The following is a 57,671-nucleotide window of genomic DNA, read 5'->3' as shown; positions in this document are numbered from 1 at the left end:
TGCAAGCCACCACATATTTCGGATTATCGTAGGGAGCATATGCCACAAACCAAGCATCGTCTGCTCTGTCGGTGTGTTCTGCCGTGCCCGACTTACCAGCCGCCTGCAAACCTTCTTCGTCAAACATGTCGCGAACTTTATCGTTATAAATAATCATGCCGCGCAAAGCATTGCGTACATAATTCAAATCGTCCAAGTTAACATCGGGTTCAGCAAGCACCTCTGGTTCAAACGTCATAGCCACATCGCCAGCGGCATTGCGCACCTCTTTCAGCAGATGCGGCTTCATAATTTTGCCGGTAGATATTCCGCAATAACCCGCAGCAACTTGCAGCGGCGTTACTAATATATCGCCTTGTCCAATAATCATATTAGTGTAGTCGCCGCCGCGCCATGTCGCCTCAGAGGGAACGTTTCGCCAATGCTCGGCTTTCCATTCAGGCGTTGGCACACGCCCCACCGATTCATTCTTCAAATCTATACCGGTAGCTTTACCAAAATTGTACTTCTCGACATATTCCTGAAGTGCCGTAGCGGAAATTTCGCCCGTACCATCGGGACCATGATCGTAAAACGCCTTAGCTATTTCGTAGAATACGGTGTCGCATGAATGAATAATGCCGCCACTAAGATCTAGCGTGCCGTGACCTTTATGTTCCCAGCACCATTGCGGCGCGCCCGTGTTAAAACCGTCCCACTTGCCAGTGCATGTCCAATAAGAACTTTCGGTGGCATAGCCGTATTCCATTCCAGCCATAGACGTAAAGGCTTTGAATGTAGATGCCGCAGCATATTGCCCATTAATAGTGCGATTAAGCATGGGTGCGTGCGATTCTTCGGTGTTGTATAAATCCCATATGTCTTGCGGAATTCCGTTTGTGAAATTCGACGGATCGAAGGTTGGATAGCTTGCCATAGCAAGCACACCACCATCGCGCGCATCAAGCGCAACTACTGCACCGGCAACACCACTACCTGTGCCTATCTCACCTGTAGGGGCTATCATTTTTGCAAGCGCCTGATCGGCGGCATACTGTATTGCAGAATTTATCGTTAGATATATGTCTGAACCTTGCGTTGGCGCAGTTTCGCTAGTAACCGACACAACATTTCCCGACGCATCAACCATAACGTTGCGTTGACCTTTTTCACCAGAAAGCACATTGTCGTAAAACGCTTCTATGCCGCTTTTCCCAAGAATGTCATTTGAATCTATTTCGCGACCTTCCACCGTTACTGACAATTCGTCTTCAGTGGGAGAACCGGTGTAGCCTAGCACGTGTGCTGCAAGCGCAGCATTCGGGTAAGCACGCACTGTGCGCGTTTCAACGCTAACGCCCGGAAAGGCATCTGCGTGTTCGGAGATGAAAGCAACGTCGCGCAAGCGAACATCGGATGCTATTATGCGCTGACTTTGCGCCCCGTGCGAAGTGTCCGCTAGGCGCTGCCGCACAATTCCCACAGGCAGCCCTAGAACTGAAGACAGCCTGCGTATAGTATCGTATGAATCGGATACTTCCGACTCGGCTAGCACCGTTTGACTGGCGCGATTTGTTACAAGCACGCGACCATTGCGATCGAAAATGCTTCCGCGAGGTGCCGGCGTGCGCACGGTCGTATACAGATTTTTCTCTGCCTCACTGGAATATTCGCCAGAGTTCATTATCTGCATGGACCACAGTTTTGCCCCAAGAGTAGCAAATATTGCTGCAGCCAAAACGCCCAGAACTCCGAAGCGCTTAGACAACCCATCCGATGGCTTTGCGGTTGCTGCTTCACCCGATTTTACACGTATGTCTTCATCATCTTCTGCGCCAACACCGACAGTATCTAAGGTAGACATATCGGATACAGTAGTGGCATGCGTTTCGACATAGCGTTGCCGCAGCACAACGATAACGGCTACTATACATACCGCTATTACTGCTGCAATTATTCCTGCCAAAACGGCAACAAGCACGTCTTAACTCCACTTCCATCGGCGCACAGCACACAAGCTAGTGCATGCGCATCTGGTTTTCGCCAAGCTGCATCAAACGCAAAAGCAGCGGAAACATAACTAGCGCCAACACGGCATCGTATATGCCACAAGGCAGCGCACGCCCTACGAGTGCTTCCAAAATGCTAACATCCATTCCGCACGCAATAATTAGTATGCCGTACACAATATTGGATATTAGCGACCCTGCAATAATAAGCACAATAGGCATAAATAAAGTATCGTTATCTAACACAACTGACAAACGCGACAGCGCAAATGCCATTAGCGTACATATTAGCGCCATAGCGCCCACTGGTCCTGTACCCATAAGATCGAATATAAGCCCCAGTAAAAACGGCATAACAAGACCGCTTTCGGGGCGCGACACAGCCAAAGCCAAAACATATGCCAGTATGAAATTTGGCAGCGCCGAAGCTATCTCCATTGCAGGCGCTACAGTTGCTTGCAAAACTACAGCTATAACGGCACCAATTATAGACACGATAAGCGGCTTGTTATTCATTTGAACCACCGCCGTTTGAGCCCGCCGAACCAGATGCAGAACTGCCACCGCCGCTATTACCAGATGAACGATTAGCTGACGAATCGCCCTTAGCATTAAATATAACTGTTACTTCTTCTAGCACTTGCGATGTTTCGTTCGGGGAAACATATATAGTTCTTGAGCCATCGCCTGCAGAGCCCTCTATGCGCACTATAGTGCCAATAAGCAAGCCCTTTACGTAGCTGCCGCCAAGCCCGCTTGTTAAAACCACATCGCCCACTTGAAGATTAACCGACGCATCAATATTTTGAAGCGTTAGTTGCCCGGAAAGCGAGCCTCTTACAATGCCCTCAGCCCGGCTAGATTGCACTAACGCCGCCGCACCCGATTTCGGATCGGTCAGCAAACGCACAGTAGAAGAGCCCGGCTGCACAGATATAACCTGCCCGACAACGCCCGCCGGTCCCACAACAGTAAGACCAGTTTCCACCCCGTTATTAGAGCCAATATCTACAGTTACCGTCTGATTCCAAGCATCGGTAGAGCGCCCTATAACACGCCCGCTTACACCCTCTATTTCATAGGTGTCTTTCAGCTCAAGCAAACCCTGCAGACGCTCAGCCTCTTGCCTGTATTCTTCGCTTTGAGTAAGAAGCTCTGTCAACTCGGCATTGCGCTCGCGCAGAGCCGAAAGTGTCTCTTCGCTAGCGCTTGCATCGCTTATAGCCTCCCCTGCATCCTCAACCGCAGCCCCAGCGGGTGCGCTTAGCAATTCAAGCGGCGCAAATACTGCATGAGCAGCCGACTGAATGCTATGCAAAAGTCCGCTTTCGCCTTCGCGAGAATACACAGTAACCATTGCAAATGAAATTACCACCAACACAATAAGAACCACACGTGTCAGACGCGGATCCTTCATGTCTTGGAATTGTAGTGCCATTAAGCCACTAACCCTCCTGCTGCCTATTTCGAGCGCATTAATGTCTGACGCAGCGCAGTAGGTGTCTCTAGTACCTTCAAGCAACCCGAAACTACATTCGTCAAAGCCGTCTCGCTTACCCAAACAGGTATTTCCAACTGATCTGTCAGATATCTGTCTAAGCCAGAAAGCAAACCGCCGCCGCCGGTTAGCAAAATACCGTTTTGAATGATATCGCTTGCAAGATCAGGGTTTGTAGTCTTGAAAGTGTCTTTAATGTGCAGCACCATTTCTTCAATTGGTGCCTGCAGCGCCGCGCGCACATCTTCTGATTGGATAGTTACTTCTTTAGGCTGCTCGGTATAGACATCTTGTCCAGAAATTATCATGTCGCGTTCGCGCCCGTCTTCAAAAGGCAAAACGCTACCAATTTTTATCTTGATAACCTCGGCCGTGCGCTCGCCTATCTTTATGCCCAAAAGATCGCGCAGATGCATCGCGATAGCTTCATCTAGCCTATTGCCCGCCAAGCGCAAACTAGACGACGAAACAATACCGCCAAGCGATATAACAGCAACCTCTGTTGTGCCGCCTCCAATGTCTACCACCATGCTACCTGTTGGCTCTGTAACTGGAAGATCGGCACCCATAGCTGCCGCCATAGGCTCTTCTATTAGATACGCCTGACGCGCGCCCGCCTGAATGGCAGCCTCAAAAACCGCACGCTTCTCTACACTGGTGGCACCGCACGGAATGCATATAACAATGCGCGGCTTCGCCTGCCACGGATACTTACGATCGCTTGCCTTGCTGATAAACGCAGAAAGCATAGCTTCCGTAACATCGTAGTCGGCTATAACGCCATCTTTCAGCGGATGTTCAGCCGAAAAAGCATCAGGCGTGTGGTTAATCATGTTTTTCGCTTCATGCCCTACGGCAAGCACCCTATGTGTACTTTTCTCAATAGCTACAACTGAAGGCTCGTTTATTACGATGCCCTCGCCTGTAATAGCCACAAGGGTATTGGCAGTACCCAAGTCAATTGCCATGTCGGTTGACATGTTGCCACCAATATTTGCAAATCTATCAAATATCGACATAGAGGAAGTCCCCGTTCGTCAATTACTTATTACAGCACAAACGCAAATTACGATTTTACCATAGCCTATCTGCGCGGGCTCATCTTTGCGCATTTTATGAAGAGTTTTGCGCGAAACCACTAAATACAACCCAGCCGGTGAAGTTTTTTCAGAAAAATGGTCAAAACTTCCAGCTTTCCACAGTCAGAAAGGGCAAATAGCCCTCATTGATGCGTCGCCAAATACTGTTTGCCCAGTGTCCTCCACAATTCAGTTAAGCAATTCGTTCTTTCGACCGTGGAAAGTCGAACTTTTTGACCATTTTGTAAGAAATTCTGCCCCGAGCACCTATTTGTGATAGAACCTGTGCTGTTCGTACTTCGGCTCACAGCATAAGTTGATGCCTAACGTGCGGTACAGCCTGCGATCGGTATGCGAAACTATAACCGAGAAAAACGCATCGCATCCGCGCAGTTCATCCAAACACTCTATCAACTTTTCAGCCAAAGGTTCTGTTACAGAGGAAATAGACAGGGCTATAAGCGTTTCGTCCGAATGTAGGCGCGGGTTGCTAGAATGCAAGTGACCAGTCTTCAAATGACATATCGGCTCGATAGCCTCATCGGTTATAACGTCTATTTCGTCATCTACCTCAGCTAGCGTCTTCAGCGCATTCATGAGAAGCGAACTTGCAGCACCTAGCAAATTGGAGGTTTTACCAGTTACTATGCGCCCGTCAGGCAAAACCATAGCGCCGGCAGGTGCGCCTGTCATTTCCTCTTTCAACATTGCTGCCGAGCGCGGAGGAAAGTTATTCGCCGCAATTCCCGACTGATTCAAAAGCATTTCCAGCCTTTTCACAGTATCTGTTCCAACGCCGGTTTCTTTGGCTTCGACCGCATGATGGAAATAGCGACGCATGATCTCTAAGTTGGCGGCTTCGCGCACAGCTTCATCGTCGTAAATTGCATGCCCTGCCATATTTACGCCCATGTCGGTTGGAGAAAGATACGGACTTTTTCCCATAATCTTTTCCAGCATGGTTTTAAGCACGGGGAAAATTTCTATATCGCGGTTGTAATTTACAGTGGTTGTGCCATATGCCTCCAAATGGAATGGGTCTATGGCGTTTGAATCGTCTAAATCTACCGTGGCAGCTTCATATGCTATGTTCACCGGATGCTGCAAAGATAAGTTCCAAATGGGAAATGTTTCGTACTTTGCATACCCTGCATTTATGTTGCGTTTGTGCTCGTGATATAACTGCGACAAACAAGTTGCCATTTTGCCAGAGCCGGGACCGGGCGCTGTTACTACCACTAGCGGGCGCGTTGTAGGAATGTAGTCGTTTTTGCCGTAGCCTTCGTCGCTTACTATGTGGTCTATATCGTAGGGATAGCCGGCAATTGGGTAATGCAAACTGTGCGCAATTCCAAGCGAATCTAGGCGGCGGCGAAAAGCATCGGCTGCAGGCTGGCTGGTATAGTGCGTTATTACTACGTTGCTAACAAGAAATCCTAAGCTTTGCAGCACATCCATCAGTCGCAAAACGTCTTCATCGTAAGTTATTCCCAAGTCGCCGCGCTTTTTGTTCGACTCTATGTGGTTCGCATTCACCGCGATTATTATTTCTAAGTCGTCTACCATAGACTGCAACATACGTATTTTGCTATCGGGCTCAAAGCCGGGCAAAACGCGCGAAGCGTGCAAATCGTCAAAAATTTTCCCGCCAAACTCTAGGTATAGTTTGCCGCCAAAATGCGATATACGTTCACGGATTCTCTCTGCCTGCATCGTTATATATTTCGCATTGTCAAAACCTTCGCGCATTATGCCTCCCAAAATCGCAGCGGAGTTTTGCCGACGTGGTTGCTTGGAGTGGCTAGGCGACATTTGAAGCGGTTCTGCAATTTAAGCCAACCCCTTAACATCTATGCAACAAACTAGTGGGAGTATAACTCATATGTGTGTGCAATCGCGCAAAATAAGGCGAAGGCAGCGAAGGATTGGAAGAATATGACCAAGCATATCTTCGTTACCGGCGGTGTAGTTTCATCGCTTGGGAAGGGAATTACGGCGGCGTCTTTGGGGCATTTGTTGAAGGCGCGCGGCTACAAAGTAACTATGCAGAAAATGGACCCGTATCTAAATGTTGATCCGGGCACTATGAGCCCTTTTCAGCACGGCGAAGTGTTTGTTACCGAAGATGGGCACGAAGGCGACTTAGACCTTGGACACTACGAGCGCTTTATCGACGAAAACCTATCTCGCGAAAGCAACTTTACGCAGGGCAGCATATATCAAACTTTGATAAGCCGCGAACGTCGGGGCGATTTTCTGGGTGGCACCGTGCAGGTAATTCCGCATGTAACTGAAACAATAAAAGAGCGCCTGCGCCGTATAGCTGAACAGTCGGGTGCCGATATTGTTATATCTGAAATTGGTGGCACCATAGGCGATATCGAAAGCCTGCCATTTATAGAAGCGGCGCGCCAGTTCAAAAAGGAAAACACGCCGGGCGATGTTTTGTTTATACACGTTACGCTGGTTCCCTATATTGCTGCCGCGCACGAGGTAAAAACGAAGCCCACCCAGCACTCTGTTAAGGAATTGCGCAGCCTTGGGGTGCAACCCGATTTCATAGTGTGTCGCTCTGACCACGAAATAAGCGATTCTGTGCGCGAAAAGATAGCGCTGTTTTGCGACGTTAACCCCGAAGAAGTGCTGGCATGCGTAGATGCGCCCAGCATTTACGAAGTGCCGATAAGCCTATACGAGCAGGGCTTCGATGCAATGGTGCTAAATCGTATGGGACTTTCTCCCCACAGAGCCGACCTGTCCGATTTGCGCAACTTCCTAGATGCCGCGCAGCGCTGCAGCGGAGAAATTGACATAGCCGTGGTGGGCAAGTATGTAAGTCTTCCCGATGCGTATCTTTCAGTTATAGAGGCGCTAAGACATGCAGGCGTTGCGCATGGCAAGCACGTAAACGTGCACTTGGTAGATGGCGAGATGCTAAGCGATTCAAATGCTGCCGACACGTTAGGTCAGATGGATGGCATTCTTGTGCCGGGCGGTTTTGGGCAACGCGCGTTCGAAGGAAAGATAGCTGCTGCGCACTACGCGCGTGAAAACAACATTCCATATTTGGGAATTTGTTTGGGGCTGCAGGCGGCAGTATGTGAATTCGCACGCAATGTGGCAGGGCTTGAAGGCGCAACTTCTGCCGAATTTGACGAAGAAGCCGCCAACTGCGTTATAGATTTAATGCCCGAGCAAGAAGATGTGGAAGACAAGGGCGGCACTATGCGGCTTGGGTCGTATCCGTGTAAGGTTATGCCGTCTACAAAAGCGGCGGCGGCATATGGAGAGGCGCTGGTGTACGAGAGGCATCGCCATCGCTATGAGGTAAACAATGCTTTTCGCGATGCTCTTACAAGTGCGGGGCTTGTTATAAGTGGTCTTTCGCCCGACGAGCGCCTAGTGGAAATGGTGGAATTGCCCGAACATGTCTGGTTTGTGGCTAGCCAAGGGCATCCTGAATTTAAGAGCCGTCCGCACAGACCGCATCCGCTGTTTCGCGATTTCGTGGGGGCAGCCATAGCGCACCAAGCAAATTAAGCCGCAACGGCGCTGCTGCGCGACGGGGTTAGCGTGCGCCGCTGTTGTGTGATAGCGTTAGCCACGCGGCACCGCCGCGCGACCGCATTATCCACACGACACCGCCGCGCGACCGCATTAGCAACACGGCGCTGCTGTGCGCTAAACTTAGCGCATGGAGATAAACGAACTTATTCAGGAATACATTTCGTTTCTGCGCATAGAACGCGGAGCATCTCCCCTTACGGTTAAGAATTATTCCCACGACCTTGCACTTTATGAAGAGCATCTGCATGACATGGGAATTACGCATCTTCAAGATATAGATCGCGCCGCCGTGCTAGATTTTGAGGCTTCCATTATGAAACAGGGCTATTCCGTAGCCACTTGCAAAAGACGCATGGCAGCTGTGAAAGCACTGCATAAATTTGCTATTCGCGAAGACTTCACGCAGATAAATCCCACATCGGCAATTCCGCTGCCCAAAATGCCCGAGCGCCTACCCGACGTGCTAACAATATCGCAAGTATGCGCGATGCTTGATCTGATGGATGCACCGTCGCCATCTGGCTTGCGCGACCGCGCCATGCTTGAAGTGCTTTACGGATGCGGCTTGCGTGTTAGCGAAACGGCAAACCTGAATTTACGCGATGTGTTTTTGGAAGAGGGCTTCTTGCGGGTGTTCGGCAAGAGCTCAAAAGAGCGCATTGTGCCTATAGGAGGCGCGGCGGTGCGCGCGTTAGCAGAATATATCGAAAACGGTCGCGCACCTCTTAGCATGAAGGCAAAAACATTGCGCCCCGAAGATGCCGGTGCGGTATTTCTAAATTCCCGCGGAGGACGAATAAGCCGCCAAAGCATTCATAAAATAGTTGCAAATGCGGGCAAAGGCGTAGGCATTGAAGGGCTTCACCCGCATACGCTTCGCCATTCGTTTGCCACCCACATGCTTGAAGGTGGTGCCGATTTGCGCGCAATACAGGAAATGCTTGGGCATTCCGATATATCAACCACGCAAATTTACACCCACATAGACCGCACGCATCTGCAAGAGGAATACTACGCCGCCCATCCCCGCGCTTAATTAGTGCATTTATTTCGAAAAAATGGTCAAAACTTCCAGCTTTCCACAGTGAAGATGGTCAATAGCAAGCTTGAATTATGGAGAACACTGGGCAAACAGTGTTCAATGATGCCTCGGCGGGTGCTATTAGGTGTGTTCGACCGTGGAAAGTCGGAAGTTTTGACCAAAAACAGTTTCCAAATTTACTTTGGGAGGAACAAGCAGCAACTTTAGCGCCTACGGAACAGCTTGCGCACCTTGTTCCAGATGTTAGTTACAAACGCAGCCTCATGCCAATCGCGTTTTACTGCTGGCGTAAACGTAACCACCAGAGCCGCGCAGCCTGCAACTACTACATATATAAAAGTAATCAGCACATTTCCAGATGCCGCAAAAACAAACGTATCAAGCGCATAGTAAACAGCGCCACCAACAACAGCGCCAGCAAGCCCCACAACAAACGCGCGCGCACACGCTACATACACGCAGCGCATATGCATTTCGCCACGGTAAAAACGACACAAATATGCAAAAGATAGAACATCGCCCACAAGGTAAGACACTATGGTGCCAACGGCTATCATTTCCATGCTAAGACCAAGAGTGTCGCGCAAAAATACAGAAGCCAAAATTACGCCAATTTGCAAAAGGCTAGCCACAAAAACTATAACCGAGCACACTGTCATCTTGCGAATGCTGGAAAATGCCATCTGAATATATGTATTCACGCCATAAAATGGCAGCGCAACAGCCATAACAGCTAAATAGCTGGCAATTTGCGACACAGCGTCGCCGGTGAAAGCGCCTATGCGATACAGCCCAACAAGCGGGCTTGCAAACACAATAAGATACATCGCAAAAGGAATCATAAGGAAGAATATTTGGCTTGACCCGCTTAATATGCCGCGAACAACACCTTTAGTGTCGCCGTCGGCTTGCATGGCTGAAAGCTCGGTAAACATAGCAGTAGCCACAGGAATTGCCAAAAACGAATACGGAAACGTAAACCAAAGGCGCGAATACGCTATAACGCTAGGTCCATTATCGGCAAACGTATACGCCGCCGCATTCCCAACCGACACTACTGCAAAGCCTATAAAGGTATTCAGCAGCGCCGGCACACCAAGTTTTATAGTTTCCCCTAAGCCCGGATCGTGAAAATCGATCCTAGGTTTAAGCACAATACCATTGCGACGCAAACCCGGAAGCTGAATAAACAACTGAATAGCAACGCCCGCAGGATTGCCTATAGCAATTATATAAAGCGCCAATGTGGGGTTTTCTGGTGCCACAAAAGCATATGCAATAAATGTAACAATAACCACCAAATTGTTGAACACAGGTGCAATAGCGCCCCAAATATAGTCGCGGTTGGCGTTTAGCAGCCCAGAAATAATGGAAGATGCACCGTAGAATACCAACTGTACGGCAAAGAATTGGAAGAAAAATACCGAGGTAGACATTTCCTCTTGATTTGAGAAAAACGTTTGTGTGTATATAACTTGCGCCGGAAATAAAATGCACAAAAGCGAAAGTATGCCCATTAAAAGAACGACTATCGTTAGTAAATTCGACGCATATCTGCGGCTATAACTTCGCCCCATCTTGCGTTTAATAGACATGTATACCGGAAGAAAAGCTGTGGTAAGCATGCCACCCATAACCAACTCGTAAAGCATGTTTGGCAGGTTATTCGCCACCTGATACGAGCTGGATAAAAACGTTGCGCCCAGCGCAAATGCCATAGCCCACGTGCGTGCAAACCCAGTTATACGCGAAATTATGGTGCAGATGCTTATTATGGCAGCCGACGTGCCTATATTTGGACCGTTAGATATTTCATCGGCTTGCGACATGCTTATATGATACCTGAGTATACGCACTCAGATAAGCCACGCTTATAATGTTATCTATACAAAATGCGCTTAGCTATCTTACAAGCGAGAGGTGCAACATGCATGTTTTAGTAGTGCAGAACAGTAATAATAAAGATGCAATAGATGCAGCCATGTTACTGGTGGCTTATTTCATGTCGCAAAAAATTGACTACACAACTTTATCGTCGGACGAATTGTATAGCAAAGACTTCGCTACGCAGGGAAAACTTGCCGCGCGCGATGCTGTGCAGTCGTGCGACTTAGCTGTGGTTTTAGGTGGAGACGGCACAATTTTGCGAACAGCGCGTCTTTTGGCAAATAAGGAAACGCCCATTTTGGGAATTAATTTTGGTCACTTAGGTTTTTTGGCGAACAGCGCTGAAGTTGGTGTTGTGGAATTAACGTCGCGCGCGCTTGTTGGCGAGTTACTATGCGAAAAACGCGCCAATCTAGTATGCCAAGTGGTTTGCGAAGGCGAAAACGACCCCTATATAGATAGCACGCCCAGCCCTAACAGCAGCCCTAACAGCGAGCGCGAATTTTTCGCACTAAACGAAATTGCCATTACGCGCGGCGCTATGGGGCGCACGCTAAAATTTGCGCTAGATATATCGGATAGCCGCATTGGGAATTTCGGCGGCGATGGCATAGTGGTTGCCAGCGCAACTGGCTCCACCGCATATGCACTAGCTGCGGGCGGACCGCTTGTAGCACCCAGCTTTAGCGGGCTTATCGCACAACCCATAGCGCCACACACGCTATCGGCGCGCACAGTGGTAACTAACCCTAACGATGTTGTGTGCATAGAACTTCTGCGCGATGTAGATGCGCAGGCCGCCACCATATTAGCCGATGGCGACCTGCTTGAAACTGAATGCCCAATAAAGCGCGTCTACATACGCAAAGGCAGCACTCCTACAAATTTGCTATACGCCGATGCAGGGCACTTCTACAACTACGCTGCAAAAACTTTCTTTGCAGGATAGCTGGCTTACCAACACGCGCTAGTCTTCTTTGCGCCGGCGGCTACGATTGCCAGACAGAACCGCTACGCCAGCCGCTCCACATGCAAGCGCCATAAGAAGCGTGCATGCAGGTGCATTTAAGTCTCCTGTTTTGGCTAGCGCCTGCAAACGACGTATTTCGCGCGAAGCCTTGGTATTGCTGCCCGAATACGGCACCGGTCCAAACTCTACAACTAAAGTATGGTCTGCTTGCACGTTGCTAAACGTGTAAGAAGACATATTCCAATCTTGCTTTTTGCCATCAACGACAATGTTAGCCACGCGCCAGCTTTCATTCTTAGGCTTGAAATGGAATGTAAATTCGTCTCCCCGCTTCACAGATTGTACAGGCTCTTCAACAATAGAACCATAATTGTCGTTAGCCACGCTAGCTACAAGGGTAAAAGTATCTTCGCCCATCAACTTGAATCGCACATGCACAATTAAATCGTCTGTCATTTCGCGCAAATTCTTTGACGGAACAGTAAGCTCATACAATTTCTGCTTCACCTGCGCCTCGTCAGCGTAAGCATATTCAGCCCCGCTTAACAGTGCAGCTATAGAGCGACTTTCGCTAACCTGCGGCGTTACGGAAGCAACGCGTATGTTTTTGTTTTCCGCATTAGCAAGTGTTTGCTTGCCTTTCTCTGAAAGCCCGCTTTCTGTGCGGTCTTCAAGCCATCCATCGGGCACTTCGCTATCGTTTAGACGCACATAATCTAAGTCGCTACCTTCTAAGGGCGTTATAACAATCATTAAATCCTCTGCGCCGCTATCGCCCACAAGCCACGAATAAACCCCGCCATGTGTGGCTATGCCCTCACCGCCACCAGTATCTATAACTACCTGTATTTGGCGTGCTTTTTCTATTCCGAACTGCGGTTTAACACTATTCCCCAACCGCAAAAAGTTAACCGTTTTTGTAACGGGATCGAACGTGAAGATGGTAGTAGCGCCTTCCTTGTTCGGATAGTAGTACGTGTACAAGCCATCCGCATCCGCGCCTTCCCTATCAAGCCCATCGGGCGATAACACATAGTCGTGCGGGTTAAACCCATCTCCTGTTGCCGGCTGGCTGCGATCTGTCCAGTAAATGGTGAAGTCGGTGCCGTCAACATTTACAACTACGCTGTCTACCACGTTATATGTGCCATCCTCATTTTTGCCGGGCTTGGGAATTGCAGTCCAATCGCGACCATCGCCATCACCTTCGCCGTCAAAGTCGTTCGATGTGTCGCCGTCACCACTCCAAACGGGAACATCGCTACCGCCGCCGGTAATGGTTCCTTCTCCGTTGCCACCCACGTCTCCGCTTATTTCGGTGCTGCTGTCATAGCCCGGGTCTTCGCTAACCTGCTTAAACTTAACAACTACCGTATGGTCGGCGGTTAGGTTTTCAAAAACTATATTCGGGCGCTTGCCAATAAGATCTACGCTAGATACATCGCCATATTTCGCCGCGTCGGAAGATGCTGCGTCCAAGCCATCTACCGTAACGGCATCTACAGCCCAATATTTACCATCTTGCGCCTCTGCCGGATAGAAATATACTCGCGCCGACGCAACGCCGCTAGCATCCTGAGTTACAGTTTGTGTAGGCGTTATTTTGCCGCCATTGCCCTCAACTTTCGTTTCTACCACAAAACTTTTGACCGAAGAAGGCACGCGCTCAAAGCTGTAAAGAACCTCAATTTCTTGGGCGGCGTCGGGCGTGGTACTGCTGATAATGTTGCTAGACAGCAATTCGGTCAAACCCACACTAAACGAATATCCATCACCTGCAGGCTTGCCCGTAACGTCTAACACATTACCGTTTTCCCCTTTCAGGGTTATAACAGGGTTGCCGCCCGCATCTTTTTTGATATCGAAGCCACTGTTGGGCGAAGCTTTTATTACAAGCTGGTTGTCGTGGGAAATGTACGTCTGACCGCCTTTAACGCTAGGCATAGTGGCAACTATATCTCCCGCAGAATCGCCGCCGCTCACATTGCCTTTTGAATCGGGCGTGCTGTTGCCATCCACCACAACGTCTATTTTGTAGTCGAGCGCGCGGAAGCTATACACCACCTCAACATCTTCAACAACATTCAGCAATGTAATAGACGGCGCTTCTTCCGCGGAATAGCTAACAATGTTTCCGCTAGTAAAGGTGGCTTTTGCGCCCGTTATTTCGTATCCCAAATTCGGCGCGGCATTCAAAGTTATGTTATCGGTGTTTTTCACGGTGAACGGTCCGGTGCCGCCATTCACGCTGCCTGCGCTAAGCGCTACAGGGTTCGTGTCGCCAGCCTGCATAACGCTAACTGTATGCTGGGGCACCACAATAGTTCCTGCCACATAATTCACTGTAATTTGAAGCGGCGTTGAATAGTTGGAAATGGACAGATTGTCGCCATCTACAGTGTAAATTTTCGCATCTGCATCGTTTAAGCTGCCATCCGGGTTCACGGGAGTTACCGTAACCGACTCTACGCGCTTACCCTTGTCGGTGTTGAAGCTAAGCTGAAACGCGCCATCTTTGGGGACTTGATACGTATTGCCAGAACCGCCTTTAGGCGCAACCTCCGCACCGTCTACTAAAACCATCACCTGACTTAAATCTGGCTCTTCACCGGTTTTAATAATTTCTACATCGACCAATTCATCGGGGTTTTCGGGTGCGACAGCCTTTTTCGCAAAAGTAACCTGCACAGTTATATTGCATGAAGTGTCGTCTGCATCTAAGCCGAACATTTCGCGGCTTAGTTTGGCGAATTTGATTACATTGCCCTGAATAGTAAGCTGCTCGGGGGTAAGCGAAATTTCCGTGCCGCCCGTGCCACCCGCGCCCGCGCCTGCGCCACCCGTGCCGCCCGTGCCACCTGCGCCGCCTTTGAAGATTGTAACATTGCTAACGTAGTACGGCGGCTCGGCACTAATGTTTGGATGCATGGTGAATTGAACATCGGTTGCGCCTAAGTTGCGCTTATAGCCCTCGGCAGGCAGCACCACATTGCCGTCGGTTTCGGCATCTTCAGCAGCGCCTTCAATCTTTACTTTAGGCGTGAATGTAAAAGCAACATCGTCTTCACTTGGCTTTACAACCTTATGAGTTAGCGCGAAAGTGCCAAACACACGACCCGCACCCGCAGGCACGCCAATTACTGCGACAACACGCGCCGGCTTACCCGATACTGCGTTTTCATATACATATTGAACACCATCTAAACTTGCAGCAGAAGATGCCAGCGCAGGGCTTGTTTCCGCGTCTTTTTGCCACAGCAGATGAACGCCCGCCGCGTCAAGCGTTTTGGCTATGTTTTCAGGCGACTTATCGCTTAAAGCGCTAACAGTATCCAAAATTGATGCGCCCGAGGCACCATCATCGCTTACAGCATAACCAGATATGTCATAAGTCAGCGCAAGCGTGTCGCTATATACATCTTTCTCTGAATCGTTCACAATTTTTGGAAGCCACACCGAGCCCTCGGTTATTACCGCATCAAGCCCGGTTGCAAAATCGCCCATTTCTTTGCTGGCAGCAACTTCGTCCACATCTAAAATAGATTCCTTTAGAATGTTGCCTTCAGCTTTCCATATGTAGTTGTCCTCAGTTGCATCTTGCTTGTCGGTTTTGTTCCAATACAGCGGCTGTGTGCGCAATTCGGGATTATAAGAAACGCTAACTACGCGCCTAGTGTCCGCCTCGCCATTCAGCGTTTTTGAAAGCGAACCGGCATCGTTTGTTACCTCTACCCAGTATGTCCATACGTCATCTGGCTGCATACCAGCGCTGCTTATAGGCAGCTCGAAGGTGTGCTTGCCATCTTTGTCGGTGCCGTCAAATGTAGAGGCGCGGGTAATTTCCGTTGCGCCCGCACCGTCGTTTTTGTCTATATACCAAACATAGCTGTACAGATATTTATCGCCGGAAAGCGACGCGCCCTCGGTGCTGAACTGCAACGTTTCCGTATCCGCGCCTGTAAACACCACGTCGTTACTTATCTGGGTGAATCGAAAACCAAGTTCGGTGGCTGCAATGTATGCTGTTGTGGAAATTTGGTCATGCTTCTCGGCACCCGCCGGCGTGCTACCCGCATTCGTTGGCGAGGCAGCAAACTCGTCAATTTGCTGCTGCGTTTCCTCAACCGAGTTGCCGCCTACGCTGCCAAAGCTGTCGTCTACAGCCTGTTCGTCGGCAGTTTTGTCCAAGCCGTCCGCCGTGGACGCATTCGCAACAATTGGCACCATGCCAACGCATAGTGCCACCGCAACGAACACGCTCAGAATCTTTTTCGTGAAGCATTTCATAGCGAATTCCTTTTCCAAATCCCTTTCCCAGCAAATCCCTTTAGATCGCCATTCCGAACAAAACCTACGCGCGATAGGTCGGGCTTAAACTAGATGCCACGCCCACCAATTTTGTTTGGAATGACGAGCAATCAACTCAGCACCACTAGCGTTACTTTCGCCGCAGCCTGCCCTATTTCTTCCTCGGTTTCAGGGTCTAGCGCTGTGAAAGTGGCTGTTGCCGGGTAAGTGCCCGCAGGCAAATCTACAGCCAGCTTGTCGCTTTGTATGTGGTGGTTCGGCTCTATAATTCCGCTTTCGTACACTTGCTGCCCATCGCTGTCTAGCGTTAAAACAACCTGCATCAAATATCTGTTTCCGGGCACATTTTCTATTTTTATTTCGCCTGCGCTTGTGCCATCTTGGAACTGTACTATTGACGCAATGGATATGTTGAACATTCCCTCATCTACAGTTCTATCAAGTTCTGCCTGAATTTCTTCGGCTGTTTTGCCTTCTAGCTGACCTAAATCGCCCGCACGATTTTTGCCGCCGTTGCACATTTGCATGCCTATAAGCACAGCCGCTATAACAGCAAGTATTGCAACTACAATTGCAATCCAGAATACGGGTCCGCGCTTGCGTTGCTTGCCGTTGTCGTTTGTGGTCTGACTTGTGGTCGGCGCTTGATAGCCCATTTGTTGCGCTGCGATGTACTGCGCATACTGCGGCGCGTACTGCTGATAAGCCGCTGCATTGCCTTGCTGTGTGTACGGCTGACCAGCGTAGGGTTGACCTGCGTAAGGTTGACCCGCATGTGGCTGACCAGCGTAGGGTTGATTGACGGCGCTAGGTTGACCAGCGTAGGGCTGACCACCTGCCTGCGGCTGACCTGCCTGCGGCTGACCACCTGCCTGCGGCTGATACCCATACGGCAAAGAGCCGGGTTGAGGCGCTTGATTAGCGCCTCTCCCCATGCCGTAGCCATGCACCCTAGTGGCACCGTTTTGCGCATCGCCGCACGTCGCCCCAAAATTTGGGTCGTTGTAAGGGTTTTGCGAGTTATTGCTATTCGGTGCCATATCGAGTGTTCCTTTTGTTGTAGGTTGTTAGTGGCTTATGCGCTTTTGTACATATCCCATTGGTCGAAGAAATCTGTATTACCAGTTGAATCTTTCTTGAGATCTGCAACATGCTGCGGTGCACGCACAGTGAATTTGATGGTGAAAGCCTTAACGAATCCTGCTTCCTCGTTGTAGTTCAAAAGCTTCGAGCTAGCTACATCAAGCTGCAGACCTAGTTCGTTCGCTAAGACCTTACCACTAGCATCTCCAGCAGATTCTACAGTAGTATTGCCCTTGCGAGGAATGATGTAATTCAAATTGTTAATCGTTTTTTTCATTTGTACATATGTGGAACCACCAGCGTCAGCTGTAACGTCACCAACAATTTTGGCAGTAGTTTCCTGCTTCACAAATGTCCGATCTGCTTTCTTAGCGGAATCGGAAACATTGGCAGTGCTGTCAAAATAACCGGCTGTCAAATTGGCTGCAATTACACCGTATTTAGCAGAAACTTGAGCTTCATCAGTATCGCTTATCTTTATATACGGATTATAAGAAGTTGGATCCTCCGCTATGGCGATATCCTCACCCTTACTTGGCAGCCAATCAACTTGAGTTGTACCTGTGGTCACAGTAACACCGTCACCTGCATACATTTCGGTTTCGATTCCAGAAACTACAAGACCAGCTTGGTCGTTATTGTTGGTGATAGTGTAAATGCCAGAGTGCGGGGTCATCAGCTTGCCGCCACCCATATCGCCAACCATAGCAATCTTCAAGGGAAGCGTTGCATCTATCTGATAGGTGACAGCACCCAGATATGCTTCCGTGCTTGCTGTAGCTTCTTTCTTTTCTACACTGTCACTATCGTTAGTGTCTTTAAAGTTTTCTGTTGCACCATTATCCACTTGACCGTATTCATCGACCTTTGGTGCAGGATTATCTTCAGTACTTTCGCCTATCTCGTCGAACGGTGCTGCCGGTGCAGCGAATGCTGGCAGTGCGGTTCCTACAGCCAGCGCAGCGCTAAGCCCTATAGCGCTCAAAACCTTACTAGTCTTCTTCATGGCTTTTCCTCCTTTAGTTATCAGCCATTTCGTCCTGCTTTTTGTGTTCCGCACGCCTATCGGCGTCCGGAACGGGCCGACGTTGCGACCTTCTGTGACATTTCACCTTGGCGTTCAAGCCATACACCGCCGCACAGAGGCGTGCGGTGCATGTCTTTCGCGCCAATCTGAAACGTCACAGAAGCCCTCACTGTCTTTGCCTGTAATGCATCTCTTCTAAAACCTTTCTTTCAGTTGCTCCAAGGAACTGGAGAGAGCGGGGGTGTGCTCACAAAGCGAGTTCCGCAGCGAACAGAAATGTTCTGTGAACATTTCTGCAGAGCGAGGACTGCAGAGCGACTGAGCATTCCGCAGCCACCCCTACCTGCTCTTACGTTCTTGGTGACTTCAAAAATGTTTCACGTGAAACATTTTTAAGACACGCGCGACTGAGCATATCCCCGCTCGCTCCACAGCCTGCTCACCCCAGCGCATATCCCCGCTCTCTCCTTCCATCCCTAAGCTGCCACGTTCAGCGTTATCTTTGCGGCGGCTTGCCCTACTTCCTCGTATGTTGTGGGGTCAAGCGCCGTAAATGTGGCAGTCGCAGCATAAGTGCCAGCGTCCAAATCTTTCGTCAGCGTAATGTTCTCGATGTACTGATTCGGCTGAAGCATTCCGCTTTCGTAGAGCACCTCACCGGTCGTATCGTCAGTTATCACAACCTGCATGTTGTACTGATTGCCCGGCACGTTCTCGATGTATGCCGTCCCGTTCGATGCACCGTCGGCAAACTCAATAACACTGGCAATAGAAATGTTGAACATGCCTTCCTCAACCACGCGGTCAATTTCCGCCTGCATTTCTTCTTGGCTCTTGTAAGGCGCCTGACCGGTCCGCGCATTCGGGTCTAGCAAGCTGTTTCCGTTGCACGCGAACAGCCAAATAAGCAACCATGCAGCCAGCGCCACCACAACGCACGCTATTACAATAATCACGGTGCGTTTCTTGCGATTTTCCCCAGACACCGCAGCAGTAGCGCCCTGCGCACTTGGTCGCCTGCTGGCGCTAGGTCTGCCCGGAGCCTGCTCGGAATTCCCGCCGGGCACCCGCATGTTCACTTTTCCGCTTAGTCGCTGATTGTTGTTGTCGTTTGTCATTTCTGTCCTTTTTCTTGTCTTAGCGCAACGCGCTTCTACATTCTTCGCGCCCACAGCGCCCTACAATTGCTAGCCCTAGCTGCCGGATCCTGCCGAAGCCGGCGGCTCGTATACGCCTATCGTGTATTTCAAAGTTGCAATCTTTTTCAGACCGTTCAAATCTTCCAAATCGGCTTTCGTAATGTCGAAACCGGTGTCGAAAGTTACGCCGTAGTACACCGGCAGCTTGCCGGGCACAAGCGCCGTGCCTTCGCCAGTGGCAGGCTCTATGTACATGACTTCGCTATTGCGTGAAGTTAAGCGCAAGTCGCCGGGGCCATTCGCCATCTCAGCATTCAGCTGGTACTTGTAAATCCAGAAGTTGTCGCTGAACTGGCTTAAATCGGTGCTTATTTGGTAAGCAGAAGCCGGTAAACCACTTTCGAGAATTGTTTTATCCAATTCCGCAAAGCCGCCTTCAGGCAATACAACCGCGCTGCCATCCTTCTTAGCAAGTATGGTCAGATACGACTTGCTGTAGTTGCTACTAGCGTCGGTAGCATCCGCTGCGCCTTTATCCAGCTCAGCCAACGCGGCAGCGGCGTTGTCCACGCTGGTCACATCGTATATGCCAATGTTCACATCGCTTCTGTTCTGGAACTGACCGAATGTCTTTGCGTTCACCACAAATTCATCGCCAGCAGCCCCGGTGCCTGTATGTACTAGCTGTATCTGCGCTTCTACCGGAACATCTACATTTACAAGCGCAATCCACTTGGCATACAGGGTTAAATCGCTATTGATTGAGGTGGAAATATCCCATTCGCTTCCAAGCTGCACGCCGCCGCTATCGCTGGGCGTTCCTGTATACCAGCCTGCAAACAAATAGCCCGTGCGCGTAACTTTGGGATAAGTGAAGCCCGCAACGCTGTTTAGCGCATCACCAATAGGAACATCAACCGTAGTAGTGGGTGCACCACCATCGAAACTTCCACCATTTGCATCGAATGTAACTATTGCATTGCTGTTATTTTGCCATCTACCATAGAAAGTGATGTTTTCAGTAACGCTATCTATATTTGCAGCATCCGCCGTGCAAGCCGAATCCGAATACCAGCCTTTGAATGTATAGCCCTCAACAGATGCGGGCTGCGGCAAACTGCTTACAGCAAGTTTGTTGCCATATTTCACATACATATCCGGAGGCGCGCTTGGTGCACCGGCTGGTCCGCCGCTTATCACGAAGTTAATCGTTGCGTATTCCCCGGAAGTAGGCGGATCATCCGGGCTAATAGTTATCTCATTCCAAGCTGCATGAAGTTCGGTTATTCCGCTTTCAGCAGTAACACTGGTAACAGCAGAGCCTACACCCTTGCCAGAAGCGTCAAGCGCTGTATACCAACCCGCAAACTCATAAGCGGTATTAGCATCCTTAGCTGCACGCCACACATCCGGGTATGTTGGCGTAGTGAACGCATCAGGGTATTTGTATGTCTTGGTTACAGGAGATGTAGAACCATAAACATTGCCACCGTTCGGGTTAAGCGTAACGCTGTATTCCTTGCCTTCCCAAAGCGGCGTAAATGTGTAGTCGTGCTTGCCTTGAAGTGTTAATGCACCTAATCCATCAGCCGCAACCGTGCTAGTGTTGGTAGCACCATCAGACTTATCTACAACCTGCCAACCAGACACATGTTGATACGTTGCCTCAGGGTTGCCACCACCCGGCAGTTCAGAGCCAGCCGCCACGCTGCCGCCAGCGGGAATTTTCACAAAGCTGCTCTTTACATTAGTTGTATTGTCAGCCCACTTGGCACCGCTTGCATCGCCAAGCTGCCAAGTTGTACGCGCCGTATCGGCTTCTGTAACGTCAGGCTCAACTTCGGGGTTAACAACACGTATCGCCAGCGTGGTCGATGGGTTAACCGCACCTGTGCCAGTTTCGGAATCAATGGTGCCGCCCACATAAATACCTAGGTTAACTTCGCGGTCTATAGTTGTGCTGTACTCGTCCAACTTCGGAGTATCGGTGTCGGTGATATTAGGATCGGTTGCGCCGTCGCCAACATATATACCCAAGTCAACGTTGTGGTCTATGGTTGTACCGTACTCGTCCGGGTTCGGAGTATCGGTGCCAACTTCAGTTTCGCTGCTAAGCTCGCCAACATATATGCCAAGGTCAACATTGCAATCTGTTGTTGTGCTGTACTCGTCCAAATTCGGAGTATCGGTGCCAGTGATATTAGGATCGCTTTCGCCGTTGCCAACGTATATACCCAAGTCGGTAGTTATGCCAACGCTGGTATTACCACTTGCATCCGTTGTGCCCGGGCGAGTTATTGTTAAACCATTATCGCCAACGTATATGCCAAGGTCGGTGCTTGTCTGAATTTTGCCGGCTTCGGACGGGTTGCCATCACCAGTGCCACCGTCGACAACATCTTGCATCTGGCTATCTGCAGGGTTGGTTGCGCCACCTACATAAATTCCCAAATCTACATCAGCCGTAGCGCCGACAGTAGACGGGTCGCGGAAATGCTCTTCGTCTTTGGCACCTGTCGATTGCTCGCTTTCAGAAGGCGACCCAACATAAATACCCAAGTCAACATTGGCAGAAGCGCCCACGCTAGACGGGTCGCGGAAATGGTCGGTATCTTTGTTGTCGGAACCGGTTATTTGCTCGCTTTCGGAAGGCGACCCGACATAAATGCCTAAGTCAACATTGGCAGAAGCGCCCACGCTAGACGGGTCGCGGAAATGCTCTTCGTCAAGCCCCGCGCTTCCATCTTTCACTTTGTTAGCGCCAACAAAAACACCCAAGTCCTGCGTATATTCTATTTCCGTTGCAAATGCGCCCGATGGTGCCCAAGCCACCACAACCAATGCGCAAACAAGCGCAATTACGCTTGCAATAACGGCCGCTATCGGTTTTCGAATATCGTGCAAGGTTGCTGTCCTTAACATGCCATTCGCTTCCTTCGTCATCGGGCGCTTAGCCCGCTTGGTGTTCCCATGCCGCCTTTGTTGCCAATGCCGCGCAACAAAAACGGCTGCCATTTCTGACAACCGAATAGGAATGCAAGGACATATGCGCCGCAGCGCGACGCTTTAATATATTGAGTTTACTTAAACAGTCTTAGCCAGCATTTCATTAGCAGTATTTAGAGGCGGTGCACCCTCTATTATCGATCCGGTGAATTGCCAATTATCCGCCCAGTCGTCTTGACTTAATGCAGCCTCAAAACTGTCAAGCATTTCTTCGGTAACTACTTTGCCGTCCATAGTTTTAATTGGCTCCATTGTATCCACCTCTCATGCCTAGCTTATTGCATAAGATTACTTGCATGCCTATTCGATTGTCAAAGTGCTTGTTGTCAAAATGTTTCATGTGAAACATTTCTTTTGGCATCGCTTTTGTTGCCAATACCGCACAACAAAAACGGCTGCCATTTCTGACAACCGAATAGAAGACAAATATTTAGTTAAGGAAACTACGCAACAGGCATTATTTTATTAAGTCGTCATACAAACCATCATCTTCAGGGAAATATAATTCTGCTGGGAGAATGGTAATGCCAGTTTTTTCATCCGGTCTAATCATGGCAGGGTCATCCCAATTGATTTCCGGTTCGCTCTTTAACTCAGATTCCCGCATTCGCGATTCATCAGTTTGCGTCATGATTAACTCCTTGATTCCGAATGCTTACCCACATTGTAGATAGTTTGCGAAAAACGGACAAATTAAACCTTGTCTTCTATTCGATTGTCAAAGTGCTTATATGTGGCAACCGAATAGAAGACATGCATGCAATAAGGTAATATTTAGTGAAGCACTGGCATGGGGATGTAGTTTCCCTTGGGTCGGTGCTTTACTTTTATGCTTGATTCGAAATCTTCTATTCGATTGTCAAAGTGCTAGTTGTCAAAATGTTTCATGTGAAACATTTGCAATGTGGGGTGGACGAAGGTTGGATTTTGGCGCACTTTGCCCTACCCACATGCATGTGTTTACCTAAAATGCCCGCTAGAGCACTGTTATTAGATTGTTGGTCGGGCAGAGTTTTACTAACCCATCCCTACCCGACCGATAGGTTCAATTTTTATAAGATTGCTAAATTGCTACTTACGACTGCCCACCTTTAGAAACAGAAGCAGGGATGTAATGCTCTGCCCATGCTGGCTACGAATGTACCATCGTCAAAAAGAACATTAGGATACTCCGGGATAAGATTCATTGTATTTCCAGATAAACCCTCATATGCAGCGACACCTTTCTCGCCGCCAAAAGGATACAAAGATCTAAACATTGGTCCCTGACCCATATCACCCGGAAAACCATCGTCGTATCTCATTAAATTTATATAATCAAGATACCATTTTCTATTAGCTGCAGCATCTTTAGGTGTGGATATGAATTCTCTATCAAGATCACTATAGAATTTGTACGGCTGAACTGTTATTGATGGTTGCTCAGTTCCATCAGATGAACCTTCGTATTTTAGCCACGCCCATTTATCAACTTCTATTGCACCGCATGAAATAATTATATTTTCACTACCAAAAGTCTCTGCGTAACTTGCTATAAATAGTCGCTCTTTATTCAAAGCAGCTATTTTGCTTGGTGCTGAAACCTGATCGCAAGCTTCAGCATTTGTGCTAGCAAACTTTCCAATTTGCACAATTCTGGATTGCATATCACTTGGAATTGCGTTCCAGATTTCATTTGTATCGGTACCAAATTCCTCATTGTTATACTGATCATCTGGATTGCCCGGATTCATAATTGCACGTATCCAAGACGCTTTATAACCATTATTTGCCGCAATTTCCGCACTTTTATACATCTGCAAATTCGCATTTGGATTTTTGTTATACGCATTTTTAAACTGGAAAGTAATTCCAGCTTTTCTGTTATTTTCGGTGTCGTAGTCGTAAAGTGTATCTAAAATACGCAGACGATAAACCGATTCTTTTGCTATTGTAATAGGACTTCCGATAGTATATTGCTTCGTAGGATCGGCAAGTGTGGCATCGTCGGGCAATGTCCACTTAGTGCGGCATTCGTAGTCTTCGCCTTCGTCGCTTTCTATGAACTGCTGATACATATCGTAGTATAGCGACTGTTTTTCTTTTCCAGCACCACTAGCATTTAGTTCTGATAACTGTGTTGCAGACTTTTTCACCTGATCGAGTGAATAAACCTGCTTTGACGCAGCATCACGCAAGTAAAATACCGTATTGGACACCTGATCGAAAAGCGCTTCGCAATTACCCGCACTTTCAACTTCGTTAGCTTTCTTCGTTAATCTTTCATCACCAATTGGGGCGCAGCGACCGAATGTGAATTTTACTGTGCCGAGGTCTTGACGAACACGACTGTCATAAGACTGAGCTGCATCTGGATTAATTGCAGCATTGCATAAACCGTTGCCTAAGTTTATGCGATAGTTCACATTTGTTGTGCTGCCTTGAGGAACGGCAATAAGCTTATTTATTGATTGATCCTGTATTTTTAGTTTGTTGGTGTCGCCATTATTAGCATAACCGAAGTGTATGGCTTCACTATCAGCCTTACTGGCGTCCCATACGCTAAATAGCCTTTGGTTTTTGTCTCCCGTATTCAGCGCAGCCTTATCAGTTGTACTCTTCACTACAACAGGGATGGTACCACTGGCTCCATAATTTGCCGGCGCATTACACTCAACTTCATACACGCTAAGCCCTAGTGTGCCACCATTTTGGAAATAGCTGGTAGTACTCATGAAGTTGGTAGGGTTATTAATGTCGTATGGGTTTTCCTTACTACCAAATGTAACTTTGAAAGGCGCAGTAACGCTTATTACAGGCGGTGTGTCTGTGCTGCCTTCGGCAGCTAGCGCTTGCGTATCTGCACCGCCCACCATAGGCACCACGGGCACCATAGTAAGCGACAACGCCAACGCTGACGCTATGCAAGCCACTTTCTTTGGTATTGCTGTTGCTTTCATCTTGTTCCCTTCTTCGAAAGTTACGCCTTGACTTATGTCAATTTCCCAAGCGATACAATCGAACTTTTCCCGATGCTTAAATTTCCGAACCCGCCATTACTGCCGGCGGATTGCAAGCAGCCACATTGGAGCTGCGCGGCTTCTCTTGCGCCGCTGAAAAATGCTATTTACCAATGGCAACCCCTAACCTGTAGTACTATTAGCTTGGAATGTATAGATGACCTTCACGATGTCGTGCTCGGTTGTATGCGCGTCTATGCCGCTTTTGAACGACTCGGTTAGCTTGGTTTTTGTTGCAAGATCTAGCGTAAATTGCACGTCTAGCTTGTTGTTTTCGCCTGATGGAACCACGAAACTACCGGCGGTGACAGGTTTAGAATTAACGGTGTCGCCGTAGCCAAATGTAATTGCATCAGATGCACTATCGGCGGTTCTTAAGCCAAACATTTCTGTCTGGTTAAGCGCCGTACCGGTGCGCGGCTGCAAGATTGCGCCAACACCTTCATCGGTGCCTTCGCATTTCACATTTGTAAGTTGGACATTCTGTCCATCGGTAGAGCGGTTTTCGAAGTAGCAATTGGCAACAAGCACGGCGCCTTCAGTATCTGTGTTGGCGTTTACATCGTATCCGTTGGTGCTTGTTGCAGTTGTGTCAAACACGGCACGCATAGGCACAGCCACAGTAATTTGTGCGGCAGAGCGAACTGTGCCCCCAACAGAATAAGTGCCTGTTTCTTGCGCCACGCCCAAATTCTTTAGCTGGCGCTGCACTGTAGAAAATGTTGGCGCTGGTGCTGTGGCGCGCGCCGCATCCTGCCCCATACGTAAAGCCGCAGGAGACAGCTGCAAGTTACGCATTTGCTGCTGACCAGCCACCACTTCTGGCACCTGCAAGCGCAAGTCGATATCTATGCGCCACTCGCCTTCGCGCTTGGCAGACACCGTGTAGTTTTCAGTATCTATGCTGATAGCGGCAGCTTTATAACTAAACGCAACCTCTATATTGCCCGGCGCTTCAAAGTAGCCGTCTTCGCCAAACATTGGCAGCTGATCTCCTACCGCCAAGTTAGACAGCGAATCGGAAAACTTCACGCCATACGGATACAGATGATTGCCGCTTGCAGTTAAGCCGGTCTTCCATGCGTATTCGCCGGTTGTGCTGTGCGGCACATAAACCGACACATTGCGGCACCCAGCCAGCGCATCGGCGGCAACATCTTTCGCGTTGTTGTTCAGAGCCACAATTACCGTGTCGGCAAGACCCGCAAACGCCTGACTGCCAACAGTCTCAAGACCCGTGGGCAGCACCACGCTGCACAGCCCAGTATTCGCGAATGCGTTTGCGCCAATGCTGCTAAGACCGCCCGGAAACTGCACTGTTGCTAAGCTGGCGCAATTCTCGAAGGCAGAGGCACCAATAGAGGTTACAGTTGCCGGCAGATTCACCGTTACCAAGTTTTCGCAGCCTTGGAATGCGGCGTCCTGCACAGCCGACACTGTATATTCCACGCCGTTTAAGATGCCGTATTCGGGCACTTGCATTGCTGCATCGGGCTTGCTTTCGCCCACCCATCCGACAGAGAGCGTGTAGTCGGGCAGCATTGTGAACGCGAAACCCGACTGCCCGTCTTCTGGAGTAATGGTGTCGCCGGGCTGGGCGGGTTCGGTGAACTTGGTAAAGCCAGCAGCGCGCCATGCAGCGGCTGCGGATTCAAAATTGTCTGCCGACACGCGAAACGCGACGTTGGCGTTTTCTATAGTTTGCGAGTTGAACGCAGGGATGCCTTCGCCGGTTTCGCTGGCTCCGCCGGTTTCGCCGGTTTCGCCGGTTTCGCCACCTTCGCCACCTTGCGGGCTGAAAATGCTGCCCACATTACCGCCAGCCACGATGGTAGCTAAATTGGGACAACCCCAAAAAGCGCCTTCAGCTATGGCTGTGCAATTAGCGTCTATTACAACGCTTGTGCCTATGCCGGCAGGCGCGGCAAGCAAAGTAAGCGTGTCATCGGTTGCGCCGGCAGAGTTGATATTTTTGCTATATAGAATCCCATTTCGAGTTACCAGAGACGCATCAAGCGTGCTCCCTGCAGGAAAACTAAGGCCAGAAAGCTTTATGCAACGGGTAATTACGCAAGCAGGGACAGCGGCCAAAGATTCAGGGAGCACGGCGATGCCCTCCATACCCTCTGGGACAAGGAGGAGGCAAGTTTGCGCTGCGTCTAGCAGCATGCCGTTATTGCTTTTGTAGTTTTGATTGCCCTCGGCAACAGTTATTGCCTGAGCATTGGGGAATAATTGGAAGAAAGCTAAATCGATTTCTTCGACTGTAGCCGGAATTGTAATTGAGGTTACCTCAGGTGCTTTTTCCGCATCGGTAAAATATTCGGTTGTGTAAGGATTTAGTTCTGCAGCGTTTTCGCCATTTGCAGCAGGCGCGTTTGCTGCAGTCGCATTTGCAGCGGTTACATTTGCTGCAGTCGCATTCGCGGCGGTTGCATTTGCGGCGGGCGCATTTTCACCCGTACCTTCATTGGTAGTTGCCGCGTTAGCGGTCGAAAAATTTTTAAAATTTTGGGGATCAACCTGACCAGAGGTTAATTCACTGAACCCCCCCCAGCAATTTTCGACAGATGTAACCGTAAAGGACTTGCTGCCGTATTTCACAACCTGCGGGATGACAAATTCGCCCTTCGGCGCAGCTGTTGACCAACCCACTAATGAAACCGTATCCGGCGCAGCTTGGTTGATTTCAAAATTCAAACCGTTGTAGCTAATCAGAGTTTGCTGCAATTCGGCTTCATTGGTAAGAGCAATATTGCCAGAAACTATTTCAGGTTCAGCGTCGGTCTGATGAAGCGTGACATTAGACGCTACCCTTTGGTCATCAACTTCGCTAGAAGAATCAGCACTATCAGCAAAAGCTGCAATAGGCATAAACCCGCATGCCAACGACATTGCAAGCATGCCAGATATGACCCTAGAGGGCATACTCAAGGTAGGCATAGTGAAACTCGTCCCTTTTATGTGCTGCGCTGCTTCATTGCGCCGAAGCGCTATTTTCCCGAAAAATGAAGCGGTGCTTTTCCCGATACTTCAACGATGCTAGGCATCGCCAGTCCGTAAAATAACACGCCCCGCCCTTTCCTGACAGGAGTGAAGTTTCAAATTCATAATTAACTCATAAACGAAAAGTGTAAGTATGTGTGTTATTAACACCAGAAACTTCGCAACTCAACTGCAATCCAAGGAAATATCCAAGCCCCTTCCGCCGCAGAAATACAAATACAAAGTCGGTTGAAGCTTCCTAGTTCAAAAAAGTTAGAAAAATGGTCAAAACTTCCAGCTTTCCACTGTGAAAAGCACAGAATAGCCCCTATAGATGCACCATCAAATGCTGTTTGCCCAGTGTTCTCCACAATTCAAGCCAGCTATACGGCAATCCGACCGTGGAAAGTCGGAAGTTTTGACCACTTTTGCCAATTTCCTAAAGCAACTGCAAAAGGTTGCGCCCTGTTTACCCGAACCTCAAAAGCGACTCATCGCTTAAAAAGTCCACCAATCTCAGATGAACAATACCGCTTCGGCTCAACGCAATGGGATCCATAGACACAACGTACTTCGGATAGTTGTCGTTAACGTAATCATAGGCGCCGAACTCGCGCTCGATCGTATATTTATCTGACATAAGATATGCCACCTGAATATAACAACGTCCACCATCGCTTTCCGCTATGAAGTCAATCTCGCCACGGTGGGTCTTCCCAATATAAACGCGCATACCCCGCGAAAGAAGCTCGTTAAGAACAACTGTTTCTACGACACAACTCCATTCATCCTTAACCCGGTTTTTTCTCATGTGAAAGAAACCCAGATCGCAGACGTATTCCTTAGTCTCGAAAGCCAGTTTTTTCTTGCCGCGAATATCGTAGCGCTCGATTCTGTTCACCACATACGATTCCTCAATCGCCCTTAGCAAGTCGTAAACCGTAGGAGCAGAAACGCTTCTGGCAGAATCAGAGAGCGCCTTGGCAATGTTGTTTCCCGATACCGTCGCAGAAGAGTTACCAATCAAAAAATCGAGCACGTTCTCCAATGCGATCGGCGATGCGATATGGTTGCGCTGGATAATATCCCGCAGAACAATCGAACTGTACAGATTATCCAAGACCACTCGCCGCGACTCGTCCTCGTGCTGAGCGCAGACCAAAGGAAAGCCGCCCCATATAAGATATTCCTGTAGAAGATCTTCCCTGCTCTGATGCTGATTACCCACCGCACCTTCGCTAAGTTCCCACTCTCGATACATCATAAACTCGCGAAAGTTAAAGCTCCCGAGCAACCACAGCCGCCTCCCTGATAGTATTAAATTATTTTAATACTATCAGATAATTCCATAGCAAATTAAAATATTTTAATTTGTCTCCTAAAAAAGAGAAGTATTTCCTAAAAGAAACTGCTCTAAAGGCGCGTCGTTTGAACCTACTACAATCAGTTTTGCATGTGGATATTGACGCAGAAATTCGGTTGTACCTTTTAGCGATTTAACACGTCCGCTCTTAACCTCAATAGCGGTTACAGCCTCTCCGTTATGTAAAACAAAATCTACTTCGCTGTTATTCTCGCGCCACCAGTAAACATCGAAGCGCTCCTTGATTGACCTTGCCAAAAGATAGGCGCCTACCGCACTTTCAACAAGATGACCTCTGCGTTCAGGATCGGTTAATAGATATTCGCGATTAAGCCCATAAACGGCAGTCATAAGAGAAGTGTCGTATACCATCAATCTAGGCGAACTGGCTTTCTGGCGCAGCAATTTTGGGTCGTGTTTCTGCAAACCGCAAAGAAGACCTGCGCCGTTTAGCAATTCGAGATAATGGGCAAGTGTGGTCGCATTGCCCGCATCGTCCAGCTGCCCAAGCATTTTGCGATACGACAGCTCTTGCCCAGAATAAGGAGCGCCCAGATAAAAGAGCCGCCGCATAAGAGCCGGCTTACGCACTTCATCAAGCGAAATTACATCACGAGAAATACTGGGCTCTATAACGGCATCGTTCATATAATCCAGCCACCTAGACTTATCCGAAATAAGCTGCGCACTGGCAGGATAACCCCCATAGAAAAGGAAATCGTCGAGAGAATACCCAAAAGCGGAACGGCATTCCAAATAATCCCAGTGCGTGCTACGAATAATTTCAAATCTGCCAGTAAGCCCTTCTTTTAACCCTTTTTGCAGCAAAAGAGACGACGGTCCGCTAAGCGCAACACGAAGGTCTATTCCCGACCAAGAATCTTCATCCCAAAGCTCTTTTACCACTGCAGACCATTGGTCAACCAACTGCACTTCATCAATTATTAATAAGGCGACAGGATTATCAGGCGATATCATGTTGCGCGCCTGCGTCCATTGAGCCCGCAGCCAATCTCGACTGGATGAATCGATACTGGCAAGTGCTATGTGCTGAGGGATAGATATCTTTTTGACAGCTTGCCGAAGAGCGGTGCTTTTACCGGTTTGCCTAGGTCCCACAAGCATTTGGATGAATCGCCGAGGCGCTTCTAGGCGGTCTACCAAAGTGTTTACGACTGAACGTTCATATGGGCATACCGTCATTTTGTCCTCCTATTGAACAAATTTGTTCAATAGTAAAACAAATTTGTTCAATAGGGTATACACACGATGCACAAAATTGAAAAAGCACGCGGCATTACAGACTTGCGGAAGATTTTTTACGTAAAAATAGGGCTTTCGCTTAGGTATCTCTCCGTTCGCGCACGCCCCGTCGTAACTGTTTATATATTATAGAAAACGACGATCGCACGGAAGGCTTCGCTTATTTTGCAAGCTTTTTTCTAACTTTTTTAAGGTAATCACGCTTGAAAGTAGTAGCAGATAATCCAAAGAACACCTCGTCGGTGGAGGTAATTTCGCAAGCATCAAACTTTAAAGCCGTAAGTTCAAGCGTGCACAAATAATCCGCCACCTGACTTAGCCTATACTCTTTCGGCGAAGCATTTCTATACATAAGAGCCTGCTTGGAAAGTTCGTATTCGAACGCAGCATGCAGCGCATTGGTGATTGTCTGCTGACCATCATCGTAATAGATCTTTACTTTGTCGAACGACTGAAAATAATCAAGATTATTGGAAAGAAAAACAACAAGATCTTTTTTCAAACGAGCAATATACTTGCTCTCCCCCTGCACCTCACTTCGCTTATATGCAAAGAATGTATATCGAAATGGAAGACAAGAGTAACAAGACGATATTTAGATGTACCGCCCATCCCGCCTGATTCATCACAAAATATTGATAGCTCTCGCACTAAATTCCTTCTCAGATAGCAAGATGCCGAAGGATAACCTTCGGCGACTTGGTAGAAGCACTATTCGTACCTCCAAAAAGTATTGTTTCATAAGCGGCCCGTATATGCAACCTGCTCAACAGCAACAACGCCATAAAAATATTCTTTATGCCTTCAAGAAGTTTTCTAAAGAAAGAAAGAAACGACCACCCGGAGGTGGTCGTTGTAGTTTGAAACGGTATGAAAAATATCCTTTTTACAGGTCTTTCTTCCATAGCCCGTGGATGTTGCAATACTCATATACCGACACAGCGCGCTCACCTTCGCCAAGATAAAAATCTGCACAAGGAGCATCGCTAGAAGCAAGTGGATGAATTTCATACGATGCATCTTTTACCAAGCAAATGAACTGGATGTAATGTTCAGGAGTCATCGGGTGATCGACGCTGCCAATGTTTACGTGCACGCAATTACCTTCAATGCTTACCTCTGGAACGTGCTTCTCAAGCGCTGCATCGGTAGTGTCGGGCACAAGCAGCACCATTGGCTCGCCACAGCAGACCAGCGGCACTCCGCTATCTACAGCTTTCAGCGCTATATTCCCACAATGCTCACACTTATAAAATTTAATCTCCATAACTGCCTCTTTTCGCTTTGATGTAATAACCTGATTATTTTATCCTGAACATCTGCGTAAATGCAGCATGCATTCAGCTTTGTTAGCTTCGTGTTAATTTATGCCACGTTCAACTTTGTTAGCGCCAAACTTGCCGCATTACGCATTAATTTACGCAGCTTCCTCAGATTCTTCCGGCATCCCTTGCGACCCCAGCTGCGCAAGTTGTTTCTTTCGGGCATACACAAGAAATATCACACCCGCCAAAATAAGCGGCACGCTTAGAATTTGCCCCATAGTTAGCCAGCCGCCAAAAATGTAGCCGAGATGAATATCGGGCTGTCGTACAAATTCTATTAGGAAGCGGAAAACGCCATACATTACCAGAAAGCAACCTAGAAAAGTTCCGCGCGGACGCGGCGGCAGCTTGCGCGAAAGAGCAAACAACACAATAAAAATAACTAATCCCTCAAGCACGCCTTCATACAGCTGTGTCGGATGCCTAGGAATATTGCCAGCCGCACCACCAAACACAACACCAATAGCCAAATCGGTTGGCGCGCCCCACAACTCTCCGTTAATGAAATTCGCAAATCTGCCGAAAAACAAACCAAGAGGCGCAGCTATAACACCCAAGTCTGCCAATGTGAGATAAGGAATATGCGTAATTTTTGCCACTACTATTCCCGCAAGAAGCGCACCTATAAGCCCACCGTGGAAGCTCATGCCGCCCTGATTTACCGCCAAAATGTCTAGCGGATGCGTGAAATAATAGCCTTCACCATAAAACAGGCAGTATCCCAAACGAGCGCCCACAATAATACCAATCATCACGCACAACATTATGGTCAGTATATCTTCAATAGTGAAATTCAGCTTCCAGTGTTTAGCTGTGCGATATATCAAAAAACCAGCAAGCGCAAAACCCAACACATACGCAATACCATACCAACGTACAGCAATAGGTCCTATCTGAAAAGCAATAGGATCTATAGCGTGATAAAGGGCATTAAGCATAGTTATCCCTGCGCACGCTTATGACCCATACCGGCATTAACTTTTTCAGCCGCATGCGTAACTTCATTAGCAAGACACGATGGAATGGGGCGCAAAAGAGAAATCTTGCGACCGCACGCAGAGCAATGAATTGTAAATAGCCCCAAATCGGCACGCAAGACCATCAAAGATTCGTAATCTAACATATTCAGGTGCGCAGATGCACAATGCGGACATACAAAAGAATACATCTCGTTAGCCATTTGCACACCTCCTTAATTACGCCAGCATTGCGCCGACCACTAAACGCCAACTACTAAAGTATAAACCTATTCGGATTGCCTTTGCGCACATAGCCCTCTGGGCGGTCAGCCACATTGGGACCATTCTTTAAAAAGAATTCGCAAAACCGGCATATTTCCTTATTGGCAAAATCGTAGTCGCGATCTGGGTTCAGCAGTAAATCTAAATCGTCGCAAACAACATGCGACGGGCGCGTACATGCGGCAAAATGACAATCGGCAGGGCAAGGTTCTCCGGGTATATTATGCGGGCACCTGCCCTGCATTTCGTCATCGCAACCGCGTATTTCCCAACAAGCTGCCACTATGCAGGCTGACCTCCGAAAAACGACGCAGCATCAAAGTCGGCTGGAATATCTGATGAACGCACGCCCTTTACCTCGGGAATGCGATCCTTCAAAATGCGCTCAACGCCATTAGCCAGCGTTATTTGCGACATAGGGCAACCCTTGCAAGCGCCCTGCAATTCCACAACAACAATGCCATCGTCGGTTATGTCAACAAGTTCAACATCGCCACCATCAGCCTGCAGGCTGGGACGAATCTGGTCAAGAACTTCCGAAACTTTTTCTCTATCTAGCATATTAACTCCAATCAAATGTAGATGCTTTTCTCGGGAATCATAACACAGACGGCTACGCCGCAGGAGTCCAATCGGAGCCCACGATGGAAATCACATCGGCACTGGAATGATAAAAGTCGCCACCGTTCACAACGCGACCGCATCCAAGCGCCTCTACCACAGCTTTGGCTGCGCTTGCTTTGTCGGGCGAAGTGTAAACAACCAGCGTTTCTTTATATATCGTATTGTCATTTGTGTTGCCCACGCCGGTTACTTGATACCCTGCGCCTCGCAATATGTCAGCCATCTGAGATGCGGCACCTGTTGTAAGCGTACCGTTGCGAACTTCTACAGTTGTCTGACCTGTATCAACATTTTGCACCGCTGCATCAAGTGCATTCGGGTCTTCGCCAGACTTTATTTTTTCCATCATCTTTTCCCATTCAGATGTGCTCGGATTATATCCAGCCAAGCCATCCGATGTGGTCATATCGCTACCGGGAACAACGCATTGCCAAACGCTGGCTTCATTAAACGGACTGAAGGTTTCAGACAATTCCAACAAATCGGAAGCTGTTAGGTCGGTATCGATATATTTACTAGCATCGCTAACCATTGAGGCTAAGTCTAGCCCCTGCCCTTCCGTTGCGCGCTGAATTAGCGTACAGATGAAACTGACGCGATTCGCCGCCACACTAGATAGACCACCCGGCACATTTATAGCGCGCAAAAATTGCAGCGCCTGTGCGCCATCTAGTCTAATTTCGCCAGCAGGTAGCACTTTTGTGCCCGAATAAGGGTCGTCAATTTCGGTGGCTAAATTCACCATAACGCCGCCCATCATGTCAACCATAGCTTCTATGCCGCCCGCCGTGGTGGTTACATAATGATTAATGCTTACACCGGCGAAGTCTGCCACACGACGCACTAGCTCGGCTTCACCGCCACTCTCTTGCGCCTTATATAAGGGGTGATATTCGCCATTGCTAAACCGCACCAAAGTATTTGATGGAATTGTTGCGAAAATTATGCTGTGGGCAGATTCGTCTACGCGCACTAATATGTAGCCTAAAGTATGCTCGGGCGTATCGTAGCTTTTAGGGGCGCTGGGCGATATACCAAGATTGGCTGAGCAGAGTATGTAGTAGGGCTTGTTGGCTTCCGCCGCCACAAGCCCTTCTTTGGCGTTCGACGGCGCCAAGTCTAACTTAGCGTTTGTGTTTGCGAAATAAGCGTAAACGCCCACACCTATTGCAATGGCTAGAACTACAACAGCCGCAATAATGCCGAAGAAAATGTTTTGATGCTTGCGTTTGCGCCGCACGTCTTCTACAAGCGTGGCGGTTGGTCGCCTAGCAGAAACGCTAGGTCCGCTAGCGTGGCGACCGTAGGAAACAGACCTAACCTTCGACTTGACCTTTCTTCTAGCCATAAGCTAAATGCCGGTCGATCTTCGAATTACATCGGCACCTAGCGCCGAGAGTTTTCCTACATAGTTCTCATAACCGCGATCTATATGCCCAACACCGTGCACCGTAGTGTAGCCATCAGCCACAATGCCCGCTAAAACAAGTGCCGCACCAGCGCGCAAATCGGTTGCAGACACAGGCGCGCCCTGTATTTTGTCTACACCGCGAATAACCGCATGATGGTCTTCCAAAACAATGCTAGCGCCCATACGCATTAATTCGGCAGCGAACATAAAACGGTTCTCAAATACATTTTCAGTTATAACGGAAAGCCCATTCCCTAAAGCTGCTAACAGCATAAACTGCGCCTGAAGATCGGTCGGAAAGCCGGGGTGCGGAAGCGTTTGTATCTCTATTGCCCCTAAAGGCTGAGTGCGGCGCACACTTATCCAATCTTGCCCCGTTTCCACAATGCAGCCAAACGCGCGCAATTTCGTTATTGCCATGCGTAAATACGCCGGGTCTACCCCTCTTACGCGCACAGGTCCGCCGGTAAGAGCACCTCCAGCCAAAAATGTGCCAGCCTCAATGCGATCGCCAATTGTAACGTGGTCGCACGGGTGCAAACTAGAGCAAGGAACGCCTTCCACGTGGATGCTAGACGTGCCTATACCAGTTATGCAAGCCCCCATTTCGTTAAGCATGTTGCACAAGTCGGCTATTTCGGGTTCGCGGGCAGCATTGTCTATAACCGTGCAGCCCTGCGCACATACAGCCGCCATCAGCATATTTTCAGTAGCGCCTACACTAGGAAATTCCAGAGTTACTTCAGTGCCGCGCAAACCATTTGGCGTGTGCGCAACTATAACACCGTGGTCCACATCGAATTGAACGCCCAAAGCTTCTAGCCCTACTAGGTGCATGTCTATATTGCGTGCCCCTATCTGGCACCCACCGGGCATTGCCACACGCGCCTCGCCAAAACGCCCAATAAGCGGACCTAGCACAGCTATGCTAGCCCGCATCTTAGTAACCAATTTGTACGGAGTTTCGTTACATTTCACATCGGATGTATCTATAGACATTGAATGCCCGTCGCGCTGTATGTGCGCGCCCAAATATTCAAGGACTTCACACATGACATCAATATCATCGATACTGGGAACGTTTTTAAGCACGGTTTTGCCGTGCCCTAAGATAGAAGCTGCCATTAGCTTCAACGCTGAATTTTTGGCTCCGGAAACGGCGACTTCGCCTTGAAGCCGCCCGTTTCCGTGAACAATTATGACTTCATTACTTGAACTCATAAAATATAAAGACCTCTCATCCAGACAAGCTAGCGAGAAGTACAGCGCCTATTCACCAAGCGCAAAGCGCAGGAAACCAGCAATCTTAATAGTGCCGCCCATTTCCTTAGCGCAATTGTCAACATATTCACGCACGGTGATATCGCTATTCTTTACGAAAGCCTGCTCTGATAAGCAATTTTCCTTGTAGAACTTCTCCATGCGACCCTTTGCAATATTCTCTTGAATATTAGCTGGTTTGCCAGATTCAGCTGCCTGAGCCTTATAGATTTCCATCTCGTGTGCCGCTACGTCGGCTGGAACGCTTTCGCGAGTAGCAGAAACCGGGTTAATAGCAGCAACCTGCATTGCAACATCGCGACCACAAACTTGGAACGCCTCAGAGGTTGGATCTATACCCTCTACCTCAAAGTTAACCAAAACGCCAATCTTGCCACCGCCGTGAATGTAGCTTGCTACAGCAGGTGCTTCAACTGTGCCCACGCGGGAAAGCTGGCAATTTTCACCCATTACATGAATGCAGTCGGTTAGCACGGCTTCGACCGTTTCACCATCGGCATCACTTGCCTTTAGTTGCTCTACATCGCAGCCGGGGTTGTTAAGAGCAGCCTTAGCAATGCGCTCGGCATAGCCCTTGAATTTCTCGTTCATACCAACAAAGTCAGTCTCGCAGTTAAGCTCTATAACAGCGCCTTTCGTGCAAGAATCGTCAACGATAGCCATAACGGTGCCTTCGTTGGTGGCACGACCTGCTTTCTTAGCTACAGCAGCCAAGCCGCGGGTACGCAGTACGTCAACAGCAGCATCCATATCGCCGTCGGCTTCTTGCAGAGCCTTTTTGCACTCCATCATGCCTGCGCCAGTCATCTCGCGCAAATCTTTAACCATAGAGGCGGTTATATTCGCCATTGTTTCCTCCGGTCTATCGTTTGGGCAAGAAAAGCCCAACTACATTACTATTTCTCTTCCTTAGCAGCTTGTGCATCGGCACCCTGAGCATCGGCAGTCTGTGCGTCAGCGTTTTGCGTATCGGCTGGCTGCGCCGCCATTTCCACAGCGCTAACATCGGCACCTGTGCCAGCTATAACAGCATCGGCAACAAATTCGCACAGCAGCTTCACGCTACGGATAGCATCGTCGTTTGCGGGGATGCCATAATCTACATCATCAGGATCGCAGTTGGTATCAAGAGTGCCGACCACAGGAATGTTCAAACGATGAGCTTCGTGGACGGCTATTTCCTCTCGGCATGTGTCTATAACAAACACAGCTTCGGGAACACGCTTCATGTTGCGAATACCATTAAGGTTTGCTTGCAGCTTGGCTAGCTCTTTGCGCTTCAAGATTTGCTCTTTCTTGGGCAGCATAGCCATGCGACCATCGGCTTCTTGCGCTTCAAGGTCTTCCATGTAGCTTACGCGACTGCGGATAGTAGCAAAGTTGGTTAGCATGCCGCCTAACCAGCGAGAATTTACATACGGCATACCGCAACGATTAGCCGCATCAGCAATAGATTCCTGAGCTTGTTTCTTTGTGCCCACAAACAAAACGGTGCCACCCTTGCGAGTAAGCTCGGAAACGTAGCTGTAAACCTTGTCTAGCCCAACTAGAGTTTGCTTTAGGTCGATGATATAAATATCGCCACGGCTTCCAAAAATGTAGGGCTTCATCTTAGGGTTCCAGCGGCGAGTCTGATGACCGAAATGTGCACCGGCATCAAGTAGCGATTGAATACTTACCTTCGTAGGCGTTGCCATACTTTTCTCCATTCGTTAGTCCTCTGCGTATGGTCTTCCCCGCAAGCCGCAGCCTTTTTCAAGCGGCCACTAGCGACAGCAGGTCGCACACGCATGTGTAATAGTAGAAACCGCAGAATTATAACACTAAGTTAAAGTTATAGCGAATGAACAAATGGCGGCGTGTCTGGCACGCGAACAAGAACAGCTGCGCCGTCAGCCACATCTGGTGCCGGGATAACAAGTTTTCCGCTGGTGAAAACCCCAGCTTCTACGCTGCCCTCTATTGCGGATGCTTCGCCGAAACAAGCTTCTACAGCCTTATGCGCTGGGTGCAAAAGCATATCGCGCGGGGTGCCCACCTGCACAAGTTTGCCATCGCACATAAAAACTATAGAGTCGCTCATGGTAAGCGCCTCGTCTGGGTCGTGCGTAACCATTATAGAAGTAATATTGAAGCGCTCGTGCAAAGATGAAACCAGTTTGCGCATCTCTTCGCGCAGCTGTTCATCAAGCCCGCTGAAGGGCTCGTCTAGCAAAAGCGCACGTGGCTTTGCCGCCAGAGCACGCGCCAGCGCCACACGTTGCTGCTGTCCGCCCGACAATTCGTAAGTGCGCCGGCTTTCATATCCGCCAAGTTGCACAGCTTCCAGCATTTCCTCAGCCACACGCATGCGCTCGGCTTTCGCCACTTTGCGCATCTTTAGAGGGAAGGCAACATTTTGCGCCACATCCATGTTGGGAAAAAGCCGTATATCTTGAAACACTATGGCTATATCGCGTTTGTGCGTAGGCGTATCATCGACGCAGCAGCCATCGAAAAGTACGCGCCCGCTGTCCTGCGAAATTAGCCCCGATATCACTTTCAGCGTGGTAGATTTGCCCGCTCCGCTTTCGCCCAAGATTGACATAAACTGCCCATCGCCCACAGTGAAGCTGACATCGTCTAGGATTGTCTTTCCGCTTAGCCGAAGCCCAATATTTTCTAGCGATAATTCCATACATAACACCTCAAATTAATTGTACAGGTTATCGCATAGCGCACGCGCCGACGTGCTTGCAGCTAAAGTAAATTTGCTGCGCATACGACCATAATTTATTCGAAGAGCAATACCCAGTTCCCAATGGCATGTCTTGCAATTGAAACATTATGCTAGCTGGGTTGATTCGCCTGCAACCAATGGTGCGCTCAACCAATGGTGCGCTCAACCCTTTATCTGCGAAGAATGCTTTGGGAAGAAATCGAAACGGGGTGGAAGCGAATGCACCTTATGAAACCCGGTATCAATTTCATGCGCTTCACATAACTCTGCATTGCTATCGAAATCGAAGTTCCAACTAAAGAATTCGTGCGCATCAAAATCCATATAGTCGCATATAGTCTCGCAGCCCTTTGGACATATAGGATGCATTAACAATGTAGCTACGCGCAATAAATAGAAGCAATCGCAAAGAAGTTGGGTGCGCTCTTTGCTTGGGGTGCTTGCGCCCTCGCCTTCAATACTGGATACTCGTTTTGCCCCATCCGCCCAAATCTTTTGTGACCAGCGTATGAACTCATCTGCTAATTGCATCACAGAATGCAGTTCAACTTTATGCATAAGCGCATCGTATTCATGTATAGTGCTTTGCGCGCGCAGCCTATATTCCTCTGTAACATGACCCACAGGCATGTAGCCATCGAAACTGCGTGCCGCCTCATAAAGACAACTGCGTGCCAAACGATTGAAAACATTTGTCAGCAACGCACCTTCTTTTTGAACAGGATCAGCTACACGTGTATCGGCACGCTGTTCGTCTGTAAGCTTAGGATCGAAAGGCTTTGGTGCAAATGCTACCGATTTCTGATCTAGACCGAGCGCTAAGAAATGCGCGCGCAGTTGCTCTACAGTGTAATATTCAAGCAAATCTTCCCCGCTAGGTGGTTTAACCGCACCCGAAGATGATGCCTTCGTCTTACCAAATAGCAAATGATGATTCGCTATTAGTTTTGTTTGACAAAGTGGCTTGGAATCGGGCAGACCAAAAACGCCACGAGAACCCAATGCCTTCCACATAGCTGGCTGCGCAACGCCGTAGAAATATAGATTATCTTGTCCGATAAATTGGTAAACTTGCGCATCTTCGCTGCACCAAAAATCGCGCCATGTATTACGCGGAAGACCCATCGCATCATTGGCAGCTATTGTAAATGAAATAGGTGCCCACAAAGATTCGGGCCAGCACCAAACCGTAAGCCCTTCAATACCCTCTAACACAGGAGATTTAACTCCCCATTCAATATTGCCAGTTATACGGAACGGTACAAGTGTCTTCGATGTGCGAAAGCGTATACCAGCGCCAGACAGCTTCTCGCAAGCTTCTTCGCGCGCTTCAATGTTTTCAAATTCTAAGCTGAAACTTTGCTTGTTACCTTCAGCTTCATGCATAACGTGCTTAGGAAGGTTAGCCGCAACGGATTCGTATTCGGAATAAAATTCGTTTTTGATAAAAATAACAGGAGCACCGAGAAACTCTTTTATAGTTTGCGGGACAACGCTGCGAATTTCATCGTCAAGTTCAAGTTCTGCAACATATTCTTTAAGGAAGTTGCGAAATGCCGGCAAGTCGAAGTACCAATTGCTGACTGGGCGCATTTCTGGAACTGTACCGCTTAAAGTAGAAATAGGATTTATTAGATCGGTTGGCTGATACTGATGCCCCAAATCGCATTCGTCGGCATAACCGTGTTCCGACTTACAGCCCTGCACAGGACAATGCCCTTGCACTTGCCTGCCATTTAGAAATGTGTTTGCCTGCGTATCGAAGAACTGCAATGTGGACAAGAGCCTTAAAGTGCCCCGCTCGTATAATCCGCGGATGAACGCATATGTTAGCTCTTGGTGTACCTCTCCTGCATGCCCAATGCCTGAGCCCTGAAATATATCAAGAGAAACATCGAATTTATTGAGAATATCAGCTTGAGCATCGTGGTTAGCTTGCACATATTCCTCTATCGTGCCGCTAAAAGTGCCCGCTTCCACCGCTTTTCGATAGCCCTCGTTTATGGGCGACCCAAAGCAGTCGGTGCCGCAGACAAAACGCACATTGCCAGCGCCAATACGATCGCGCAAAAAGCGCGCAAAAGCATCAGCAGGGATAAAAACTCCACCTATATGACCAAAATGCAAAGGCTTATTGCCATAAGGCATGCCCGCCGTTACAACAGCGCGATGCGGCCACACCATTTCGACATCTTTATCCCAGTGCACCGTTCACTTCCAATCTATCAGCTATAGCGCGAAGCGCAGCAGCGCTGTCGTTGCTTTTCTCGGATGCTCCAAGCATATCAAGAAGCTCCATCAAATCGCTTGTGTCGGACTCAAGCGAAACGGTTGGCAATTCGTGGTCAAAGCCAGCCAATTCACTTGCCTTTGAAATAGCATCTTCAAAAAGCCCTATTTCGTCGGCTAGCCCATTTTCAACAGCATCTACACCCGTAAATAGAAGACCAGTTGCCAAACTTCTAACTTCGTCTTCATCCATGTTGCGCCCATCGGCAACCGTTTGAATAAATAAATCGTTAATTTGGTCAACCATTGACTGGTACCAATTACGCTCTTCTTCAGTTAGAGGTCGCGAACCACCGCCAGCATCTTTAGAATTTGCCGACGTAATGTTATCTATATTGATTCCAAGTTTGTCGTAAAGACCCGACAAATCTGTAACCTGCATAATTACACCGATAGAACCTATTGCAGTAGTCTTATCTACAAATATGTAATCGGCTTGCGAACTTATTTCATATGCAGCGCTAGCATTTGTGGCAGCGCTTGAAACCACTATTGGCTTTTCAAAATTCTTCACGTATTCAGTCATTTCTTCGCCGGCAGTAGCCACGCCACCACCAGAATTCACGCGAAGAACAACAGCCTTTATATTGTTGTTTTCGGCAGCTCTATCAAGCATGTCTTTCAAACCCTCAGGGCTGCAAGACGTGCCGTCGTATTGAATTGTTCCATCAATGTCGATAACAGCTACGCTAGGGCTGTTTATTGAAACTGCAGGGCTTGAAGATGCTAACGATGAAAACGGATTTGCAATTGTTCCTATAGCAGCCGAGCAAGACACTACAGAAACAATACATACAACCATAATGGCAAGTGCTACAACTATGCCAACTATCCAACCCTTGCCGCTTTTGGCTTTAACTGGCTGTTGTACGCCGTATTGCTCGTTGTATGGATTGCGGTTTTCGGTTTCCATATAAACCCACTTAGAATTCGAAGTTCTCGTCTGTTCTGCCTTGATGCATCTGGGCTTTCTTCGCAGTACGCAGCAAGAATTCTGTATTTGTATCGGTCTGCTTGAGCGATTTGATTAGCATATCCATCGCGCGCTCGGTGTTGTTCATATTGGCAAGTATGCGCCGTACAGCCCAAATAAGTGGTGCCTCTTGGCTGTCAAGCAACAATTCTTCTTTGCGTGTACCAGATGACACAGGATCGATTGCCGGGAATATGCGACGATCAGCCAAATAACGATCTAGCTTCAGCTCCATATTGCCGGTGCCCTTGAATTCCTCGAATATAACTTCGTCCATCTTAGAACCGGTGTCAATAAGAGCCGATGCCAAAATAGTAAGGCTACCGCCGTTTTCAATGTTGCGGGCTGCGCCCAAGAAGCGCTTTGGCGGATACAACGCCGTGGAATCTACGCCACCGGAAAGCACGCGCCCACTTGCAGGTTGAGCCAAGTTGTAAGCGCGTGCCAAACGAGTAATAGAGTCTAGCAAGATAACAACATCTTTGCCCTGCTCTACCAAGCGCTTAGCGCGTTCTATAACAAGTTCAGCCACTTGAATATGGTTTTCGGAAGGCATGTCGAATGTGGAAGAGACAACCTCGCCCTTAATAGAGCGCTCCATATCGGTTGCTTCTTCGGGGCGTTCATCTATGCCTAAATACATCAGATGAGCTTCAGGGTTATTTGCCGTTATTGCAGCTGCAATGTCTTTTAATACGGTAGTTTTACCCGCTTTCGGCGGAGAAACAATAAGCCCGCGCTGACCTTTGCCAATAGGTGCCGCTAAATCGATAACGCGTGCGGTAATTGTATTTTTGCCGTGCTCCATAAGAAGGCGCTCGTCAGGAAATACCGGCGTAAGCTCTGAGAATTTCGGGCGACGCTCAATCTCTTCAATAGGAATTCCGTTAATAGTTAGAACTTTTTGAATGGCTGCAAACTTTTCGCCTTCACGAGCTGGACGTGTCTGACCGGTAACAAAATCGCCTTTGCGAAGACCATTGCGGCGAATTGTAGAAAGACCAACATAGACATCGTGTTCGCTTGGCAAATAGCCATCGGTGCGCAAGAAGCCGTAGCCATCTTGCAGTATGTCTAAAATGCCGCCGACCTCTAAAAAGCCTTCAGCTATGGCAAGAGTTTTGTATATCGTCTCCACCATATCGGCTTTTTTCATACCGGATGCATCTATATTCAACTCGGCGGCTTTTTCGCGCAATTCGGGAAGTTTAAGTTCTTCTAAATCTTCGCGACTAACGCTTGGAGTATATTCGCGCTGACGATTGTCGCGCTGGCGACGATTGCGATTGCGATTATTTCGATTGTTATGATTGCTGTGGTTTGTCTGATTGCTGTTCTGCTGATTTTGCTGTGTGCTATCAGCTTTTACAGAACGCTTGGGAGAACGTTCTTCGCTTGAATCTGATGTTTGATCTGCTTCGCGGTTTTGCTCAGACTCAATAGTTTCTGCTGCAACTGCAACTTCAGTTTCAGCTTCGGCGGGTTTTTCTGCTGGACCCTGAGTGGAATTATCGTCGGGTTTGGTTTCTTTGGTTTCTTTGACTTCGGTTGATTTCGCTTCTGTTTCTGCTTCTGCTTTACGAGGACGACCGCGTCTCTTTGGCTTTTCCTCAACTTCCGCTACAGTTTCCGCAGCTTCTTTAGCTTCCGCAGTCTCTTTAGCTTCTTTGGTTTCTTTAGTTGCAGCCTTCGCCCTTCTAGTGGTCTTTTTCTTTTCGGGTTCGGGCGCTGCTTCTTCCTTTTTTGCAGCGGTTTTTCTAGTGCGAGTTTTCTTCTGCGGTGCTACCTGTTCGCTGTTATCGGCAACTGTTGCCTCAGCTTCAGCCGCCTTGCGCGCTTCCATTTCCGCTTTCGTAGGACGACCGCGCTTCTTTTTAGGAGCCTCAGCCGGTGCTTCTGTAGTTTTTGTTTCGTCTGCCATCTACTTTACTTTCTCCCAGTCGTTCAGGAAGCTTTGTATACCCGCATCAGTAAGCGGATGCTTCACCATTTTTTGTAACACCGCAAAAGGAACAGTGGCTACATCGGCACCCATTAATGCGCATTTTGTTACATGATTTGCGCTGCGAATGCTGGCAGCTATAACTTCTATTTGCTCACCGTTTACGGTGCTTCCCGTAAAATCGTAATTATTGATGGCTCCCACAATCTGCGCCACCTGATCTATACCATCTTCCGATATATCGTCAAAACGACCAATAAATGGAGAAATATAACGCGCACCAGAACGCGCTGCTAACATGGCTTGCGGCACTGTGAAGCAAAGTGTCATATTTACGCGAATGCCTTCGTTAGCCAAAGTGCGCGTAGCAGCTAAACCTTCAACAATAGTTGGCACTTTCACAACAACATTAGGAGCTATAGCTGCAAGCTCGCGCCCGTCGCGCACTATTTCATCGCGCGTCATAGCTACAGTTTCAGCAGATACGGGGCAATCTGGTCCTACCGTTTCGCAAATGCGCTTTATGTGGTTCGGAAAATCAGCCAATTTGCCGCCGATGCGAGAATAGAGTGTTGGATTAGTTGTAACTCCTGCAAGCACTCCCCAAGCCGCAGCTTCTTCAATCTCGGACAAATCCGCAGTATCGAGAAAGAATTTCACATTGTTCCCTTCGTCATGAATGCCTAGGTAAATTTGACCCTTATAGGCGAATCGAATGAATTGATCGTTTGATTCTTTTAGAAATTCGAAACGCGAACACAATATCACATGTTAAGCCCAGCCTCAATGAAAATCTATGCGCTTACCAACTTTAAGCCGCTAGCGCAGCTTTGCGCGACGGTCGCGCCAATCGGGCATAAAAGAATCCATTAGCTTATGAAAGCGTTTACCATGACCGCCCTCTAGCAAATGACACAATTCGTGCACAACCACATATTCCAAGCATTCCGGCGGATATAGCGCAAGACGGGTATTGATGCAAATACGACCAGTAGCAGGTTGACAGCTACCCCATCTGCTTTTCATATTTCGATACACCAATTTGGTAGCGTGCACCCCCATTATTGGCTCCCACGCTTGCACAAGCGGCGGCACACAGGCGCTAACCACCGCCTTCCATTCTTTCTGCTCTTCTGCACTAGCTTGTTCTGCACGAAACGCTGGCGAATTTACAACAGCCAACTGTTGGCGGCGTATCCAGTTTTGCTTTTGGGTAATAAAGCGCTCTATATCGCGCATAGGCATATGCATTGGTGCAGATACTTCTATGCGACCATCAGGTGGCTTTATGCGAAGATTCATATTTTTAATTCGTTTGCGACTAAGCCATATATCAAAACCTGCCACACTGACTAATTGCGCTTGTTCCTTAGCTTTCATTTGCTATTTGCCGCCTTCATAACCAAATCGTAGGCGGTATTTTTCGATATGCCAAATTCTGTCGCAAGGCATTTTGCCGCTTCTTTTGTGCGCGCACCTTGGCTGATTAGCTCAGATGCACGCTGCTCTAAATCGGCAGCACTAGGTTTATTTTCGGATTCATCTGGCGGATCTATAACAAGAACTATCTCGCCTTTTATAGAGCTGGCGGCTTCGCGTTTTGCAAAAATGTTGCACGCTTGCTCGGCAGTTGCGCAAACTATTTCTTCATGCAGCTTAGTTAATTCGCGACAAACTGCCATTCGGCGCGTAGGCATTGTGCGCGCTATTGAAGTTAGCGCCGAAACAAGACGGTTTGGGCTTTCATAAAAAATAAGTGCAGCATCTAGTGTGCGCAGATTTTCCAACGTGCGCTGGCGCTCGTTTTCTTTGCGCGGAAAAAAGCCCCCGAAATAGAAACGCGGACATACCGTGGCACTTGCAACGTAAGCAACAAGTGCCGCACTTGCCCCCGGCAGCACTTCTACTGAAACACCAGCTTCACGCGCCGCCCTTACAAGACGCAAGCCCGGGTCAGACACGCCCGGCATTCCCGCGTCGCTGCAATAAGCTATGTTTGCGCCTTGTGCAGCGCGCGCTATTACATCTAAAGCGCGCTTGGAAAGCGAATTTTCATCTAGGCGCATAAGCGGCTTTGATATGTCGTATGCAGCCAATAATTTCGCAGTTATGCGGGTATCTTCAGCGCACACAAGATCGGATGCGCGCAAAGTTTCAAGCGCGCGCAAAGTTATATCGCCCAAATTCCCTATAGGCGTAGGAACTATAGTTATTTTTCCGTCAGAATTCATGGCTTTATTATAGAAGAGAACGCGTGCGGCGATGCTGAATAGCTTCGTGCAAGCCGCCTGTCAAATCGCCTGCTTTGGTGCGGTTTAAGCTGTAACAATTTGGTACCGCATCGGCTAAAGCGCGTTCAAGCGACCCCGCATTTGCCGCCGTAGATGCAGTTGCGGCGTATATACGAGTTGTATCAAGCGCCCGAAACGCATCTATTGGCATGATTGATTCCTCTGGCTCGCCTGAAAGCAACCTATCTAGTGGAACCGCATTGTGCCAATGGCGAAGAATGCGATGTTTTATGCCGTGTTTTCCGCAAGCCTTGCCAACATAGATTTGGCAATATTTATCCAAAATCATCATGTATACGCCCTGCACTCCGTCAAATTCCCGCAAATCGTATACCGGCTGTAATTGAGCAAAGTTAGCTAGCAACCTTTCTAGAGCGTTATTAAAATCTTCGTGCGAAAGGCGCTTGAAATACGCCATGGACAAATCGTAGTTCAAAAGGCAGCGCTTTTTGTGACTAGCCCACAACCTGCGGTTAGACCGAAGCCACTTGTCTTTAAATAGATAATTACCGCGACCGGTTTTGTATATAAGATTTCGCTTAGACAACCGAAGGTCGCGCAGAGGAAGCCTGCATCTTATCCCGAAATGGACACGGGCATGCGCGGTGCGCGAATGTTTAGATGCAGGCGATACCGACTCACTCAAGCCAATATCTCTTCCTCTATTGCTACCTCAGATGCTAGATCGTCAGTTTTTGGTTGTGGCTGCACATGAGCTTTGCGAACGGCGCGAGCCTGCCCTTCTTTCGCGGCAAGGTTTGCCTTCGCCACAGCTATCATCAGTTTGATGCGGTTCAGCTGATTCACTTCGCTAGCGCCCGGGTCGTAATCAACCGCAACAATATTGCTTTCTGGATATTGGCGGCGCAACTCTTTAATAACCGATTTCCCAACTACATGGTTCGGCAAGCACGCAAACGGCTGCGTACACACTATATTGGGGCAACCCGAACGAATGAGTTCAACCATTTCAGCTGTAAGCAGCCAGCCCTCGCCCATAGAGTTGCAGAGGCTAAGTATTTGGCTTGCGTACTCGGCAAGCTCGTATATATCGGCAGGCGGATGGAAACGCTGGCTGCGCTTTAGCGCATCGTTAACGGGCTTGCGCAGCTTGGCTATGGCAGCTAATCCTATACGACTGCCAAGCGCGCTTTTCGCCGATTTCCCAATTTGGCGCTGGAATATGCCGCCAGCTATGCCGAACAGGAAAAACTCGATCAAGCCCGGCACGACCGCTTCGCAGCCCTCAGCTTCAATTTGATCGACCACTTGGTTGTTCGCCGTTGGATGGAATTTCACCAGAATTTCGCCAACTACACCAACGCGCGGCTTTGTGCCCTCGCCCATCAGGGGCAAAGTATCGAAATCGTCTACGATGCGATTTACCGTGCGTTTGAATTCGCCCATGTTCACACCGCGCGCAAGCTGGGCTTTGCATTCGCTCATCCAATGCTCAAACAGCCTGTTCGTAGAGCCGGGCTCCATTTCGTAGGGGCGCGTGCGATAAAGGCACATCATAAGCAAATCGCCATATTGCAGGGCAAATATAGCCTGATAGAGCATTTTTGGAGTTATCTTGAACCCGGGATTAACTTCGCCTAAGTCTTTGAATGAAAGCGCAATAACAGGAATATGAGCAAGCCCAGCTGCTTTAAGCGCTTTTCGAATTAGCGATATATAGTTAGTTGCACGACATCCGCCACCTGTTTGAGTTATAAGAACTGCCAGCTTATCGGTGTCGTAGCGACCGCTCATAACGGCTTCCATTATTTGCCCAGTTACTAAAATTGACGGATAGCAAATATCGTTGTTTACGTATTTCAAACCGGCATCAACAGCGCCCGTGTCAACCGACGGAAGAAGTTCTACGTTGTAGCCATTCTTCAGGAAAATTGGCACCAGCAATTCGAAGTGATACGGTGCCATCTGAGGTGCCAATATTGTATAGCCGGCATCTTTCATTTCTTGGGTGAACTGCACGCGGGCAAATTCGGTTGAAACCCCTTCGCGCTGCTCTACTGCTTCAGCCGCCACGCCTTCAGCTTTCTGGGTATAGCTTTCGGGCACAAGCGAATCTATGTCAGATTCGCTGATGCAAACAGCCGGACACGGACGCGCCGCCGCCAAAGCATCGGATGTAGCTTCAGCTTCCCTATCTTGCTGATCTTTTAGAGCAGCCAACAAACTGCGCACACGAATACGTGCTGCACCTAGGTTTGACACCTCGTCAATCTTTAACACTGTGTAAACCTTACCCGCCGCTTCAAGCACTTCTTGCACTTGGTCGGTAGTAAGTGCGTCTAGCCCGCAACCAAACGAGTTGAGCTGTATTAAATCTAGGTCGTGGCGCTGCGTTACCACTTTTGCAGCCGCATACAAACGCGTGTGATACATCCACTGATCGACCACGCGTATAGGGCGCTCTAGTTGACCTAGGTGCGCCACGGAATCTTCCGTAAGTACCGCCAAGCCAAAACTTTGCAGAAGCTCTGGAATAGCATGATTTATTTCGGGGTCTTGGTGATAAGGACGACCCGCAAGCACTATGCCATGCGTGCCAGTGCGCTCCATCCATGCAAGCGTTTCTGTACCCTTGCGGCGAATGTCGCGCTTGAATGCTTCGTCTTCTTCCCACGCGGCATCGACCGCTGCCTCTATTTGCGCTTTCGTAAGCGCCGGACCTTTAGCGCCCACCTGCTGGCGGAAAGTGGTGCCAAGTTCTACCCACAAGCGCTCTTTCAGTTTCTCTTTATTGTCGTAGGGAAGCCACGGGCTAACGAATGCCACATCTGTTTCGCGAAGCTCGTCTATGTTTAGGCGAAGCGCCTCGGGATAACTTGCCACAATTGGACAGTTGAAATGATTTCCCGCAGTTGCATCTTCTTGGCGCTCCCACTTGCTGCACGGCATCCATATGAAATCGGGATGCTTCTCAAGCAGATTCATAATGTGCCCGTGAGATAGCTTCGCCGGATAGCAAACACTTTCAGACGGCATGCTTTCTATGCCCGCTTCGTAAGTTTTCTTAGTGGACGGATCGGAGAGCACCACGCGATAGCCCAGTTTAGTGAAGAAAGTAAACCAGAACGGGTAGTTTTCATACATGTTAAGCGCGCGCGGCATGCCCACGCTGCCTCTAGGTGCATCCTCTAGAGCAAGCGGCTCATAGTGTGTAAATATCCTGTCGCTTTTCCATTCGAACAAATTCGGTACGCTGCTTTTTTGGGTGCCGGTACCTAGGCTTTCGCCCTTTTCGCACCTATTGCCCGTTATGAAGCGCCGATGCTTGCCGGTTTCTTCATCAACGCCGAAGTCGTTAACAGTAAGCAAGCAGCTATTCGAGCAACCCTTGCAGCGAACAGTGCGATGCGTAGGCTGAAGCGACTGAATTGCCTCTAAAGTGAGAAGCCGGCTTACAGGCGCACTTGATGGGTCTTCTGCCGCCTGCGCATTGGGAGGGGTGGCGGAAGCGGAGTGGGAGCTGCGCAGCTTCTGATCGCAGCTTTCGCCCCCTTCAACTACAGAATCGGAGGAATGTAGTGAAGGCTGCGTAGCTTCTGAACGAAGTTCTTCCGATTCCGCAGCCTTAGTGCTTTCGCGCCGCAAGTTTGCAGCATATCTGTCGCGCGCCAACAGGGCGGCTCCGAACGCCCCCATGTTTCCAGCTATATCAGGACGCACCGCATTCACTTCCGATAGCTGCTCGAACGAGCGCAATACAGCATCGTTTAGGAATGTGCCGCCTTGAACTATTACCTTTGTGCCCACATCGTGCGGGTCGCGTATCTTAATAACCTTAAACAGCGCGTTCTTTATAACCGAAATTGCAAGACCAGCTGCAATGTCGCCCACTGTAGCGCCTTCTTTTTGCGCTTGCTTCACGCGGCTGTTCATAAACACCGTGCAGCGGCTACCCAGATCGACCGGACGCTTGGCTTGTATGGCAGTTTTCGCGAAGTCTGCCACATCTAAATTCAAACCGCTAGCAAAACTTTCAATAAAGCTGCCGCAACCAGAACTGCATGCCTCGTTCAACATTATGTGTTCGATAACGCCATCTTTCACACGCAAGCATTTCATATCTTGCCCGCCAATGTCTAAGATGAACTCTACGCCGGGAAGCATTTCCTGTGCGCCACGCAAGTGTGCAACTGTTTCTATTTCGCCAGAATCTACCTGTAGCGCTTCTAGCAGCAAACCCTCGCCATAACCCGTAACGGTGGAGTGCCCTATGCGCACAAGCGGCTTACCAGTTGAAGCGTCAGCTGGAAGCGAGTTGTACAAATTGGCTATTGCGGCTTTCGCACAACCTAGCACATCGCCTTTATTGGACGCATAAGTAGACCACAGAAGTTCGCCACTTTCGCCTATAAGCACAGCCTTAAAAGTGGTGGAGCCTGCATCTATACCCAAATATGCCGTACCGCGATAATCATCCAAATTGCCACGGCGCACGCATTCGGAATCGTGCCGTGCCTTAAATTCGGCGTATTCCGCATCTGTTGCAAACAGCGGATCTAGGCGCACAACTTCGCTACCTTGCACGTCCCCTAGCTTTTCGAGACGCTCTAGCACGCAGGCTAGCTTCTCAGCTGCAGCACCTTCCGTAACGCCCGCAATGGCGCAGCCGCACGCCACAAACAAGTGCGCATTCTCGGGCACAATTATTGCATCGTCTTCAAGCGCAAGCGTCTCGTAGAAGCGTTTACGCAGTTCGGGAAGATACTGCAAAGGACCGCCAAGAAACGCCACATTGCCACGAATAGGACGACCGCAAGCCAACCCCGATATTGTTTGCGTTACAACCGACTGAAAAATTGACGCAGCTATGTCTTCTTTGCGCGCGCCTTCATTTAGAAGCGGTTGTACGTCAGTTTTAGCGAACACGCCACAACGACTAGCGATTGGATATATAGTCTCGTGCGTTTTTGCCAGTTCGTTCAAGCCACCCGCATCTGTATCTAAAAGCGCCGCCATCTGATCGATGAATGCGCCGGTACCACCTGCGCAAGTGCCATTCATGCGCTGTTCTATGCCGTTGTCGAAATATATTATCTTCGCATCTTCGCCACCAAGCTCTATTGCGACATCGGTACGAGGAATGAACGCCTCAACCGCTGTTTTGCTGGCAATAACCTCTTGCACAAAAGTTATTCCTAGCCACTGAGAAAGCAAAAGACCACCAGAGCCGGTTATGGCTATAGTCATAGGCTCTTCGCCAAATTGTTCGGCAGCCTGACGAAGCACATCAACTATGGTTGCGCGAACGTCGGCGTGGTGGCGCTGATATACGGACCAGCGAATATTGCGCTGACTATCTAGCACAGCCAACTTTACTGTGGTTGAGCCTACATCTATGCCTATGTGCAAATCGGTTGAAGGCGCGGGCGCGGTGTGCGGCGCTGGTGCGGGCGCGGTGTGCGGCGCTTCATTTACACGCGTTACGCGCATAGCTTGCTCATTGATAGTGGCATCTTCTATCTTGATGTATTTTTGTTCCCTCTTCATGCATGTCTCCTGCTTTGAATTAAAGCGTGTTTTTGCGTTCTATTTGTCAATTTCGCCTAAGCTATTTTTTTAACGTGAGTTTATCAGATACGGGCAGAATTACGACACTCTATGCGCATAAGACACACGGCGTACCGCATTGGCGGCACCGGGCGGCAGCAGCAATAGGTAAGATTGATTGCACCGAGCGGATTGTCTAAGAGCCCGCTTAGCTGATGCATAAGGTTTGCGAGATTTTTTGCTATATTGCATGCACATTTATCAAACAGTGGCAAAATACAAATCGTCTAGGCTAATGCAGGTTGGATTAACCGCTTCTTCTGATGCATGCCAACATATTTCCGGCACGTTTTGTTCCAAATCAGCCAAATCAATAAACCAATCTTCAGAAGAATAGTTTTCCGTAAATACAATTTCTAATGCGCCAACAATATGTTCTATATTGCTAAATTCGTAGGCTTTTCTAATAAACGTCACACCAATTTTTGCATTCATCATACATACAGTGCCATTTTCTCGGCTGAAAAATCTTGCCCATTCTTCCCCTGCATCGAAGTCCCAATCTAGCTCTAAACTGCTATCCGCCGATTGAATTTCCGCAAGTAATTCCGCAAATTCATTGCCAGCAAATATTTTCTTACTACGTGCCCTCTTCAGGACTTCTGTCATATTTTCCACTTTTGAATGCCTAACAATAACATCTAGTATTGCGTTTCTAATAAGACGCAAATCGTGCAGTATTAATTTTGATGAGTCTACCACTCCGGAATCTTTTTGAGACTGTTTGGAAGAAGCTTTTTATCCGAGTTTCAACGCCATTCGATTAGTGCCAGAAAGCCGCATGAAACCAAAGTGTTCATAAAACAATTCAGCAGTTTCGCTAAGAGGATCAACGATAAGAGCCCTAGCACCTGCAAGATTTGCTACTTTCAAAGCGTTCTGGATAGCATCTCGTAGAAGAGATGCACCCAGTCCACAACCTTGGAATCGCTCATCGACGCCCATCATGCCCAACAGTATTGCCGGTACCTGTTGAGGTGCATTACGAACAAACCATCCACCATCAATGTCGGCTCTTGTCACAGAATGGGCACTCAGTGTATAAAAACCCGCAACAACATCGCCGTAATAGACCGCGTAAATAACAGCTGAACCGCGTTTACGAGCAGATGCTGAATGCTTCTTAACCCAATTATCTACGAATTTATCACCACAATGGAAATCAGCTATACCTACGCCCGGCTTAAGCTGAACAGGCTTCGAAAAGCCACTCATTCCCAAACCGCCTTGCGAGTTAGCAAATCTTGAGTGGTTTTCGGCATAGGAGACTCAAGCATCTCGCAAAAGGTATCAAATGCTTCGAGCGAAAGAGCAGTAGTAGTAGCCTCATCTATATCGCGGCGTGCACCTTCATCGAGATGCGCGGTTGCCCATTGTGTAATTGTTTGACCGCGCAGTGATGCCGCACGCTCATAGTTGATGCGCTGAGGCTTAGTAAGCCGAATGTCCATCCGATATAGTTTTTCCTGTTTTTCTACCACCGAAGACACATCTGTCTCCTATCGTTTGATGCATTTTTGACATATTGTACGGATTTATTCCGCACTAATCAATAGTCAGCATTCACATCTTTTTGTAACAGTGGCGAAAAACAAGTAAATTCATACGACAAAGCGCACGAATTGTGAACCCTATTTACTTAGCAAAAATGAATATGTTTACGATGCGTGGTGTCTTTGATATTTTCCTATTATCGTACCGCTAGCTAGAACATGATCCTCAATTGCTTCCATCAACTCTTCTTTTTTACTGTTAACACTTATATCAATCTTTGTATCCAAGGCATATATAGTAAATCTGTACCTATGGTTCCAATTAAATGGCGGTTTAGGTCCTCTATAGCCATGCTTTCCATAGCCTATTCCCTGTTCAATATGTATCGGGTTTTCTATTGTTGCACCTTTGGGTATTGATCCCGGTATTCTATTGTTTGGTGCCAAATTCCATGCAACCCAGTGATTAAACCCCTTCACTATCGGATGGTCCAAATCATCCATTGCGATAGCCAAAGTTATAGTTCCTTCAGGAATATTATCGATAATAAGTTCCGGCGAATTATCCTCAGCATAACCTGCCACACTATCTGGCATCCATCCCTCATTTTCAAATTGGGATGATGTCACCTTTAACTCATTCAATTGTTTTTCTCCGATTTCTAAATGTGCAACTTTAATGTGAGTATATCCGATGCCGCAATTTAAATACCAAACCCGGCAAAAAGCTGCTCGCGATAAGCCGGGTCTTTAGAAGCTTCAAGCACATCAGTTTCGCACCCGGCAGCAAATAGGTGTTCGATAAGAGAATGTAACGCGCCGCTTCCGCGCGTCCTTGCGAGATTCCTTACTCTAGTTCCCACTCTTCACCAGTTTACGTAGCAAAAATTAGCTTGTTGATGTCAATTATTTTGTATGATTAACAAACCGCAAATGCACCGTCATAAAGCAACGGAAATCTCTAGCGAATCATTTAGCCTATCCTCAATAGGACAAGCGCCCGTCCATGTTCCCCTTTTTATCCAATAGTCGATACTGTGTTGCTTACAAAACCGAACAACTTCAAGCGTTTTATCGTTATACCAAGTCTTAACATGAGGAAACTGCGATACAGTCTTGTTATAGTTTGTTCGCCCAAAAATGATTTTATCCGCAAACGATATTCGCTCCAAAATTGACCCTAGATCTTGCTTGACAATATTGGGTGTAGGATAAGGCTCCATACTTACCCATGTTTTACATCCCTTGTTTTTAAGTTTTTCAAGAGCTTGAATTCTATCTTTGTATGGAGCTGCACCAGACTCATAGAGATTGCGATAATTTTCATCAAGAGACACAAGAGTTATCCCATAGATATTCTCCCGCGAAAGAGACGCCAGCTCTTCTGGAAGAACTCCCTTACTTAGCACAACGCAAGGAATACCATCTTCATTAAGACGCTTAATAGCTCGAATACTCATCTCACAAACATCATCATAGCCATACATGAATGAGTCTGTAGTAAAGCAAAGTTGAACATAATTGATCTTTTTTTGAGCCTTGGTATTTCTGCATCAAGTAGCTCCAGTGTATTTGCAACTAAAGCAGGTTTACACCAATCTTCATAGGATTTAACCTTACCAAATCGCTTAGCCATCATCATTGCATAGCAAGGATATTTACATCCATGAGAACAACCCTCCACGTGATTCATGGTGTAATCGCCGTATTCCACCTTAGTTTTATACAACATAGAGCGCCGTATGATAGATCGGCTACATTTCATTGTTAATTACCTCAATCCAAGCTCTTTTACCGCGGCTTTCTTCCATAAAGGCTGTCGGATTATTGTTGCCAGTCATATTAGGTTCTCTTGTAATTTTAACTTTTGCCCTCTTTTCTAGATTGGCGACGATGTTTTTCAAGTCTTTAAATGGAAGAGTAATACCCGCAGATGTCATAAAAGATGCATAGAATTCATTCAATCTGACACGACAACCAAGCTGCAGTAAATATTGCAACATATCGTTTTCGATATCTTTAGATAATATAAGTTCATTTTCCATATTTTGGTTAAAAAGACTAAGCTGATTGCCGCTCTGCATAGCAACATGCTATACAACACTCCACTTTATAACCATCAATTTCTTTAGCCTTGTAGCTTTTTGTAATGTCGCGCCAAACTTGCGTTCCCATTACCCTATCAAGCCTCTTAGCAGCTTCAGATTTTTCCTTAAAATCCCAAGGAACTCGTTCAATCAAATCTTCCTCTGCGGGAACATCTGACAAATCCAATCCGCATACTCGACACGCCTCTCTCAGGAATCCAAAGGAGTTGAAATTTACAAGTATTTCAACTGAGGGACACAATTCAATTAACCTATCAAAAAGAAGCATATCTAAATGCTTTATTCCAAAAGGATCAACATATAAGAATAGATTTGATCCCTCAATATTCAATTCGCTGAGAATTGTAGGCATATCCTCAAATGACTTTTTAAAGATAATTGCATCCCTTGATGCTAGGTTACGATTCAACTCATCCGCATACTAGTCAAAATAGTTAGAAAAATGGTCAAAACTTCCGGCTTTCCATGGTCATAGCGCCGCATAGTTAACTTAAAATGTGAAGAACACTTGGCAAACAGAAAATTTGACGCTTTTTTGATGCCTTAGCAGGCAGGGTTTTGTGTTCAGGACTGTGGAAAGTCGGAAGTTTTGACCATTTTTCGCCTAAAAAGTGACGAAGGCAACACACAACCTAATTGGATGCGCCAAAGAGCAGCGTGCCAAAGAATCGCACCTAATGGCACACTCTTTGACACGCTATATCCGGGATGGAGTTTTCAAAAGAATAGGCACTAAAGCCTGAATTTACGAATTGCTTTTAGTTGTGCATTAAATGCCAAACTCAGCAAAAAGCTGTTCACGATAGGCTGGGTCTTTAAAGGCTTTAAGTACATCATCTTCGCGGTTATGGGAGAAAAGTGTTTCAACTAATACTGCATAACGCATTTCAGCTTCAGCGCGCCCTTGTTGTAAGCCTTCAACTCGTCCTTGTAGGATTCCACGTTCCAGTCCTCGCTCTAACCCACGTTCTTCTCCCTCTTTTAGAGCAGCTCTGCGGGCTATACGTACTTCTCGCTCCCAATCTTCTCCTATTGTACTTACAGAAAACACCTTATTCACCCACTCTCTATCTTTATTGGCTTTGTCTACTACGCTGGCAATAGATGTAACTAGTTTGTCTTGTTTATCTATTTTACCAGTAGAGACATACTCCATAAAAGAGAGCAGATGCTTATCTTTTGTCTTTGCATAGTCTTTGCAG

Annotated in this window: 46 protein-coding genes and 1 pseudogene (1 of these 47 running past the window's edge); 3 read left to right on the top strand and 44 right to left on the bottom strand. The window is 48.2% G+C overall.

Annotated features, from left to right (window positions below):
- The 5 genes from mrdA to G7Y46_RS07440 form a co-directional block, all read right to left on the bottom strand.
- Positions 1-1,960: the 5' portion of a penicillin-binding protein 2 gene (gene mrdA, locus G7Y46_RS07460; protein ID WP_165253700.1), read on the bottom strand. 173 nt of this gene lie to the left of the window's left edge; only the first 1,960 of its 2,133 coding nucleotides appear in the window; it begins with the start codon at positions 1,958-1,960; its stop codon lies off the left edge, out of view.
- A gap of 37 nt (positions 1,961-1,997) precedes the next feature.
- Positions 1,998-2,504 carry a rod shape-determining protein MreD gene (gene mreD, locus G7Y46_RS07455; protein WP_165061606.1) on the bottom strand — a complete coding sequence of 169 codons (507 nt, stop codon included), beginning with the start codon at positions 2,502-2,504 and terminating at the stop codon, positions 1,998-2,000.
- Complete coding sequence (gene mreC, locus G7Y46_RS07450) at positions 2,497-3,426, bottom strand: rod shape-determining protein MreC (RefSeq protein WP_165253698.1); 930 nt, start codon at positions 3,424-3,426, stop codon at positions 2,497-2,499. The genes mreD and mreC overlap by 8 nt, the downstream gene beginning before the upstream one ends.
- Positions 3,427-3,449: 23 nt before the next feature.
- A complete protein-coding gene (locus G7Y46_RS07445; RefSeq protein ID WP_346773617.1) occupies positions 3,450-4,466 on the bottom strand; it encodes a rod shape-determining protein in 1,017 nt (338 codons plus the stop codon).
- A 366-nt stretch (positions 4,467-4,832) separates the two neighbouring features.
- Complete coding sequence (locus G7Y46_RS07440) at positions 4,833-6,314, bottom strand: DUF1846 domain-containing protein (protein ID WP_165253696.1); 1,482 nt, start codon at positions 6,312-6,314, stop codon at positions 4,833-4,835.
- 186 nt (positions 6,315-6,500) lie between these two features.
- Here G7Y46_RS07440 and G7Y46_RS07435 point away from each other — a divergent pair, with 186 nt between their 5' ends.
- Both G7Y46_RS07435 and G7Y46_RS07430 read left to right on the top strand, forming a co-directional pair.
- A complete protein-coding gene (locus G7Y46_RS07435; RefSeq protein ID WP_165253694.1) occupies positions 6,501-8,105 on the top strand; it encodes a CTP synthase in 1,605 nt (534 codons plus the stop codon).
- Positions 8,106-8,259: 154 nt separating this feature from the next.
- Complete coding sequence (locus G7Y46_RS07430) at positions 8,260-9,168, top strand: site-specific tyrosine recombinase (protein WP_241157094.1); 909 nt, start codon at positions 8,260-8,262, stop codon at positions 9,166-9,168.
- 209 nt (positions 9,169-9,377) lie between these two features.
- Here G7Y46_RS07430 and murJ read toward each other — a convergent pair whose 3' ends face one another.
- Complete coding sequence (murJ, locus tag G7Y46_RS07425) at positions 9,378-11,003, bottom strand: murein biosynthesis integral membrane protein MurJ (RefSeq protein ID WP_165253692.1); 1,626 nt, start codon at positions 11,001-11,003, stop codon at positions 9,378-9,380.
- A gap of 98 nt (positions 11,004-11,101) precedes the next feature.
- Here murJ and G7Y46_RS07420 point away from each other — a divergent pair, with 98 nt between their 5' ends.
- Positions 11,102-12,010: an NAD(+)/NADH kinase gene (locus G7Y46_RS07420; protein WP_165253690.1), complete on the top strand. Its 909-nt coding sequence runs from the start codon at positions 11,102-11,104 to the stop codon at positions 12,008-12,010.
- Positions 12,011-12,028: 18 nt separating this feature from the next.
- Here the strand turns inward: G7Y46_RS07420 and G7Y46_RS07415 are convergent, their stop codons facing one another.
- The 38 genes and pseudogenes from G7Y46_RS07415 to G7Y46_RS07230 form a co-directional block, all read right to left on the bottom strand.
- Entirely contained in the window at positions 12,029-16,336 is a 4,308-nt protein-coding gene (locus G7Y46_RS07415; RefSeq protein WP_165253648.1) for a hypothetical protein, read from the bottom strand.
- A 113-nt stretch (positions 16,337-16,449) separates the two neighbouring features.
- Positions 16,450-17,379: a hypothetical protein gene (locus G7Y46_RS07410; RefSeq protein ID WP_165253688.1), complete on the bottom strand. Its 930-nt coding sequence runs from the start codon at positions 17,377-17,379 to the stop codon at positions 16,450-16,452.
- A 35-nt stretch (positions 17,380-17,414) separates the two neighbouring features.
- The gene (locus G7Y46_RS07405) at positions 17,415-18,428 is read right to left on the bottom strand and encodes a hypothetical protein (protein ID WP_165253686.1); all 1,014 of its coding nucleotides are present in this window, start codon (positions 18,426-18,428) and stop codon (positions 17,415-17,417) included.
- A 497-nt stretch (positions 18,429-18,925) separates the two neighbouring features.
- The gene (locus G7Y46_RS07400) at positions 18,926-19,567 is read right to left on the bottom strand and encodes a flagellar protein FliS (protein WP_165253684.1); all 642 of its coding nucleotides are present in this window, start codon (positions 19,565-19,567) and stop codon (positions 18,926-18,928) included.
- Positions 19,568-19,642: 75 nt separating this feature from the next.
- On the bottom strand, positions 19,643-22,510 hold the full coding sequence (locus G7Y46_RS07395; protein WP_165253682.1) for an InlB B-repeat-containing protein: 2,868 nt from the start codon (positions 22,508-22,510) through the stop codon (positions 19,643-19,645).
- 162 nt (positions 22,511-22,672) lie between these two features.
- Positions 22,673-22,846: a hypothetical protein gene (locus G7Y46_RS07390; RefSeq protein WP_165253680.1), complete on the bottom strand. Its 174-nt coding sequence runs from the start codon at positions 22,844-22,846 to the stop codon at positions 22,673-22,675.
- Between the two features lie 205 nt (positions 22,847-23,051).
- Positions 23,052-23,225: a hypothetical protein gene (locus tag G7Y46_RS07385; RefSeq protein WP_165061640.1), complete on the bottom strand. Its 174-nt coding sequence runs from the start codon at positions 23,223-23,225 to the stop codon at positions 23,052-23,054.
- 460 nt (positions 23,226-23,685) lie between these two features.
- Positions 23,686-25,533 (bottom strand): hypothetical protein, encoded by a 1,848-nt coding sequence (locus G7Y46_RS07380; RefSeq protein ID WP_165253678.1) that lies wholly within the window; start codon positions 25,531-25,533, stop codon positions 23,686-23,688.
- Between the two features lie 183 nt (positions 25,534-25,716).
- Positions 25,717-28,536: a leucine-rich repeat domain-containing protein gene (locus G7Y46_RS07375; RefSeq protein WP_165253676.1), complete on the bottom strand. Its 2,820-nt coding sequence runs from the start codon at positions 28,534-28,536 to the stop codon at positions 25,717-25,719.
- A 511-nt stretch (positions 28,537-29,047) separates the two neighbouring features.
- Positions 29,048-29,872: an ATP-binding protein gene (locus G7Y46_RS07370; RefSeq protein WP_206214188.1), complete on the bottom strand. Its 825-nt coding sequence runs from the start codon at positions 29,870-29,872 to the stop codon at positions 29,048-29,050.
- 84 nt (positions 29,873-29,956) lie between these two features.
- Entirely contained in the window at positions 29,957-31,144 is a 1,188-nt protein-coding gene (locus G7Y46_RS07365) for an ATP-binding protein (RefSeq protein ID WP_165253674.1), read from the bottom strand.
- 220 nt (positions 31,145-31,364) lie between these two features.
- Positions 31,365-31,736: a hypothetical protein gene (locus tag G7Y46_RS07360; protein ID WP_206214187.1), complete on the bottom strand. Its 372-nt coding sequence runs from the start codon at positions 31,734-31,736 to the stop codon at positions 31,365-31,367.
- A gap of 354 nt (positions 31,737-32,090) precedes the next feature.
- Complete coding sequence (locus tag G7Y46_RS07355) at positions 32,091-32,471, bottom strand: desulfoferrodoxin family protein (protein ID WP_165061656.1); 381 nt, start codon at positions 32,469-32,471, stop codon at positions 32,091-32,093.
- Between the two features lie 150 nt (positions 32,472-32,621).
- Positions 32,622-33,467 (bottom strand): prolipoprotein diacylglyceryl transferase, encoded by an 846-nt coding sequence (gene lgt, locus G7Y46_RS07350; protein WP_165061658.1) that lies wholly within the window; start codon positions 33,465-33,467, stop codon positions 32,622-32,624.
- Positions 33,468-33,469: 2 nt separating this feature from the next.
- On the bottom strand, positions 33,470-33,709 hold the full coding sequence (locus G7Y46_RS07345; protein WP_165253672.1) for a UDP-N-acetylmuramoylalanyl-D-glutamate--2,6-diaminopimelate ligase: 240 nt from the start codon (positions 33,707-33,709) through the stop codon (positions 33,470-33,472).
- 53 nt (positions 33,710-33,762) lie between these two features.
- Positions 33,763-34,053 (bottom strand): hypothetical protein, encoded by a 291-nt coding sequence (locus tag G7Y46_RS07340; protein WP_165061661.1) that lies wholly within the window; start codon positions 34,051-34,053, stop codon positions 33,763-33,765.
- Entirely contained in the window at positions 34,053-34,331 is a 279-nt protein-coding gene (locus tag G7Y46_RS07335; RefSeq protein ID WP_165061663.1) for a NifU family protein, read from the bottom strand. The genes G7Y46_RS07340 and G7Y46_RS07335 overlap by 1 nt, the downstream gene beginning before the upstream one ends.
- A 52-nt stretch (positions 34,332-34,383) precedes the next feature.
- Entirely contained in the window at positions 34,384-35,742 is a 1,359-nt protein-coding gene (locus G7Y46_RS07330) for an LCP family protein (RefSeq protein WP_165253670.1), read from the bottom strand.
- A 3-nt stretch (positions 35,743-35,745) separates the two neighbouring features.
- On the bottom strand, positions 35,746-37,026 hold the full coding sequence (gene murA / locus G7Y46_RS07325) for a UDP-N-acetylglucosamine 1-carboxyvinyltransferase (RefSeq protein WP_165061668.1): 1,281 nt from the start codon (positions 37,024-37,026) through the stop codon (positions 35,746-35,748).
- A gap of 48 nt (positions 37,027-37,074) precedes the next feature.
- Positions 37,075-37,935, bottom strand: a complete 861-nt coding sequence (gene tsf / locus G7Y46_RS07320) for a translation elongation factor Ts (protein ID WP_165061671.1) — start codon at positions 37,933-37,935, stop codon at positions 37,075-37,077.
- A gap of 47 nt (positions 37,936-37,982) precedes the next feature.
- On the bottom strand, positions 37,983-38,795 hold the full coding sequence (gene rpsB, locus G7Y46_RS07315) for a 30S ribosomal protein S2 (protein ID WP_165253668.1): 813 nt from the start codon (positions 38,793-38,795) through the stop codon (positions 37,983-37,985).
- A gap of 125 nt (positions 38,796-38,920) precedes the next feature.
- Positions 38,921-39,763: an ABC transporter ATP-binding protein gene (locus G7Y46_RS07310; protein ID WP_165253666.1), complete on the bottom strand. Its 843-nt coding sequence runs from the start codon at positions 39,761-39,763 to the stop codon at positions 38,921-38,923.
- A 204-nt stretch (positions 39,764-39,967) separates the two neighbouring features.
- A complete protein-coding gene (locus G7Y46_RS07305) occupies positions 39,968-41,989 on the bottom strand; it encodes a class I tRNA ligase family protein (RefSeq protein WP_165253719.1) in 2,022 nt (673 codons plus the stop codon).
- A 10-nt stretch (positions 41,990-41,999) separates the two neighbouring features.
- Positions 42,000-43,007: a signal peptide peptidase SppA gene (sppA, locus tag G7Y46_RS07300; protein ID WP_165253664.1), complete on the bottom strand. Its 1,008-nt coding sequence runs from the start codon at positions 43,005-43,007 to the stop codon at positions 42,000-42,002.
- Positions 43,008-43,017: 10 nt separating this feature from the next.
- A complete protein-coding gene (rho, locus tag G7Y46_RS07295) occupies positions 43,018-44,988 on the bottom strand; it encodes a transcription termination factor Rho (RefSeq protein WP_241157093.1) in 1,971 nt (656 codons plus the stop codon).
- Positions 44,989-45,669 carry a transaldolase family protein gene (locus G7Y46_RS07290; RefSeq protein WP_165061683.1) on the bottom strand — a complete coding sequence of 227 codons (681 nt, stop codon included), beginning with the start codon at positions 45,667-45,669 and terminating at the stop codon, positions 44,989-44,991.
- Between the two features lie 159 nt (positions 45,670-45,828).
- Positions 45,829-46,389 carry a SprT family zinc-dependent metalloprotease gene (locus tag G7Y46_RS07285; RefSeq protein ID WP_165253662.1) on the bottom strand — a complete coding sequence of 187 codons (561 nt, stop codon included), beginning with the start codon at positions 46,387-46,389 and terminating at the stop codon, positions 45,829-45,831.
- Entirely contained in the window at positions 46,386-47,240 is an 855-nt protein-coding gene (gene rsmI / locus G7Y46_RS07280; RefSeq protein WP_165253660.1) for a 16S rRNA (cytidine(1402)-2'-O)-methyltransferase, read from the bottom strand. Before rsmI ends, G7Y46_RS07285 begins: the two co-directional genes overlap by 4 nt.
- A gap of 7 nt (positions 47,241-47,247) precedes the next feature.
- Positions 47,248-47,946: a hypothetical protein gene (locus G7Y46_RS07275; RefSeq protein ID WP_165253658.1), complete on the bottom strand. Its 699-nt coding sequence runs from the start codon at positions 47,944-47,946 to the stop codon at positions 47,248-47,250.
- Positions 47,943-52,808: a 2-hydroxyacyl-CoA dehydratase gene (locus G7Y46_RS07270; RefSeq protein ID WP_241157092.1), complete on the bottom strand. Its 4,866-nt coding sequence runs from the start codon at positions 52,806-52,808 to the stop codon at positions 47,943-47,945. Before G7Y46_RS07270 ends, G7Y46_RS07275 begins: the two co-directional genes overlap by 4 nt.
- 261 nt (positions 52,809-53,069) lie before the next feature.
- The gene (locus tag G7Y46_RS07265; protein WP_165253656.1) at positions 53,070-53,570 is read right to left on the bottom strand and encodes a hypothetical protein; all 501 of its coding nucleotides are present in this window, start codon (positions 53,568-53,570) and stop codon (positions 53,070-53,072) included.
- A 36-nt stretch (positions 53,571-53,606) separates the two neighbouring features.
- On the bottom strand, positions 53,607-54,083 hold the full coding sequence (locus G7Y46_RS07260; protein ID WP_165061698.1) for a GNAT family N-acetyltransferase: 477 nt from the start codon (positions 54,081-54,083) through the stop codon (positions 53,607-53,609).
- Positions 54,080-54,358, bottom strand: a complete 279-nt coding sequence (locus G7Y46_RS07255; RefSeq protein ID WP_206214186.1) for a DUF1778 domain-containing protein — start codon at positions 54,356-54,358, stop codon at positions 54,080-54,082. The genes G7Y46_RS07260 and G7Y46_RS07255 overlap by 4 nt, the downstream gene beginning before the upstream one ends.
- 168 nt (positions 54,359-54,526) lie before the next feature.
- Positions 54,527-55,006 (bottom strand): YbhB/YbcL family Raf kinase inhibitor-like protein, encoded by a 480-nt coding sequence (locus tag G7Y46_RS07250; RefSeq protein WP_165253654.1) that lies wholly within the window; start codon positions 55,004-55,006, stop codon positions 54,527-54,529.
- Between the two features lie 296 nt (positions 55,007-55,302).
- Entirely contained in the window at positions 55,303-55,848 is a 546-nt protein-coding gene (locus G7Y46_RS07245; RefSeq protein WP_206214185.1) for a radical SAM protein, read from the bottom strand.
- 267 nt (positions 55,849-56,115) lie between these two features.
- Complete coding sequence (locus G7Y46_RS07240) at positions 56,116-56,445, bottom strand: hypothetical protein (RefSeq protein ID WP_165253652.1); 330 nt, start codon at positions 56,443-56,445, stop codon at positions 56,116-56,118.
- Positions 56,423-56,821 carry a hypothetical protein gene (locus G7Y46_RS07235; RefSeq protein ID WP_165253650.1) on the bottom strand — a complete coding sequence of 133 codons (399 nt, stop codon included), beginning with the start codon at positions 56,819-56,821 and terminating at the stop codon, positions 56,423-56,425. The genes G7Y46_RS07240 and G7Y46_RS07235 overlap by 23 nt, the downstream gene beginning before the upstream one ends.
- Before the next feature lie 417 nt (positions 56,822-57,238).
- Positions 57,239-57,671: pseudogene (locus G7Y46_RS07230) on the bottom strand (hypothetical protein); the annotation flags it as partial.

The organism is Adlercreutzia sp. ZJ304 (genome assembly GCF_011039075.1).
GTDB lineage: Bacteria > Actinomycetota > Coriobacteriia > Coriobacteriales > Eggerthellaceae > Adlercreutzia_A.
Note: the sequence above shows the minus strand (reverse complement) of the source record. Positions and strands in the feature narration are given on the sequence as shown.

Coding starts and splice junctions, on each gene's coding strand:
- mreD (WP_165061606.1), bottom strand. CDS start 2,504: ATGAATAACAAGCCGCTTATCGTGTCTATAATTGGTGCCGTTATAGCT.
- mreC (WP_165253698.1), bottom strand. CDS start 3,426: ATGGCACTACAATTCCAAGACATGAAGGATCCGCGTCTGACACGTGTG.
- G7Y46_RS07445 (WP_346773617.1), bottom strand. CDS start 4,466: ATGTCAACCGACATGGCAATTGACTTGGGTACTGCCAATACCCTTGTG.
- G7Y46_RS07440 (WP_165253696.1), bottom strand. CDS start 6,314: ATGCGCGAAGGTTTTGACAATGCGAAATATATAACGATGCAGGCAGAG.
- G7Y46_RS07435 (WP_165253694.1), top strand. CDS start 6,501: ATGACCAAGCATATCTTCGTTACCGGCGGTGTAGTTTCATCGCTTGGG.
- G7Y46_RS07430 (WP_241157094.1), top strand. CDS start 8,260: ATGGAGATAAACGAACTTATTCAGGAATACATTTCGTTTCTGCGCATA.
- murJ (WP_165253692.1), bottom strand. CDS start 11,003: ATGTCGCAAGCCGATGAAATATCTAACGGTCCAAATATAGGCACGTCG.
- G7Y46_RS07420 (WP_165253690.1), top strand. CDS start 11,102: ATGCATGTTTTAGTAGTGCAGAACAGTAATAATAAAGATGCAATAGAT.
- G7Y46_RS07410 (WP_165253688.1), bottom strand. CDS start 17,379: ATGGCACCGAATAGCAATAACTCGCAAAACCCTTACAACGACCCAAAT.
- G7Y46_RS07405 (WP_165253686.1), bottom strand. CDS start 18,428: ATGAAGAAGACTAGTAAGGTTTTGAGCGCTATAGGGCTTAGCGCTGCG.
- G7Y46_RS07400 (WP_165253684.1), bottom strand. CDS start 19,567: ATGACAAACGACAACAACAATCAGCGACTAAGCGGAAAAGTGAACATG.
- G7Y46_RS07395 (WP_165253682.1), bottom strand. CDS start 22,510: ATGTTAAGGACAGCAACCTTGCACGATATTCGAAAACCGATAGCGGCC.
- G7Y46_RS07390 (WP_165253680.1), bottom strand. CDS start 22,846: ATGGAGCCAATTAAAACTATGGACGGCAAAGTAGTTACCGAAGAAATG.
- G7Y46_RS07385 (WP_165061640.1), bottom strand. CDS start 23,225: ATGACGCAAACTGATGAATCGCGAATGCGGGAATCTGAGTTAAAGAGC.
- G7Y46_RS07380 (WP_165253678.1), bottom strand. CDS start 25,533: ATGAAAGCAACAGCAATACCAAAGAAAGTGGCTTGCATAGCGTCAGCG.
- G7Y46_RS07375 (WP_165253676.1), bottom strand. CDS start 28,536: ATGCCTACCTTGAGTATGCCCTCTAGGGTCATATCTGGCATGCTTGCA.
- G7Y46_RS07365 (WP_165253674.1), bottom strand. CDS start 31,144: ATGACGGTATGCCCATATGAACGTTCAGTCGTAAACACTTTGGTAGAC.
- G7Y46_RS07355 (WP_165061656.1), bottom strand. CDS start 32,471: ATGGAGATTAAATTTTATAAGTGTGAGCATTGTGGGAATATAGCGCTG.
- lgt (WP_165061658.1), bottom strand. CDS start 33,467: ATGCTTAATGCCCTTTATCACGCTATAGATCCTATTGCTTTTCAGATA.
- G7Y46_RS07345 (WP_165253672.1), bottom strand. CDS start 33,709: ATGGCTAACGAGATGTATTCTTTTGTATGTCCGCATTGTGCATCTGCG.
- G7Y46_RS07335 (WP_165061663.1), bottom strand. CDS start 34,331: ATGCTAGATAGAGAAAAAGTTTCGGAAGTTCTTGACCAGATTCGTCCC.
- G7Y46_RS07330 (WP_165253670.1), bottom strand. CDS start 35,742: ATGGCTAGAAGAAAGGTCAAGTCGAAGGTTAGGTCTGTTTCCTACGGT.
- murA (WP_165061668.1), bottom strand. CDS start 37,026: ATGAGTTCAAGTAATGAAGTCATAATTGTTCACGGAAACGGGCGGCTT.
- tsf (WP_165061671.1), bottom strand. CDS start 37,935: ATGGCGAATATAACCGCCTCTATGGTTAAAGATTTGCGCGAGATGACT.
- rpsB (WP_165253668.1), bottom strand. CDS start 38,795: ATGGAGAAAAGTATGGCAACGCCTACGAAGGTAAGTATTCAATCGCTA.
- G7Y46_RS07310 (WP_165253666.1), bottom strand. CDS start 39,763: ATGGAATTATCGCTAGAAAATATTGGGCTTCGGCTAAGCGGAAAGACA.
- G7Y46_RS07305 (WP_165253719.1), bottom strand. CDS start 41,989: ATGGTGTGGCCGCATCGCGCTGTTGTAACGGCGGGCATGCCTTATGGC.
- sppA (WP_165253664.1), bottom strand. CDS start 43,007: ATGGAAACCGAAAACCGCAATCCATACAACGAGCAATACGGCGTACAA.
- rho (WP_241157093.1), bottom strand. CDS start 44,988: ATGGCAGACGAAACAAAAACTACAGAAGCACCGGCTGAGGCTCCTAAA.
- G7Y46_RS07285 (WP_165253662.1), bottom strand. CDS start 46,389: ATGAAAGCTAAGGAACAAGCGCAATTAGTCAGTGTGGCAGGTTTTGAT.
- rsmI (WP_165253660.1), bottom strand. CDS start 47,240: ATGAATTCTGACGGAAAAATAACTATAGTTCCTACGCCTATAGGGAAT.
- G7Y46_RS07270 (WP_241157092.1), bottom strand. CDS start 52,808: ATGAAGAGGGAACAAAAATACATCAAGATAGAAGATGCCACTATCAAT.
- G7Y46_RS07260 (WP_165061698.1), bottom strand. CDS start 54,083: ATGAGTGGCTTTTCGAAGCCTGTTCAGCTTAAGCCGGGCGTAGGTATA.
- G7Y46_RS07245 (WP_206214185.1), bottom strand. CDS start 55,848: ATGTATGGCTATGATGATGTTTGTGAGATGAGTATTCGAGCTATTAAG.
- G7Y46_RS07240 (WP_165253652.1), bottom strand. CDS start 56,445: ATGCAGAGCGGCAATCAGCTTAGTCTTTTTAACCAAAATATGGAAAAT.
- G7Y46_RS07235 (WP_165253650.1), bottom strand. CDS start 56,821: ATGCCTACAATTCTCAGCGAATTGAATATTGAGGGATCAAATCTATTC.